Below are 57,671 nucleotides of genomic sequence, written 5' to 3'. Positions count from 1 at the left end.
ACATTGAGGATGACGTAGAAAATGGGGATGAATTCACCACCTCTAAAGTATTGGCTGAGTACTTAAAAGATAAGGAAGTAGACTTAATTTTTTCCGGTAATGTTGCGGTTGATGGGGGTAGTGGACAGGTTGGCACACGCGTAGCTGATTTGCTTGATATTCCATATGTTACGACCATTACTGAAATTCAAGTAGATGAAGATACTGTCCACATTGTTAGAGATGTCGAAGGTGATTCTGAAACAATTGAAACTAAACTCCCGCTTCTAGTCACAGCTCAACAGGGATTAAATGAACCGCGCTACCCGTCGCTGCCAGGAATTATGAAAGCAAAGAAAAAGCCGCTTGAAGAATTGGTACTCGATGATCTGGACTTAGATGAAGATGATGTGGAAGCTAAAACCGAAACGATTGAAGTTAATCTTCCACCGAAAAAAGGAGCAGGCCGGGTTCTAGAAGGAGAGCTTAACGCTCAGGTGAACGAACTGGTTAAATTGCTCCATTCTGAAGCAAAGGTAATATAAGGAGGAAAAGAATATGTCTAGGAATGTACTGGTACTTGGAGAAATCCGTAATGGAGAATTAAGGAATGTATCTTTTGAGAGTATTGCTGCTGCGAGAAGCATTGCTCAAGGTGGAGAAGTCACCGCTGTCCTGCTTGGGGATTCTGTTCGTGAACTAGCAGCCACAATGATTCAATATGGAGCAGACCGAGCTGTGGTCGTTGAGGATTCAAAGCTTGCACACTATACGCCTGATGGTTTTTCTCAAGCATTACTGTCAGTCATTTGTAAGGAAAATCCAAAAGGTGTTATTTTTGGTCATACAGCGATTGGCAAAGATTTATCAGCTAAAATTGCTAGTAAACTTGGGTCAGGACTTATTTCAGATGTAGTAGCCATTGAAACTGGTGGGGATAATATTATCTTTACCAGACCAATCTATTCGGGGAAGGCATTTGAACAGAAGATCATAAAAGATGGCGTTATCTTTGCAACTATTCGCCCTAATAATATTACACCACTAACAAAAGATTCTTCACGTTCTGGCGATGTGTCTATGGCTTCAGTAGAAATCAAAGATTTGCGTACGATTGTTCGGGAAGTCGTAAAAAAAGCAGTTCAAGGGGTTGACCTTTCGGAAGCAAAAATCATTGTTTCTGGAGGTCGAGGTATCAAAAGTGAGGAAGGATTCCAACCATTAAAGGAACTTGCAGACGTCCTTGGGGGGGCGGTAGGTGCATCCCGTGGTGCTTGTGATGCAGGATATGCTGATTATTCCCTGCAAATCGGTCAGACAGGAAAAGTAGTCACACCTGACCTTTACATTGCTTGTGGGATATCTGGTGCCATCCAGCATCTGGCTGGAATGTCAAATTCCAAGGTGATCGTTGCCATTAACAAGGATCCAGAAGCGGATATTTTCAATGTGGCCGATTACGGAATCGTCGGAGATTTATTTGAAGTCGTGCCTTTGCTTACGGGGGAAATTAAAAATCTACTTGTAAAAGCATAGGGTGCCTTTATTATCTAGTAGAATGATAGGTATGTTAAATAGCTGGGCAAGGTCTTTATCCGTATTAACGGGCTGTAATACCCCACTTCACGAACTTAGAAAAATTGATGAAAACTAAGTGGTAATAAATAGCCTGTAAATATCCGATTAGCTCAACTAACCATCAGCGAAAAAGAAAACCCCTACTGATGGAAGTTTCGTTTTATCATAATGAACTCGAAGGAGAAAAGGAATGAAAAATGTTACTGTAATTGGTTCTGGAACTATGGGCCGAGGCATCGCTTTTTCCTGTGCACGTGCGGGCTTTACAACCATGGTCCAGGATATTAATGACGCTACTCTTGATAATTGTCAGTCCTACATTGTCCATCAATTTAACCGCTCAGTTGAAAAGGGCGAACTTTCTAGAGAGGAAGCCGATCAGGCAATTAATAGACTTACTTACACCACAAGTATTGAGGAAGCGGCTAAGGATGCCGATTTGGTGATTGAAGCCGTATTGGAAATTATGGACCTTAAAATTGAGATTTTTAAGCAGCTTGACAAAATCGTGAAGCCTTCTGCACTTTTGGCTACTAATACATCTACGATGAGTCCGACAGAAATCGCTGCCCAAACGTCCAGACCAGATCGCTGCATTGCGCTTCACTTTTTCAACCCTGTACCAAAGATGAAGCTGATTGAAGTTATTTGTGGGCTGGAAACATCAGAAGAGACCATTAACCTTTGCTTTGAATTTGGCAGAGAGCTAGGAAAGGAATGTGTAAGAATCAATGAATTTCCTGGCTTTGCGGTCAGCAGAATGAACTGCTTGATTGGAAATGAAGCGATGAACATGGTAATGGAAGGTGTCGGTACTGTAGAAGACATCGACAAAGCGATTAAATTGGGTCTGAATCATCCGATGGGACCGCTTGAACTCGCCGATCTAGTTGGGCTGGATACAAGGCTGCGAAACATGGAATACCTGTATCAGACGCTTGGTGAAAAATATCGTCCTTGTCCAATTCTTGTCAAATACGTTAAAGCAGGTCGATTAGGGAAGAAAAACGGCAAAGGGTTTTATAACTACAGTTAAGTAAGGGGTGAAGGAATGGATTTTCGAATAAATGAAGAAATTGAAGTGATGAAAAGAAGTATCCGCGACTTTGTTCAAACTGAAGTAGAAGCGGTGGCAATGCAAATCGAAGAAGAAGATAAAATACCTGCAAGAATCATTGAAATGTCCAAAGAACTAGGATTATTTGGTCTTAGTATTCCAGAGGAATACGGCGGACTAGGTATTGGCATGGTTGGGAAATGCGCCTTATACGAAGAAATAGGAGCAACGCATAACGGATACACAACGTTAATCGGGGCGCACACTGGCATTGGCACAGTCGGGATTGTTGAAATGGGAAATGAGGCACAAAAACAAAAATACCTTTCGGATATGGCTGCCGGAGAAAGGATTGGAGCGTTTGCGTTAACGGAGCCATCTGCAGGTTCGAATGCGACCAACCTAAAAACGACGGCGGTTAAAAAGGGCGATAGATACATTTTAAATGGAACGAAACATTATATTACGAATGCAACCGAAGCAGATGTTTTTACCATTATGGCTGTAACTGATCCTTCCAAAGGTGCGAAAGGAATCACCTCCTTTATTGTCGAAAAAGATTTTCCTGGTTTCCAAATAGGGACTGTTGAGAAAAAAATGGGGTTAAAAGGATCGCATTCTGCTGAAGTAATTTTAGAAGATTGTGAGGTTCCAGTTGAAAATGTTTTGGGAGTGGAGGGGCAGGGTTATGTGAATGCTCTCAAAATTTTGACTAATGGACGTGCTGGATTAGCTGCCAGAAATCTCGGTTCATGTCAAAAGTTGCTCGATATGTCTGCAGAGTTTGCTCAACAACGGGTGCAATTTAATGTTCCGATTATCGAACATCAAGCTGTTGCACATATGCTGGCGGAAATGGCCATGGAAATCGAGGCATTACGCTCCTTTACCTATCGAGTGGCCTGGATGGTGGATGAAGGAATGAAGGTCATTAAAGAAGCTGCGATGTTGAAATTGTTTGGTTCAGAAGTTTATAACCGAGTAGCAGATAAGGCTGTTCAGGTTCATGGGGGCATCGGTTATATTGCTGATTATCCGATTGAACGGTTCTTTAGGGATGCTCGGATTACTCGGATTTACGAGGGAACGTCGGAAATTCAAAAAAATATTATTGCCGGGCAATTAAAACAGCAATATAAGCTTTAATTTTTGGTGAGAGAGGGAGAATGAGAATGAGAATGGCGTTAGATGAACAAATCTTTATTGTGAGCGGAGTACGGACACCAATCGCAAGGTATGGTGGTGCATTGAAAGCGGTTAATTCAGGATATTTAGCGACCCATGTCATTAAAGAAGCATTAAATAGAGCGAATATTAGTAGTAATCAAGTAGATGAGGTGATCCTTGGGGAGGTCAGGCAGTCAACAGAATCCTCAAATGTAGCAAGGGTCGCAGCACTAAGGGCAGGGATTCCTGATACTGTACCAGCTTTCACAGTGAATCGCCTATGTGCTTCGGGGATGCAGGCGATTGCCTCTGCTGTCCAACAAATCCAATCTGGTCAAGCAAGTATTGTCGTGGCAGGTGGGACAGAAAATATGAGCCGTGCTCCAATTTATTTACGTGACTCACGTTTTGGTGAGGATCGTGCTCATCTTGTCGACTCAAACATTGAAGCTGGACAGCAACCGATAGAAACGTATGGGGAAAATCTAGGCATGGGGATAACGGCTGAGAATGTGGCGGAAAAATACCAGATCTCCCGGGAAGATCAAGATGCATTTGCATTAGAAAGTCAGCGAAGGGCAGCAGTTGCTATCCGTGACGGCCGTTTTAAAGATGAAATTGTGCCATTTGAAATTAAATCAAAAAAATCTACCTTTTTATTTGAGACTGATGAACATCCAAGACCAGAAACAACTCTTGATAAATTAGCCTCTTTAAAGCCTGCTTTCCGCAAAAACGGCTCGGTAACAGCGGGAAATGCTTGTGGACGTAATGATGGTGCTGCCGCAGTTGTGGTGATGTCGGCTAATAAAGTGGCTGAACTGAATCTCAAGCCTTCTGCTCGAATTGTTGACTGGGCTCAAGTGGGTGTATCACCGGAAATTATGGGTGGTTGGGCCTGTTCCTGCCGTTAAAAAACTTCTTGAAAGAACAGGGAAATCCTTGGAGGAAATTGATTTATTTGAGTTAAATGAAGCCTTTGCTTCTCAGGCACTCGCAAGTATCAGAGAACTAGGGCTTGACAAGGAAAAAGTCAATGTAAATGGCGGAGCGATTGCACTTGGTCATCCAGTAGGTGCAACCGGTGCTCGAATTGTAGTTACGTTAATGCATGAGTTGCAACGCCGTAATCTTAAATATGGGATCGCTACCCTATGTGTAGGCGGCGGGCAAGGTATGGCGATTTTAATCGAAAATCTAGCATAAAACTGCACATGAAAAAGGGAGAGGTAGAATGGGAACTTATCAAAATATCGAAATAAAAAAGAAAAATAGTCTTGCCTACGTTATAATCAACCGTCCTGAGATTCGCAATGCGTTGAGTAAAGAAACATTGCAAGAAATTCTTGGTGCACTCAATGAGCTAAGTGACGATGAGACAGTTGGCTGTGTTATTTTTACTGGTAAAGGAGAGAAATCCTTTGCTGCTGGAGCAGATATTGCTCAGTTAAGGCAAAAGACTGCATTGGATGTTTTCAAACCTGGGGGAATGCAAGAGGTTTTTGATCGGATCGAGATGTATGATAAACCAACCATCGCCATGGTAAATGGCTTTGCTCTAGGTGGCGGATGTGAACTTGCGCTTGCCTGTGATATTAGAGTTGCAGCTTTGAACGCCAAATTTGGACTTCCGGAACTGAATCTTTCGATTATACCTGGAGCGGGAGGCACCCAGCGATTAACCCGTATTGTTGGTAAGGGAAAAGCACTAGATATAATTCTAACTGGGAAAATAATCGATGGAGAAGAAGCCTACCGAATTGGTTTAGTATCAGAAGTTGTCTCTATGGAGGAACTTGAGGCAAAGGTGGAGGAAGTAGCTGGAAAAATCCTTACCAAAGGTCCTCTCGCGGTTAAATTAGCAAAGCTCGCGGTTAAAACCGGATTTGAAACTGACCAAAAATCTGGTTTGTTAATCGAGAAACTCGCTCAGGCTGTACTGTTTTCCACGGAGGATAAATATGAAGGAACGAGTGCGTTTTTAGAAAAAAGGAGCCCTAAATTCACATCTAAATAGAATAGGTAAGCGGTTATTCGATTAAAAAAGAAGGCTGTATCCGAGGAGAAATTTCTTACCGTTCTAGTTTGTTCTAAAGACATAAGTTCCAAAAACGAAACATTAAGTTGTATAATTGAAACAAATGTTGTAAAAATGTTCTGGCATACTGGACAATCTTTAGACGGATATACGACGTAAATAACTTTTATAAGACCTAATATATTAGCTTTTTAAAGGAAAAAAAGTTTTTTATCTCCATATTAAGCAAAATATTTTTAAAATTGGCACAATTATTGCAATTTTAAAATAATAAGTAAATTTTGTTTTGGATGGAAATCATCCTAAGAAGGCCACCCAATAGCTTGGGAGTAAACATCTATTCACTTTGCTTTTTACACTTCAATGAAATTTAGAAACATATTTTTAAATAGTTAGTTTGAAAAATGATTTCACTTAAAAAGGGAGATGTTAGTATGGCAGTTTTGGGAAAAGACATGACATTTGGATTATTCTTTTTGAATTCGGTTGCTCCATGGAAAACGGATGCAGAGGAACTACTTAATGGTTTAGATCAAATTAAGTTGGCAGATGAACTAGGCTTTCAGTCTGCATGGATTGCCGAACATAATGCTCGTGCCTATGGTGTGGTTAGTTCTACGTCCGTTTATTTAGCAGCGGCAGCAGCTATGACTCAGAATATTAAATTAGGTTCAGCTGTTTCTAGATTGCCGTTACACCACCCGCTGAAAGTAGCAGAAGATATGGCCCTTGTGGATATTATCAGTAATGGCCGCCTTTATTTAGGAGTTGGGAAAGGGTATGACAAATTAGAATTTGATGCTTATAATGAGAATTTTGATAATCGTCATGACAAGTACCTTGAATCTCTTGATATTTTAACAACAGCATTGCAAAATGGCAGAGTTAACTATTCAGGTAAATTCTATGATATTAAGGATATACCAATTTATCCGCGTCCAGTACAGAATCCTAGACCACCAATCTTTGTAATGGTTTCTGGAAATGATGCTTCAATGATTAATGCGGCAAAGCAGGGACATTCATTTGTGTTAGGTGGCATTAAGAATGATGACACGAAACATAAAATTGCGTTATACCGAGAAACTTCCTTGGCTTCCGGTCTAACAGAGGAGTACGTAGAAGAAGCTGTTGCCAGATCAGGGAAATTATTATTCTGCTTTGTCGGCAATACAACGGAACAAGCGGAAGAAGATTACAGAGAAGGTTTAGAATGGTATATGAGTGAACGCGATAATCGTCCTACTTTTGGTGTTAACAGCAGAGATCGAAATGTCGATTATGATAGTTTCTTAAAGTCAGAGAATACACTAGTCGGTTCTCCTGAAAAAGTTATTCAAGATATTGAAAGATATAAACAGGAAACAGGATTAAATAACATCATTCTTTGGATGAATATTGGCGGGCAGCGTCAAGAGAAAGTTATTAAGTCAATGAAGTTATTCTCTGAAAAAATTATGCCGTACTTTACAAATCAATCAGTGTTATCTAAATCTTAATTAATTTTTTAAAGCGCTTACTTGAAATGATGAAGATTGATATTTTATATAAAGGGGTCTCTCCTTATATAAGTTTGAATCAAATTTCAAAGGTGCCATGTGGTTTATGATTTCAATTTGTCTATTGATTGTGCTTCTCTATATTTCCCCAGATAAAACACTGTTTCTGCTGAATACAATGAAATAACTCAGGAGTAGAGCACTCTAAAAATCAAGAAGACTCTTAATTCGGGGTGAGAAATTTTGCGTAGACTTGAAGGAAAGATAGCTTTGGTGACTGGTGGTACAAAAGGGCAAGGGGAAGCCATTTCTAAGCTTTTTGCTAAAGAAGGAGCAACAGTCATTCTTGCGGATATTTCCAATGAAGGACAAGAAGTCGTTACTAACATTAACGATAATGGCGGAAATGCTCATTTTGTTCAATTGGATGTGTCGAAAAGTAATGAGTGGGAATCGACTATTCGTTTTATTGAAGAAAATTTTAACAAATTAGATATTCTAGTAAATAATGCAGGAATACCTGGAGCCCAAACTATAGAAACACTTACCGAAGATGAATGGCAGAACATCATGGATGTGAATGCTAAGAGTGTATTCCTTGGCATGAAGACTGCGGTTGGGTTAATGAAAAAAAATCCCGTTGGTGGTTCAATTATTAACAACTCTTCCATTTGGGGATTAGTTGGAAGTGGAAGATCTGCTGGTTACCAAGGGTCAAAAGGTGCAGTGACTCTTTTGACTAAAACAGCAGCAGTTGAGTTTTCAAAGTATAATATTAGGGTGAATTCCATTCATCCAGGTATTATCCTAACGCCAATGGTAAAAAACTCCTTAGCAAGTGGGCGAGGACAAATATTGATTGATAACACACCGCTTAAAAGACCTGGTAAGCCCGAAGAAGTGGCTAATGCTGTGCTGTTTCTAGCATCTGATGAATCGTCCTATATTACGGGTGTTGCTCTGCCAATTGATGGAGGATATACAGCGTGTTAATCTTTAAATTCCGCCTTATTCCTGACAAATCTAGTAAAATAAGATTAAATGAAACTTATTAAGGGGGGAAAAGAATGAGTACGATTCAGTCATTAACTGGGGAAATCTCGATTGAAGACCTAGGATATACTTTAATCCATGAGCATTTACGAACACGGGATGAGCGGGTTGTGGCGCAGTTTCCACATTTATATGATGTAGAAGAGGAGGTTGCTCTAGCCGTTGAGCAAGTGAAAGCGGCAAAGGAACGGGGAGTACAGACGATTTTTGATCCAACGGTCATGGGATTAGACCGGGATGTACGTTTTATGAAAAGGATTGCAGACGAAACCGGCATGCAAATTATTGCAGCGACTGGTATCTACACCTTTCATTACTTACCTACTCGTTTCGTGGCAAACGATATTGATTTCATGGCCAAACAATTTGTTCGCGATATAGAGGTTGGTGTACAAAATACTTCAATTCGGGCCGGCTTTTTAAAATGTGCCACCGATATTCAAGGAGTAACCCCTGATGTCGAAAAAGTCATCCGGGCTGTAGCAAGGGCGCATCATCAAACGGGGGTTCCGATTATGACCCATTCTCATCCAGCTTCTGAAACAGGGCTTAAGCAAATTGCCATCTTCAAAGAAGAAGGAGTTCCATTAAATAATGTTCTAATTGGTCATTGCGGGGACACAGACAACTTAGATTATATTGAGAGAGTGATAGACAGTGGAGCATTTATTGGAATGGACCGCTATGGAATCACACGAGTTTTATCGACGGAAAAAAGGAATCAAACCGTTATAGAATTAGTAATAAGAGGTTATGCCAATCGTATGTTTTTATCACAGGATTATTGCTGTACAACAGATTTTCATAAGCCGGAAGCTGCTAAAAGGGCTCATTATCCTGATTGGTCGATGACCTTCTTAATGGACAAGGTGATCCCGACATTAAAAGAAAATGGGGTATCCGCAAAACACATTCAGACGATGATGGTTGAAAATGTTAAATCCTGGATATCGATTAATTAAAAAGTAAAATTTAAGTCTCGCAAAATATGCGGGGCTTTATTATATTTAATAGAATTTTTTATACCTTTATAATATTCGTTCGATATAATAATTAAAAAATAGATAAGTAGATTTTTAAAATGAAAGGGGAAGAAAAATGCTTAAAATACTGGTTTCGGGATCTTCACCATTAGATGAATATGTAAGAACAGAAATCGTCAAACGAAAAGGTAATATGAAGGAGCTAGTTGTTCAAACCCTTGAATCTATTTTTATTCTAAAAAATCCCACCTATATCACGGATGACGATGTATTAATTTGTGGTGCGATGTTATTTGAGCAATTTAAGAAATTAAAAGTACGGGGAAATATTATTCCATTACGTGTCCAGACGAATGATTTTTATAAAGCTTTAGTAGAGGCTTCGAAGTTTAGTAATGAAGTAAATGTGATTAACTATCAAAAAGAGTATATTCAGACTCAACGGAACTATATAAATGATGGGCATGACGAATTGGATCATATCTTCAAAATTAAGGTGAATCAGTATACCTATAGAAATAAAGAGGAAGCTTATGAATTGGTCAGAAGATTACATGAAGAAGGCCAAAAAGTGGTAATTGGGTCGGGACTTGTTGTAAGACTTGCCAAAAAATTTGGAATGGAAGGGATCCTTTGGTACGGAAAAGAAAGCGTCGGTCTTGTTGTAGATATTGCCTTTAATATCTTAACAGCAAAGGTAGCGGAGCAGAGTAACCAGAAAAGGCAAAGCTATATATTAGAAAACTTCCGCGAGGGTGTTATTAATCTTAATGTATCAGCTAGGGTGTTAAGTATTAACAATCATGCGATTGAGTTACTTGGACTCAGTGAGTATGGGGACCTTTCTTCCCAGCATATCAGTGAAATTGTACAGGAAAGTGAAATTTTAGAAGTTTTATCGACCAATAAAGTCGTCAAAGATATAGTTGTATCTTATAAAAAACGAACGCTATTAATGAATACATTACCAATCCATGTAAATGGCAGTTACAATGGAATTGTCGCCATTTTTTCTGATGCAGAGACCCTCCAGCAACAGGAAAATAAAATTAGACGTAAAATGAATTATAAGGCTGATATCGCGAAATACCAATTTAGCGACATTATTGGTCAAAGTGACCAAACAATTAAAGTGATAAATAAAGCCAAGAAATTTGCTCGTTCCGATTCCAATGTGTTGATTCTTGGCGAGTCCGGTACGGGGAAGGAATTATTTGCACAAAGCATCCACAATGAAAGCAAGCGAAGAAACCACCCTTTTATTGCGATAAACTGTGCAGCCATTCCTGAAAATTTATTAGAAAGCGAATTCTTCGGCTATAATGATGGCGCTTTCACAGGGGCGAAAAAAGGTGGCAATCCAGGTTTGTTTGAGTTGGCACATAATGGAACCGTTTTTTTAGATGAAATTGGCGAGATTTCATTAAGTATGCAGGCAAAGCTACTGAGGGTGTTACAAGAGAATGTGGTTAGGAGACTAGGTAGTTCAAGCGGGATCCCAATTAACATCAGAGTCATTTCGGCTACAAACGTTAATTTAATTGAGGAAGTGAAGAATGGGAAATTTAGAATGGATTTATACTATCGAATTGCCGTATTAAATCTATTTTTACCGAAATTAAGTAATCGGAAGGGAGATATTCCACTCTTAGTTAAAGCGTTTACTGCTAAAAACTATCCTGCTTTTATGCCGCTAATTGAAGAAGTATTAGATGATGTCGTTCCTTTATTAGAGGCTCATGAATGGTATGGGAATATCCGCGAATTTGAAAATACAATGGAGCGGATGTTTGCTTATATCGAAACGCCTCAACAGGTGACAAAAAAGGAAGTGTTTCATCATTTAAGAGAAGCGATTGAAGAAAATTCTTTGTTACTAGATGAAGTGAACTTTGATAATTCATCGTATCAAGAAGTGATAAAAGATATGGAAACCAGCAAAATAAAAGAAGTATTAGAAAAAACGAATGGCAATAAGAAAGAAGCAGCTGAAATTTTGGGCATTAGTAGAAGTACTCTTTGGAGAAAACTGAACGAACCAGTGAAAACGAAATAGACAAATAGAACCCTAGAAACTCTTAGTGTGTTGAATAAGCAAGATTATCTATTGCTTGTTTTATACATTAAGAGTTTTTTTGTGTCTCATTATTAAAACGCTGAATTCAAACGTGAAACATCAATCCGTGAAAAGAACTAGAAGATGATAAGCAAAGAAAAAAGTGCTTTGAATTTTTACAAGGGTTTCCAAAATGTGCGGTAAGGGTTGTAACGGTCGACAAAACCAGTGATTACAATGATTTGCCTAAATTATTAGTTAATTCTACACGTTTCAAAAATATTGTTAAATAAAAAAACAGGAAAATCAATCATATTTAGAAGAGTTGGCACGGAATTTGCAATATTAAAAGTGAAAAGAAGATGAAGGAGTGATAAATACTTGAAACCTCATTTAAGAGCATTATTCGACCCTGAAGGCATTGCCATTATTGGTGCTTCACCCGATCATAAAAAAATTGGAGGAAGACCTTTAAGTTATCTTCAGAGATATGGGTTTGAAGGTGTAATTTATCCTATCAACCCAAAATATGAAGAAATGAATGGTCTGAAGTGTTATCCAGATATAAAAATGGTGGAGGAACAGGTAGATTTAGCGATTATCGCCGTGCCAAAGACAGCTGTCTTAGAAACCTTTAAAAAATGTGCAGAAAGAAAGGTTCGTTCAGTTGTCATTTTTAGTGCTGGTTTTGCTGAAGTCGATGAAGAGGGGAAGAAATTGCAAGAACAAATTTCCTTGATCGCTAAGCAAAATAATGTAAACGTTTTAGGGCCAAACTGTTTAGGGATGTTTAACGTAAGAAAAGGGGTTTACGGGACCTTTTCAACGATCATTGAGAATGAAAAGCCTTTGCAAAGCAATATTGGGTTTGTCAGTCAAAGCGGTGCTTTTGGTTCCCATGTTTTTACGTTAGCGAGACAAAGAAATATAGGTTTTAGTTCTTTTGTCGCCACCGGCAACGAAAGTGATGTTGATGTGGCGGATTGCATTGAATATCTGGCTCAAGACCCTAGTACGGACGTCATTGCATGTTATATCGAAGGAACGAAAGATGGAGAGAAACTCATTGACGCATTTAGGACAGCTCGAAAGAACAATAAACCAGTGATTGCTTTAAAGGTAGGTAGAACTAATGTGGGAAAGAAAGCAGCACTATCACATACTGGATCTCTCGTAGGATCAGATGAAGTGTTCGATACCGTTTTTAAACAAAATGGAGTTTATCGTGCTGAAACCATCGAGGAATTTTTAGATGTCGTCTATGCTACATCAAAATTACCATTTCCAAAGGATAACAATGCAGCAGTGTTTACGATATCTGGGGGAGTTGGAATCATGTTGGCAGATCAACTGGCGGTTAATGGATTTACCTTACCGGAGACTCCAGATGATGTTAAAAAGAAGTTACGAAAAATCCTCCCAATTGCTGGGGTTCAAAATCCAATCGATACAACTGCACAAATTTCATACATTCCTACACTGCTTGAGGATTTTATGGATTCTGTTCTCTCAAGCGGTCAATACGGCTCGGCACTCGTGTTCTTAGGTTTTGCTGGTTTAAAATTAGACTCTTTGAAAGCGAGAATCGAGACATTAGTGAAATTGAAGGAGCGATACCCAGAGATTCCACAAATTGTGGTTACCATCACGAACGAAACTTCTAGACAAATGTTTAGTGATGCCGGACTGATCGTGATAGACGACCCTTCAAGGGCAGTAACGGTGGCCAAAGCCTTGCAATATTTTGGCCAGGGTGAAATCGATGAGGTACATGACATCTACGATTTTTCAAAAGAAGACGTATTTGGTCACTCTCAAGCCTTAACCGAGTATCGAAGCAAGAACATTCTTAAACAGTTCGGGATACCTATTACTCAAGAAAAATTGGCTGTAACACCACAACAGGCGATCCAATATGCAAATGAAATTGGGTATCCTGTGGTGTTAAAGGGAATGTCGCCACAAATTTTGCATAAGACCGATAAAGGATTAGTGTTCTTAAATCTAAAAGACAGTGAAGAGGTACAAGAAAAATACCACCTTTTAAAATCAATCATTGAAAGTACCGAAGGTGCCGAATTTGAAGGGGTTTTGGTTCAAGAAATGTTAAAAGAAGACTCTGTTGAAATGGTGATTGGCTCGAAGAAAGACCCAATCTTTGGTCAAATTGTCATGGTCGGCTTAGGTGGCATCTACATTGAAGTGTTAAAAGATGTGGCGATGAGAAAAGCTCCTGTGTCAGTCAATGAAGCAAAGAATATGATCTATGAATTAAAAGCCAGCCCAATACTACAATCTTACCGCGGAAAGCCGCCATATGACATTGAAAAGCTTAGCCTATTAATCTCTCAATTTAGCCATTTCATCATAGCTCAAGGAGAGAAATTAGTTGAAGTCGATTTAAACCCAGTCATGGTCTTTGCCAAAGGAAAAGGCATCAAAGTGGCAGATGGTTTAATGACACTCGAGAAAAGAATGATCCATTCATAATAATTATAAATAGACTATAAAACCAAAAGGAGAGTTAGCAGATGGATTTTAATATGCCAGAAGAAACACAAGAAATTATTAATGGTATAAAACAATTTATAAATAAAGTGGTTATTCCTCTGGAAGAAGAAAACCGTGACCTGCTTTACAATGAGCGTAAGTATTATTTAGAAGACGGCCGCCGTCATCCAAAAGTAGAAGAGTTACGAAGAATCGTGCGCAAGGAATCAGCGAAAGCAGGGTTTTATACCATGTTTGGTGCTGAAGAACTAGGAGGCGGAGGCTTCGGTCCGCTTACAGCTCTATTAGTCAATGAAGCAATCGGGAAACATTATCCACATCGTAAATTAATCGAACATGTGGTCATTCCTTCTCCATTTACAAACGGCTTAACCCCTGTTTTAAATGGCTTGAAACAGGAACTGAAAGATAAATACATCGAAGGCATTGGTTCTGGCGAAAAAACCCTATGTTTCGGTTTAACAGAGCCAGATGCTGGTTCGGATGTTTGGGGGATTAAAACTCGGGCAGTAAAGGACGGAAATGAGTGGGTGCTTAATGGAACGAAACAATGGATTTCCCATGCTCATTATGCTGACTATTGTATGTTGTTTGCTGTCACCAACCCCGAATTGCAAGCGAAACGAAAAGGCGGGATTACTTGTTTCTTTGTTGAAACGAAGTTAGAAGGATTTAATGTTGATTCCGTTATTCCAGTAATGGGCTCACTAGGCGGTGATGCGACCATTATCAGTATTGATAATCTTCGAATTCCTGAGGAAAACATCATTGGAGAATTAGACCAAGGTTTTGGCAAGGCCATGAATGGAATCAATAACGGCCGTTTAGGAATGAGCGGCAAATGTATTGGATCAGCCCAGTGGGCATTGCAAAAGGCTGTTGAATACTCGAAAATCCGTAAAACCTTTGGAAAAACACTTTCAGAACATCAAACAATTCAAAATATGTTAGCAGAATGTGCGCTGGATATTTATGCTGCCAGAAATATGGCGCTAAACTGTGCATGGAAAATTGAAAACAGCACTAAAACACCTACAAAGGAAATTTCAATGGTAAAGGCTTTTTGTACCGAAATGATGGGAAGGGTTTATGACCGTGCGATTCAGATACATGGGGGTATGGGGCTTTCGAATGAACTGGGGCTTGAAGAAGGATATCGAAATGCGAGACTTGTAAGAATTCCTGACGGTACATCCGAAATCCATCGCCGGACCATTGCAAGAAGCTTATTAAAAGGAGATCTATCATTCTAAAGGAAGAGGAAGGTGTACTTTTATGTCAGAAAAAACTGTACTGATTGAAAAAAAAGGACGAATCGCTTTTATCATTTTAAACAGACCAGAGAAGCTTAATGCCTTAAATGCCGATTTATTTAAAGAATTGGATGAAGCGTTGGAAGAACTTAAAAATGATGCTGGAGTAAGTGTTCTTATTATCAAAGGAAATGGGCGTGCCTTTAGTGTTGGATACGATGTGTCTAAATATAATAATCGAACGGTCCAGGAAGATAGAGACAAGTTAGAAGAATATACGAGAAGATGGCTAAGAATTTGGGAATTTCCGAAGCCAATCATTGCTCAGGTTCAAGGTTTTGCCCTTGCTGGTGGCACACAGCTTTTGGCTTGCTGTGACATTGTAATCACTGATGAAGAGGCACAGTTCGGTTTTCCTTCCTTGCCATTAGGTGGCGGTTTTGTTGGCATTTATTGGGGCTGGCATGTTGGTCCTCAGCGTGCGAAGATGCTTGATTTAACAGCTGGCAGCCGTATTACAGGGAAAGAAGCTACTGAGTATGGATTGGCCGCCAAATGCTTCAAACGTGAAGAACTCGAGGAAGAAACCTTAAATATTGCTCGTGGAATTGCCAAAACGCCTTTAGACATTTTAATTCTGAAGAAAAAAGCACATAACCGGATAATGGAGCTGCAAGGATTTAGAACAGGTATTATGTTTGGCCCGGAACAAGACGCCATCATCCACACAGCGGATGGGATTAAAGTAGTTCATGAAAAAATCAAAGAACTTGGACTTAAAGGTGCGATTGAGTGGTTTAATAGCCAAGAAGTTTAATAATGAAATAGACATTGCTCAGAGTTGGCGTAAAGGAGGAGAAGAATAATGGATTTTACTGATAAAGTAGTCATTATTACCGGTGGAGCTCGGGGGATTGGTGCGAAAACCGCTCTCCTGTTCGCAGAAAAGGGAGCGAAAGTTGCGATATTTGATCAAAATGAACAGGGTGCAAAAGAAACAGTGGAACAGATCCATAGCACTGGTGGAGAATGTCTGACCTTTCGTGTCGATATTACCAAGCGAAAAGATGTCACAAGCTGTGTTGAACAGGTTAATGAAGTATACGGAAAAATCGATATCCTCGTTAATAATGCGGGAGTATTGAAAGATAACATCATCGGCGAGATGACAGAAGAAGAATGGGATTTTGTATTAGACGTCAATTTAAAGGGGAGTTATATTTGTGCTCAAGCCGTCCAAAAATATATGGTCAATCAAGGCCACGGAAAAATTGTCATGACTTCCTCCCAAGCCGCAGTAGGAGCCCGCGGACGCGTGAACTATTCGGCAGCTAAAGCAGGAATTCAAGGAATGACCAAGACCCTTGCTATTGAATTAGGTCCATACGGAATTAATGTAAATGCGGTGGCACCAGGGTTTATTGAGACAGAAATGAGCAAAGTCTCAGAAGCATATGCCAAGTGCCGAGGTATTGAAAACTTTTCAGAAGTGAAAAAAGCCATTATTCAAAGAAATCCCATTCAACGACTAGGTCAGCCGGAGGATGTCGCTAACGTAATTTTATTCTTAACCTCCAAAGAAGCCAGCTACGTGACGGGACAGGTGATTTATGTATCAGGATCACCTGTCGTGTAAGTCTAATTTATATAAAGTTATGAAGTTTTTAGAGGAGGGTAATAGTGAAAATCATCGGCATAAGCGGGACGTTAGTAGGCTCAAAGACCAAAATTGTCACAGAGTTTCTTTTAAATGAGGTTAAAAACCAGTATCCAGAGTATGAGGTGGAATTGGTAGACCTAAAGAATTTTTCCTTAGATTTCTGTGATGGCAGGCCAATTACTCAATATAACGAGTATACTCAGGTGCTAATTTCAAAAATGGAAAAAGCGGATGGGTATATTTTAGGCACAACGATTATGCATGGGTCCATTCCAGGAATTTTAAAGAACCTCTTTGACCTAATCCCACCTACTATACTTGAAGGCAAACCGATTGCGCTTGCTGCAAATGGCGGGAATCCAGAGCATGCTCAAGCAATTGAAAAACACCTTAAACCAATTACTGATTATTTAAAGATGAAGAATGTTGCAAACTATGTTTTTGCTACATCAAAAGATTTCAATCTTCAAAATGAAATTGATAATCCAGAAATTCAAGATCAGATACGCAATCTAGCGAAAGAGTACGGGGAATTATTAATCAGTGCTGCCAATTGATTAAAGGAAATATTCGATGTTCATCATCGATTGAAAATGAGGGGACCATATGGAATTTGAAAAAAACAATATTCATTTAACAGATTATTCTTTTCAAAAACTGTGTGATTTAGAATTTGGTATTAACCGTGGTGTCTATAACGAAATTGACAAGTATTTTTACCATATCGGAATTATAAATATTTTAGAACGAAGAAAACAAATCTTAAGATTCATTCAGTTTCATGCTACTGCTGAAAAGAAAAGGGTCAGATTTGGTAACGGCGGCTTGCGTCAAAGGTTAATAGAGTATATGGATAAAGTCGCCATTTAAGAAACGAGGTTTTCCTATGGAGGAATATAAATGGGGAATAGGCTAAGTAATAGGCAAATACAGCTAAAGAAAAATTTTACCGAAATAAACCGATATTGGCATGATGTGTGGGATGAATTATTAGTTCTTGATGAAGAATTCTTTGAAATACTTTCGAACTTCACTTTTGTACCATGGAAAACAGGTGTCCTTGAGCCAAAGATTAAAGAGCTTATTAATGTTGCCATTAGTGCATCACCTACTCATTTATCAGCCCCTGCAACGAGAATTCATATTCAAAACGCTCTCCGGTTTGGTGCAACTAGTGAAGAAATTTTAGAAGTATTTAAGGTTGTCAGTGTTCTAGGCATGCATACCTGTGCTGTAGGTGTTCCATTGATGGCAGAAGAGTTTGAATTGGAAGCTTTATTCAAAGATGCCCATTTAACCGACCAACAGAAGCAATCAAAGACAGATTTTATTGAGCAAATGGGCTACTGGAACGGTTTTAGAGATGTCCTGTTGCAAATGGACGAGAAATTCTTTGAGAGTTACACCGATTTATTAACTGCACCCCTGAAGAGTGGAGTATTGGAGCCAAAGATTATTGAATTTATATATATAGCGATTGATGCCTCAACTACTCATTTATTTAGGAAAGGTATCCAAGTACATCTGAAAAATGCGCGAAAGTACGGAGCGACAAGTGAGGAGATTTTAGAAGTATTCCAATTAACTTCCTCTTTGGGCTTTGATACGCTGTTAATGGGAATACCTATTTTAATAGAAGAAATGATCAAGAGAAGTAGATAGTTTTTAACTAGATACCGTTGCATCGCGTTTATTCAAAGAGAGAGGCGAATGGGGAATATAAGCAGAAAATAATTGAAAGGGGTGGATGGATAAGGTGGATTTGAAAGAAAGATACGAGAGTTCTCCACTTTGGGACCTGATTGGAATCAAAGTCGATTCTCTTGAATCAAATCAAGCAAAAATCCGATTATCAATTACGAAGTCGCTTTTAAATGGAAATCAGGTGTTGCATGGAGGGATTTTTTCCACCCTATTGGATGCAGCGATGGGGATTAATTTTAAGCTGCGTGTTGGTGAGGTTAAATTTGCCACTATTTCTTTAACCACCCAATATTTAAAGCCGGCTAAAGAAGGCGAAACACTCTTTGCTACTGCAGAAGTCATACAACAAGGAAAAATTATTGCTTCTATTGAAGCTCGAATTGTCAATGAGCGTGGTGAACTAGTCAGTATTGGGTTGGCAACCTTTAAAATAACTCGCTCTCGCAGTTAACGCCATTGGAAGGCTCAATCGTAGGGTGTTCATCAGAAAAATTACTTAACTCGAGGAGGGGTTGGAATGAATTTACCAATGCAAGGGTTCAAAGTATTAGATTTATCACGTACGTTAGCTGGACCATATGGAACAATGATGCTGGCAGATATGGGCGCCGAGGTCATTAAAGTTGAGCAACCGTTAGTAGGCGATGAATCGCGAAGATTTACTCCGCCAAGCTGGAATGGAGAAAGCGTTTACTATCTTGCTGCGAATCGGAATAAAAGAGGAATTACCCTTGATTTGAAATCGGAAGAAGGCATTAAAATCGTCAAACAATTGGTGAAAGATGCGGATGTTTTTGTTGAAAACTTCCGGACAGGAACGATGGAGAAATTAGGCTTGGGATATGACATATTGAAGGAGATCAACCCTCGAATAATTTATTGTTCGATTTCCGGGTTTGGGAGAACAGGTCCAGAAAAAAATCGTGCCGGCTATGATGTAGTGATGCAAGGATTTGCGGGATTAATGAGTATCACTGGTGAGACGGATAAACCAGTAAAGGCAGGGATGTCGATTGCCGATTTGTCTACAGGAATGTTTGCAGCTTTTTCCATTTCTAGTGCCCTGCATGGTGTCAAGCAGACAGGAAAAGGGCAGTATCTGGATGTCAGTTTATTAGATGGTCAAGTTGCGTTATTGAACCATATGGTCACTGGTTTCTATGCTACAGGTTCTTATCCAGAGCGAATGGGGACTGCCCATACAAGCCTTGTCCCTTATCAAGGGTTTAAAGCGTCTGACAGAGACGTCATTATTGCGGTAGCGAATGATGGGTTGTGGAAGAAGCTTTGTATAGGTCTGGAGTGGAATGATTTACTAGAAAATGAGAAATACAAACTCAATATTGATCGCGTTAAATATCGTGAGGAACTTGTAACAATTTTAAGTGAAAGATTTTCTCAAATGAAATGTGAAGACATCATTGAGATGTTAGAAAGGGTCGGTGTTCCCTGCGGGCCGATACAGACAATTGAAGAAGTATTAACACACCCTCAGGTGCAGGCAAGAGAGGCGATGGTTGAAGTGAACCATCCGAATGTGCCTAATCTCAAAGTGCCTGCATTTCCAGTGAAGTTTTCAGAGACGCCAACGTCTGTTCGATACCATCCGCCTTTATTAGGAGAGCACACGGAAGAAGTTTTACTAGAAATTGGCTATGACCAAGAAACTATCAAACAATTAAAAAGCAAAAATATTATTTGATTCCGAGAGCTTATTAAGCACATAAAGATACTTAAAATCAGCAATCATTTTTATTGAAAATGAACGGGAGGAGTTTATATGTATATAAATGGCGAATGGCTTAAAGGTAATGACATTTTGAAGATTACAAATCCGGTAAATGGTGAAATCGTTGGTGAAGTCTATCAGTCAGGAGTAAAAGAAACAGAGTACGCAATTAAGGCGGCACAAGATGCTTTTCCTGCATGGGCAGGGCTTACAGCTGAGCAAAGGTCCGCTTATTTATACAAGGTGATTGACAGACTTAATGAGAGAAAAGAACATCTTGCCCAAACGATTACAAAAGAAATGGGAAAACCGATTGTTAATGCTCGAGCAGAAGTGAACAGCACGATCGCTTATTTCAAATGGTTTTTAGAGGAAGCACGGCGTGTATATGGAGAGATTATTCCAAGTTCTTTCCCTAATAAACGGATATCCGTCATTAAACAACCCGTTGGTGTTGTCGCAGCGATAACTCCATGGAATTTTCCTTTATCGATGGGGGCGCGTAAGCTAGGGCCAGCACTTGCGGTGGGATGTACAGTCGTCTTGCGTCCCTCTAGGGAAGCACCTCTCTCATCGCTAGAGCTTGTAAAAATTCTTGATGAAGTAGGCTTGCCTAAAGGTGTGGTCAATTTATTAATTGGTGGAACAAAAGAAATTGTAGACCCGATTATGGCAAGTGAGGTAGTTAGAAAAATCAGTTTTACTGGTTCAACAGATGTTGGTAAAGTACTGACTAAACAATCGGCCGATACTCTGAAGCGTGTTTCTATGGAGCTCGGTGGTCACGCACCGTTTATTGTCTTTGATGATGCAGATTTGGATTTGGCGGTAGAAGGAGCAATTAGTAGTAAATTTATTTCTGCAGGGCAGCAATGTGTCTGTGCCAATCGGATATATGTTCATGAAAACATCTACAATGAATTTTCCCGTAGGTTTACAGAGAGATCTAAAGAATTGGTCATTGGAGATGGTCTGAATGAGTCCACGAACATTGGGCCTCTTGTCAATTCATCAGCGGTAACAAAAGTGGAAGAACAAGTACAAGACGCGGTGGATAAAGGAGCTAAATTGTTATGTGGAGGAAGCTATCTTGAAGGAGAGGCATTTGCAAATGGAAGTTTCTATCCGCCAACGGTCTTAGGAGATGTGACGGAAGAAATGGTGATAACCTATGAGGAAACATTTGGTCCTGTTGCACCACTTATCAGGTTTACAACAGAGGAGGAAGTCCTTCAGAAAGCAAATAATACTAAATATGGATTAGCAGCTTATTTCTTTACTAATGATGCTTCTCGTGTACACCGAGTTGCAGAAAGGCTGGAATACGGAATGGTGGGGATAAATGACCCGTCTCCATTTACAGTACAATCTCCATTTGGAGGAATAAAAGAAAGTGGCGTTGGCCGTGAGGGTGGCAAGCAAGGGATAGAAGACTATCTTGACATAAAGACAATCACACACCAGTTTAAACTATAGTTGTACTTATATAACAAATTTGAAGGAGTAATAGTAATGCTGCAAAATATGGAATTTAATGCTTGTCTACCGACAAATGTACGATTCGGTCTTAATGTTGTGAAAAACGAACTTCTAAATGAAATTCAGCAGGCTAATAAAAGTAGATTGTTTGTTGCTACTGATAATGGTTTGGTTAAAGCAGGATTAATAGATTCTATTACCACTGAATTAACGGAGAATGGAATTGAAACGATTATTTTTTCAGATGTAGAGCCAAATCCACAGGCAGAAACGATTATGCAAGGGGCTGAACTATATAAGGAGAAATCATGCGATATGATTATAGCAGTGGGTGGCGGAAGCGCGATGGATTTTGCAAAAGCAGTAGGAGTAGTGGTTAGTCATTCCGGACATATCCTTGATTTCCGTAGAGGGGGAGAAAAGGCGATTATTAATCCTATTCCTCTATTGTTTGCCATCCCCACAACTGTGGGAACAGGATCTGAGGTGACAAGGGCTTCCATCGTGACAGACCCTACAGTAGGTCGAAAGTATGCTATTGCATCTCCATCCCTTATTCCAAAAGTCGCTTTTATTGATCCTATATTAACAACGACTTTACCGAAACATCATGTCTCTGCAACAGCAATTGATGCATTAGTCCATGCGATAGAAGCTTATACATCAATTCGCAGCACACCGATCTCTGATGGGCTTGCGCTACAGGCAATACGTATGATTAAGGAAAATCTTCTAGCAAGTTATGCAAATCCGGCCAACTACGAAGCACGAGCACAAATCCATTTGGCAAGTACGATGGCAGGAATGGCGTTTACCTTGGCTGGATTAGGGCTTGTACATTCCTGTTCTCATCCGATGTCTGCAGTCTTTAATGTTGCGCATGGAGTTGCAAACGCGATTATCTTACCATATGTAATCGAGTTTAATCTAATTTCCAATATTAAAAAATTTGCAGAAATAGCTAGGGTATTTCAACCCGAGTTAGTATTAAAGGATGACCAAGCGGCTGCAAATGAACTTTCTTGTCTATTAAAATCATTTACAGGTTCCGTAGATATACCTAAAGACTTCAGCTTTTTAGGGATCGAAGTTACAGATGAAATAATCGATCGGTTGGCCGACGGTGCTATGGATGATGGCACAATTCCATCCAATCCGCGAAAGGTATATAAGGAGGATGTGATCAAAATTTATGACCAAGTGTTACCAAGATAGTCAGATTTGTTAACAAAGATATCATTGTGCAAGGGGACCTTCAAGCTTTTTGATAGTACCTGGCACACCGAACAAACGGATATCCACCATTAGATGTCCCATTGGTGTAGTGGCAGCGATTACGCCATGGAGTTTTCCTTTATCGATGGGAGTGTGTAAGCTGGGACCGGCACTTGCGGTAGGATGTACGGTAATCTTACTTCCCTCCAGAGAAGCACCGCTCTCATCGCTCGAGCTTGTGAAAATCATCGTTGAAGTGGGCATACCAAAAGGAGTGGTCAATTGATTAATTGGTGGAACTAAAGAAATCGTTGCCGATTATGGCAAGCGATATCGTTCGAAAAGTCAGCTTTACGGGTTCAACGGACGTGGCTAAAACACTGATTAAACAATCGGCATATACCTTAAGCGTGTTTCCATGGAGCTAGGTGGCCACGCCACTTTATCGTCTTTGATGATGCAGCCAATGATTTGGCTGTGGAAGGAGCAATTAAAAGTAAATTTACCTCGGCAGGTCAGCAATGTGTCTGTGCGAATCGAATCTAAGTTCATGACGAAATATACCATGAATTTTCGCATAAGTTTGCAGAAAGGTCGAAGGAAGTGTTGATTTGAGACGGGTTATATGAGTCTTACATCCATAGGGCAGCTGGTAAATACATCTGCGGTAACAAAAGTAGTGGAATAAGTCGAAGACGCAGTAAATAAAGGAGAAAAATTGCTATGTGGAGGAAGCTACCTTGAAGGTGAGGCTTACACAATAGGTAGTTTTTATCCGCCAACGGTAATAGGAGATTGTAACAGAAGAAATGGTCATCACCTATGAAGAAACGTTTGGACCCGTTGTTTGGAGGAGTGAAAGAGAGTGGCGTTGGGCATGAAGGCGAAAACAAGGAATAGAAGGTTATGTTGGCATAAAGACGATCTCCCATCAGTTTATACTTAATAGTTAAAATAGTGCCTGGTACCACCAAAAAATGGAACGTGTCAGGCACCAGTCTTTTTATAATCAAGTTACAGTATATGTAAGTGCGCAATTTAGCCCACTAATAAACATGGGTATAGTCATTACACCTTGTAATGTTTCATAATATTTAATTTTTATATGCAACTTTTAATAGGTGATTTTTATGAAGTTCCATTTCATCGATATTTTAACTTTGTACGGATAAGGAAACGAACTAAGAAACGACAATGGAGGATAATCAGCATGTTTTCACTGTTGAATTTTTTTGCTTTCCTAGTCATCTCAGGGTATGCAATTTATTTGTTTGCCAACCTGGTATACAGCCGGTATTTATTTGTGAAGCTTGGAAAAAAAGCGGAGTTTGAACCAAATCTTAAAGAGCGGATCAATGCTGTATTAATTAATGGGTTTGGCCAGAGGAAATTGTTTAAAGACAAGAAAAGCGGGTTTATGCATTTAGTATTGTTTTATACTTTTTTTATCATTCAGGTAGGACTTATCGAACTCATCATAAAGGGGTTTATTAAAGGCTATGAATTTCCTTTTGGTGAGGGGCATAAATATTTCAGTCTTTTACAGGAGTATGCAACATTCTTAATGCTGTTGGCTGTCGGATACGGATTTTACCGTCGTTATGGTGAAAAGTTAAAGCGATTGCAATGGAAGCGTGACGGCAAAGCTGCTTTTGTCTATATCGCTTTATGTACACTAACCTCATCCATCCTGCTTACATTAGGATTCGAAGCAATTATGCTAGATCATGAACCGAATCTGGTCTATGCTCCATTTTCTGGAGCAATTGCGTTATTGTTTTCCGGCATTGGATCCACGGCAGGAACAGTGTTGTTCTATCTATTTTGGTGGGTGCATATGGTAACAGTCTTTTCATTCATGGTGTTTGTACCGCAGTCAAAACAAGCACATGAGTTATTCGCGATGTTTAACATTTTTTTCAAGAAAACCGGTCCTGTAGGGAAATTGAAAACAATAGATTTTGAGGATGAAGAAGCTGAGGAATTTGGAGTCGGGAAAATTGAAAATTTTACCCAGCAGCAGCTTATAGACCTTTATGCATGTGCAGAATGTGGCCGTTGCACAAATATGTGCCCGGCTTCAGTGACAGGGAAGACCTTATCTCCTATGCAACTGATTGTTAAGATGAGGGACCATTTGACAGAAAAAGGAGCAGCTATTACTTCACGCAGTCCATGGATGCCAAGGTCCGTTTTTGGTTCTTCAGTAGCTATCTCTGGGTTGGCAGCTCAGGAAACTGCGGCAGCGATTGAAATGCCTAGCTTGATTGGCGATGTCATTACCGAGGAAGAATTATGGGCTTGTACAACATGCCGGAACTGCGAAGACCAATGCCCGGTGGCGAATGAACATGTGGATAAAATTATTGATTTGAGAAGGTATTTAGTATTAACCGAAGGAAATGTTCCTCAAGAAGCAAGTCGCTATTTTCAAAACATTGAAAGACAGAGCAATCCATGGGGGCTTAACCGTAAGGAGAGAATGAACTGGCGCGATGAACGTGATGACATCGAAGTTCCGACAGTAGATGAGGTGTCTGAGTTCGAATACTTATTCTGGGTAGGTTCGATGGGTTCCTATGATAAACGAAGTCAAAAAATCGTACAGTCATTTGCCAAAATTATGAATGTGGCTGGGATTAAATTCGCTATTCTCGGAAATAAAGAGCGGAATTCAGGTGATAATGCACGGAGAATGGGGAATGAGTTTTTATTCCAGCAATTATGCCAAGAAAATATTGCTAATTTCCAGTCATACGGTGTAAAGAAAATTGTTACCATTGATCCTCATGCTTTTAATACCTTTAAAAATGAATATCCTGAGTTTGGTCTAGAATCTGAAGTCTATCACCATACAGAGTTAATTTGGAAATGGATCCAAGATGGTCTTATTAATCCGATTAAAGAAGTTAAAGAAGCAATTGCTTACCATGATTCCTGTTATCTCGGTCGCTATAACAATATCTATGATATTCCGCGTCAAATTCTTACCTCGATTCCCGGTGTGAAAGTCTTAGAAATGGAACGTAATAAACAAGATTCCATGTGCTGCGGGGCCGGGGGTGGAATGATGTGGATTGAGGAAAAGCAGGGAAAGAGGATTAACGTAGAGCGGACTGAACAAGCACTTAGCGTAAATCCATCGATGATCGGAAGTAATTGTCCGTACTGCTTGACCATGTTAAGCGATGGGATTAAAGCGAAGGAAGTAGAAGAACAGGTCAAAACAATGGATATTGCAGAGATTGTTGAACGTTCATTAACTGGATAATAGTTTATAAAGGGTGCCCCATAAGTTAGGCATCCTTGTCTTACAAAAAAACCAAAAGGATATGATCATGTTGTAGCGTACTAAAGACCCGTGCTTATGAAGAACTTAAAATCAAATCATTTATCCCCTACTAAAATTTAAACAATAAATAAAGGAGAGGTAATCATGACAAATACTGAAAATCAGCAGATATTTAAAGAAGTAATGGGAAACTATCCGACAGGTGTTACAGTAGTAACTACAACAGATGGAGTCGGTAAACCAGTTGGATTAACCGTTAATTCATTTGCTTCCGTTTCATTAGATCCACTTATGATTCTTTGGTCTGTTGACCATAAAGTATCAACAATAAAATCATTTGTTGAAGGGGGGAAGTTCGCTGTTCATATTCTAGCTGGAGATCAACAGGAGCTATGTAAGACTTTTGCTAGCAAAAATGTAGACCGTTTTAGTCAGTGTAACTGGGATTTTTCTGAAAATCAGCTTCCTATTATTGACGGTGCGTTCGCTGTTCTTGAATGTACAACGTTTAAAACGGTAGAAGCAGGGGATCACACAATCTTAATTGGAGAATTAATAAATATTCAAAAGGATAACAAAGAACCTATGCTTTATCATTGTAAACATTTCGGATCAATACCTTCGGAATTCTATCCAGTATTAAAATAACATTCATAGGAGTTTAATGAATCCTAAGGGTAGATACGTCATTACTAACTCGATTATCACGTTCTACAAAAGACCTAATTGAGATAACGGAACTAATTTCTCAATAAAGGGCTGTCAAAGAAATCTTTGTGAACTGCGATTTGGACAGCCCCTTTTCTAGGCTGTAAGTAATGTTAATAAATAAATTGGTGATCCAATCAAGGAACGTTTACTGTTTAGTTAATTCTTAATGCAAAAGGGCTATTAATATGATTCAAAATTGAAACATTATAAATTAAGAATAATACATGAATTGATTCTCATAATTGAAATGTATTTATAAAAAAACCTTATTATTATTTATATTATTCTGAAAATTAAAATAATTATAAAATCAAACATATTTTGGCACATAAATTGCATTAATATAACGTTTGTTATGAAGTATATCCATTCGTGACAAAGTGAAAGGAGTATTGGAATGCCTATAACCAAAACAAAGTTAGACTATGTGGTCTTTCGATATGGTTAAGGCGAAGCCAGGAGAATTCCAAAATGCACTGACAAGACTGCAGATATCTAAGTTTTGAGAAAAATTACATCTTAATGAATTCAACTCAAAAAAACGGAAAGTTAGAACTATTAAAAATTTACGAGGGGGGATTAACAATGAAATCTAGATTCAAAGGCTTCTATTTAGGCATCTTTATTTTATTGGGGTTATTGCTTATTTCAGGTTGTACACCCAAACAAGAGGTTGAGAATTCCGAAAATCAAGCAAACGAAGCAAGTGATGCAGTTGAGGAGAGTGGCGAAAAGGTATTAAGAGTTGCTCTAAATGCTGATGCTACTAGATTGGATCCGCATTTTAATTCGACAGCCTCCGATTTATCCATAACCCAACCGATTTTTAATGGATTGGTCCGTTTTAAACCTGGCTCAGTATCAAGTGATGAAATTGAAGGTGATCTTGCAGAAAGCTGGGAAAGTAATGCTGAGGGAACTATATGGACATTTAAACTTCGTGAAGGAGTGCAATGGCACAAAGGATACGGTGAATTAACCTCTGAAGACGTAAAATGGACTTTTGAAAGGATATTAGATCCTAGTATTGGCTCACGCTTCAACTCCGAGTTAGCAGTCATATACAAAGTAGAAGCACCAGCTAAATATACAGTCGTGATTCATTTGAAGCATCCCGATTCAGCTTTCTTACAACGAATTTTAATTGATGGTTCAGCTGGGGCTATTGTGAAAAAAGAAGCCATAGAGGAAGCAGGCACAAATTCGATAACACTACCAGTTGGAACAGGTCCTTTCATGCTTGAAGAGTACAAACAGGGTCAAGGTGTTACATTAACGAAAAATCCGGATTATTTTAGAGGGGAACCAAAGATTGACAAGATCGAATACATTACGATGAGCGACCGTAATGCAGTTGATGTTGCACTGGAAAAGGGTGAAATTCACTTAGCTGTTGGAGAAACAGACCAATTATGGAGACAACAAGCGGAAAGGAAACAAAATCTGACGATAGATATTGCGGGGCAAAATGTTTACTGGGGACTTTTCCTGAATACTTCCATGAAACCTTTGGATGACATTAATGTAAGAAAAGCGATTGCTCATGCAATTGATGTCAAAAAATATGTAAAGGAAGTTTATGGAGACGGAGGAGCAGGAATTGAAGCTATTGGACCGATTGGTAGCACTTTGTTTGGTGCGTCGGATCTCGGGACATATGAGTATGATCCGGAATTATCGAAAAAGCTGTTAGCTGAAGCAGGATATGAAAACGGACTGACTCTGCCTAAACAGTTCTTAAGTTCCCGGCCTAACTATGTCCAGATGATGACATTTATCCAAGAAGAACTCAGAAAAGCAAATATTGATATGCCGTTGGAAAAAGTCGATGTGGCAACATACGGGGCAAATATCCGTCAAAATCTAAATGGAATTGTTCTTTATGGCAGAGCAACTAAGCCGCATGCATCTTTTGCATTGGATGACCACTATTATGGGCCTTCAACTGTCGGAAAGGAAACTGGTAAACTGAATTTCTCTCATTATAACAAATCCGATGCATTGATCGAACAAGCTGCAAAAGAAATAGATCCAGATAAAGCAGTTTCATTATATAAGGAAATACAGCAAAATATCTACGATGAATATGTGGTTGTGCCGGTTTCAGAAACGAAAAATATCCTGGTACGCAGCAACAAAGTCAAACTTGGCTATGAGATTAAAGGAACTTTAAACTATTTTTATACCTTAAATGAAAATACAGCTCTCCAGTAATGTTTATGAAAGATCAATACTTATTCAGCTTTAAACAGGCTAGAAAATTTGTATTTTTGTTCAGTTGTATCATGAAAACAAGGAGTGATTCGGTTGGCAAGATACCTTGTTAGAAGATTCTTAGTCGCTATCCCAACCATTTTTATTACCATAAGTTTAATCTTCTTCATCCTGAGGGTGCTCCCGGGTGATGCTGCACTGGTTGTACTGGGTGATAATGCCAGTGAAAAAGCTCTTGAAAACTTGCGAATCCAAATGGGTTTAAATGTTCCAATCTGGCAGCAATATATTGTTTTTTTGGGAGACATTTTCAAAGGAGATTTAGGTGTATCGATTGCTTCAGGAACACCTGTTTCAGAATTAATTGCTGATAATTTTGGACATACAATGTTGTTAACTTTAGCTAGTATATTAATAGGTTGTATGATTGGTGTTCCGTTAGGGGTCTTTTCAGCACTCAGGTCAAATTCATGGATTGATAATCTAGTCCGGGCGATTTCAATGACGTGGATATCTGTTCCCCCTTTTTTGATGGGAATTATATTAATTCTGGCGTTTTCTCTTAAGATTGAACTATTTCCATCAATGGGGGGTGGTGAAGGGCTGTGGAAAGGCATCTATCACTTAGCGCTTCCGGCTTTTACGCTTGGTTTGATTCTTTCCGGTGTCATGATGAGATTTGCGCGTGCCAGTATGCTTGATGAGTTAAATCAGGACTATATTAGAACAGCTAAAGCAAAGGGAATTCCAAGTTATATTGTCATTTTTAAACATGCATTAAGAAATAGCCTGATACCGGTCATTACCGTAATTGGACTGGACATCACCGCGCTGATCAGCGGTGCGGTCATTACAGAGTCCATTTTCAGCAGGCCAGGATTAGGCAGTCTAGCCATCGATGCCATTATTACAAGAGACTTTGCCGTTCTTCAAGGCTGTTTAATTCTGGTTGCATTCTTAGTAGTCATTGTCAACTTAATTGTTGATATAAGTTATTCGATTGCAAATCCTAAAATTAGACCTAGCTAATCGGTCGAAGAAAAAGAGGTGATTGACCCTGAACCAGCCTTTAGAAACAATAGATCAGGCAGCACAAAAACCATCTTCAACTCACAAATTATCAGGATGGATGATATTTAAGAGGAATAAGGTTGGAATGGCAGGATTCGCCATCCTGCTAATCATGGTTTTTATTGCTATTGCCGCCCAGTGGATTATGCCATACGATCCGCTTGCCCAAGATGTAGTTCATCGTGCCAAAGGACCTTCTGCCGAGCATTTATTTGGTACGGATCCCTTCGGCAGGGATATTTTAAGCAGGATCATTCTTGGCTCTCAAACTTCCCTGCTAGTAGGCTCGCTTTCAGTTATTTTCAGCACCTTTATTGGGGCTGTCATAGGGATGGTCGCAGCCTTTAAGGGCGGTTTATTGGATGATATTTTAATGCGTATTTTGGATTCGATTATGATGATTCCGATGCTGTTGTTCGGACTGATGGTATTAGTTGCTTTAGGTTCGAGTATGTCTACATTAATCATTGTAATTTCGATTGCTCTCATACCAAATGTTGCGAGGATGGCAAGAGGAACGACACTTGAAATTAAGGAGAAGGAGTATATTAAAGCGGCTATCTCACTGGGAAGCGGAAATTTGCGAATTCTATTTTTTCAAATATTCCCAAATATTATTGGCCCCCTTTTGGTCATTACGACATTAAATATGTCTACGGCTATTCGTGTTGAAGCAAGCTTAAGTTTTATTGGGGTGGGTGTTCAGCCACCTACTCCTACTTGGGGAAACATGATACAGGAAGGGTTTCAATATATAACTGCAACACCAGGATTAGTCATTTATCCGGGAATTTTCTTAATCATTGTATCGATAGCGTTTAATTTAGTTGGTGATGTGATTCGTGATGCTTTTGATCCGCATATTAAACAACAGAGGTAGCAAGGAGGTGGTACGATGACAAATTTATTATCAATTCAAAATTTAAAGGTTGGCAGAACTATGAATGGGAGTTTTACAGCCATTCTTGAAGATGTCAGTTTTTCAATTAAGCAGGGGGAATTTGTTGCGGTAGTAGGAGAAAGTGGATGCGGAAAAAGCATAACAGCTTTGTCTATTATGGGTTTATTGCCGAAAGTAATGAGTGTTCATTCCGGATCCATTATTTATAAGGGTAAAGATCTCACTAAATTATCCAAGAAGGATATTAATAAGATACGTGGAAAAGAAATATCAATGATTTTTCAGGAACCGATGACATCGCTAAACCCCGCTTTTACGATTGGCAATCAGCTTGCTGAAGTATTTAAATACCATTCTGATTTTACTAAAAGCGAAATGAGACAAAAATCAATTGAAGTCTTAGAGCAAGTGGAGATCCCGGCTGCGAAGGAAAAATTAGCCGTATACCCTCATGAATTATCAGGTGGGATGAGGCAGCGTGTCATGATTGCTATGGCTCTTGCTTGTAATCCAAAGGTGTTGATTGCTGATGAACCAACAACTGCTTTGGATGTAACAATCCAGGCCCAAATTCTCAATTTATTGGCAGATCTTCAAAAAAACCTGAATATGGCAATTATGATGATCACTCACGATATGGGGGTTGTCGCAGAAACTTGTCAAAGGGTTATCGTCATGTATGCCGGTCAGGTAATAGAAGAAGCGAAAGTTGAAGACTTATTTAACAATCCTGTTCATCCATATACGAAAGCCTTATTGTCATCTGTTCCGGTGCTTGGCCAACCGGACCGGAAATTGAATGCGATAGAAGGAAGTGTTCCGAGCATATACGACATGCCTAATGGATGCCGGTTTAATCCCCGCTGCAGCCTGGTTACAGGAGAATGCTTTGCACATGAACCTCAATTGGAAACTTACGGTGATGGGAGGTGGGTCCGCTGCTTGAACAAGGGGTAAAAAATGATATCCTTCTCGATGTTAGGAAACTGAGAAAATATTATGAAGGGGATAAAACAGCTTTTGGAAAAGCAAAAAGTGTTATAAAAGCTGTTGATAATGTATCTTTTCAGGTTCAACGGGGAGAAACCTTCAGTATTGTTGGCGAATCCGGATGCGGAAAAAGTACGACTGGCATGTGTTTACTTCGTTTAATAGAACCAACAGACGGGGAAATCAATTTTAATAATCAGGATGTACTGACTCTGAAATATAATGAATTAAAAAGTTTTCGAAAGAACATTCAAATTATTTTCCAGGATCCATACAGCTCGTTAAATCCTAAACATACTGTTAAGACCATTTTGAAAGAACCTTTTTTGATTCATGGAAATATTACAAACGATGAAGTAGAGAAAAAAGTTCAAAATTTAATCGAACTTGTTGGTTTAAACTCTAGTCATTTGGACCGTTATCCCCATGAGTTTTCCGGAGGACAGCGGCAAAGAATTGGAATAGCACGGGCATTAGCCTTAAATCCAAAATTGATTATATGCGATGAGCCTGTTTCAGCATTGGATGTTTCCATTCAGGCTCAAATCATTAATTTGCTAAAGGACCTGCAGCAAAAGTTAAATTTAACCTATATTTTTATATCTCATGACCTAAGTGTCGTGGAGCATATCAGTAGCCGTTTAGCTGTGATGTATTTAGGGAAAATTGTGGAGATGGGCACCCGTGATCAGATTTTTAATGATCCGAAGCATCCTTACACACAGGCTTTGCTATCATCTATTCCTATAGCCAACCCGAAACAAAACCAAAACAAAAAAAGAATAATTATTAAGGGAGATTTACCAAGCCCTAAAAATCCACCGATAGGCTGTCATTTTTATTCCCGTTGCCCTGTTAGAATGCAGCAATGTCAGAAGGCCTATCCAGAAGTGAAATTATTGGCAGGTCAACATCAGGTTTCCTGTCATTTATTCTAAGCAATCATTTTGCTTTAGAATCATTAATTTAGCTGACCTATGGACCCATTCTGACAGGCTTAGGTTACGAATTGAAGGTTGTGACGAGGGGACAGTCCAAAAAGTCTCTGTTAAACACTTTTTGGCTCCCCTTTTTCATTGTCATAAGAATTTATTATTTTAGGGACAAGCCAAGCAACAGCCTTTTATGTTTTTCATATTCACTTTAGTGTTTAATAGTTGGCTCATCAGTTCTGAAAAAATATGAAGCAAATCTCTAATCATTGAAATCTGGCTCAGGCAGTTTTGTTTAGAACCCAGGATAAGAATGAGGGTACACAAGCCTTTCTTGATAAAAGGCAAGCATCATTTATAGGTAAATAAATAAGTGTTTAGATGATGGCTTTATCGAACTCTCGGTCAAAAGAATTGCATGAAATCAGGGAAAGAGCTTTATCATACTCAGTTTTTATACAAATGATCCTTTGGATTTGGTTGGATTTTTATAGAAGTATTAATTTAGTGAATTCAGTGTATTTGTAACAGCTTTATGTGAGTGGGTATCATAACTTAGTTATATGAGATGGATCTCGGCATGTAAAAAAGTATTAAATTACTCTATGGATCAATTGTATCGATTATGTTTGATTTGATGTTATTATGACATCAAAATGAAGCGGTAGGTATATTATTGAAGCAGCTAGATTGTATCATTGTTGAAACAAAAAAGTTTTATTGGTGCAACATTTGACAATGGAAATTATAAAATTGTATGGGGAAAAAAGTGAAGAATTTAAAATAAATAATCCTTCCAACAAGTAAAAAAACACTGGTAATAAAAGATATCATGTGTGTATGACAAGCATAATTTCCATAAAGACTTACCATGATATGTTCTTTTGGCACACTAATTGCTTATATTAAGGGTGAAGGGGGATTGAGAAATGAATAAGATGCTGTGATTGTTGTGTTAGAGCGAAAGGACATTTAAGTAGTGTTAAATAGTCAAGATTCTTTATCTTTACTCCTGAAATGGACTGAAGTTAAGGGAAGCCATAGCTAAACAAAAACTTATGATTAGAGCAATGCAATGTTGATATCCTGATTTGAACTCCTTCTGTTCCGGAGGAATTTCTTTATGATCATCTTTGAAGTAAATGTAATGATTCTTAGTTGAAAGAATTAGTAAATCAATTACTGCTGGTAGGAGTAAGCCTAGATGCCTGTAATCTGTTTGCTTGGTGATAAATGAAAGCGCAGACATATGAAGGCGTATTTTTGGAGATCATTGTATGAGTTTACGGAGAGGAAGTCGTGGTCGGAATCCAAGATTTATTTGGCTGTAATATTGGACAAGTATAATTTGCTCAGGACTAAACAGTTAATATGAGATTTACAAAGTCAAAGGCAATGGATTTCAATAATCACAAGATAGACAACTAGATAAAGCGAATAATGTTACCTAAACATATTGAGTCATTAATTACCTTCCTTGCAAATGATCAAACAAAATAGCTCACCGGTTTAAAAAACTGGTAACAAATTAATATTATGGGATTTTTAAATCATTACTTGACTCTTGCATTTTTTAATTATGTTCCTAAAAAAGGGCATACGAGTTGCGTCTAGCGTTTACTAATTTTTTCAAACCGTCAATTTTAGGTCTTTCAGCACATCATCAGGAGTTTTTCGACAATGCTTGTTCGTAGGCGTATATCACAATTTGGCCGAGATGATCTTTTCGTATACGACGAACCACATCACCAATCGTTAATGGGAGTTCCTGTTCCCATTCTTGACGTTGATACTCCAGGTAGTTATAGGTTAAGAACTCAATACACCAAAAACGTTCAATCCCTCTTGAAAACTAGGATCCTTTTTGTATTGTGTGTCATCGACAATTAAAAAGACAATCGGACGTGAATCTCCAGCTTTGGATGTCTTGACTTTTATTCATAGGATTATTTTGACTGACAGAAGAATAAGCGTCCTCCCAAATCGAATGATTCATTTGTGGTTTAGAAATTTGAAGCTATAGGGCTAAAATAAAATTGCCGATATGTGAATAGAAGGTTACCATAAATTTGCAAGAGTCTAGTCATTTAGAGAGGATTTGAAACTATGCGTTGGATTACTCTAGGTTTTTTGTTTTTACTGTTCACTATAAATTATGCTGATAAATCCATTGCAGGCTTTGCAGCTGTCAAAATTTCAGAAGAATTTGGTATTTCGCCTGTACAATGGGGATTGGTTGGGAGCAGTTTCTTTGTCTCTTTTGTTATTGCAAGTGTTTTTGGAAGTTCGTTAGTAGGACTCTTCGGAACTAAGAAAATGCTTGCATTTATGGCATTAACCTGGTCGATTTTACAATTGGGTGCATTTACTATAACTAGTTTTCCTATGCTCATTGCTTATAGAATTTTATTAGGTGTTTTTGAAGGCCCCTTCTTTGCAGTTGTTATCACTCATTTATACAAATGGTTTCCCCCTGAATCACGGGGGAAGGCCACAGCTATTCTGAATTTCGGTGGTCCATTTGGGTCGCTTGTTTGCGCCCCGGCGTTAGTATACATGATTCAACACTATGGCTGGAAAACATCTTTTGCTTCGTTAGGTATATTAAGTTTGGTCTGGCTCATCTTTTGGGTATGGTTGGGGAAAGAACATCCAGAGAATAGTGCAGAAGAAATAAACATAGTTAAGGAAAAAACACCTGTAAAACAGAAAGTAAGATTTTCTGAGATTTCTTTGGCCTTGGTATCCCGTATCTTCATTTTAACCACCATTGTTGCCTTTACAGCTTATTGGCTTGTTTCTTGGGTTCAGGTTTGGATGCCTTCTTATCTAACACAAGCTTTAAAGGTCTCTCCTACACAGATGGGGTACATTTCAGCAATCATTGGTATAGGTGCAGGTTTGGTTACGATTTCTGTTTCATCGCTCTCGGATTATTTATACAAAAAAAGCTCAAGTTATAAAAAATCTCATGTGATGGTTATCGGAGTATCCGTAATAACAGGTGCAATCCTTTTCTACTCCATCACAGAAGTGCATTACATTGCCTGGGTGACTTTTGTCCTTTTTGTAGTAAAGGGATTATTTTCATCCGTGCATGCACTTGGACCGGCCATTATTAGTAGATTGGCTCCGGACCGGACCTCTTTAATGATTGGTATTTATACATCATTACAGACGATGGCGGGGGTGATTGCACCAATTGTCAGCGGAAGTTTGATACAGAAGGCAGGCAGCGATATTGTTCTTGGATATAATTACTCTGTTCTAATGATTGTAGCTCTTGGGGTTGTTTTTAGTTCTCTATTTCTTTTCATTGTCAATCCAGATAAGCTAAACAAGAAGAAAACAACATCTCTAGAGAATGAGTCCGAAAATGTAGTTGTCTAAGATCGTAAGATGAGAGGCAGTTCTCTTTAACTGCTTCTCTTTTAATGTTAAACTCGATCAATAAATAAAAAGAATTTGATAAAAATCTTTTTCAAAATAAGGCAATATTGTAGATATTGCCAGGTATATTAATTCTTGGGGTGAATAAATGTCAGAATATTCTGTCGTGATATTAATGCCTATAAAAACCCGGTTGGACAAGACTTAAAAATGCTTATGCAATGCTAATGATATTAATATAAAAGAATTGAATTGCTATTTAAAAATATAAAGGGAGGATTTATCAGGTGCTCAAAAAATTGCTGATCGGTGGCTTTCATGCTGATGGCAGTTATTGATGAGAAGTTTTTCGCTTTTGTGACAGGTTAATATTATTTTTGAAAATACTACCTAATCTGGGATTGGGGTTACTATTTAAAGATAATAACAACATTTTCCCTTAAAAAATAACTATCTGGAGGTTAATTAAATGTTCAGTTCTAACCTATCTCAATCGTTGCCCGCTACCTTGTTTACAAAAAAGGAAAATGAAGACGTTTACAAAACCCTTAATTTTGAAGATTCTCAGGATTTTGAAGATGCAAAAAGAGGTCTTATTGCACCACTGGATTTTAAAATTCTTAAAAATGAAAGTGGAAAAGTTGTCTGGGATACAGAAAAAGTAGAATTCCTTAACGATAAAGCACCTGAAACGGTCAATCCGAGTTTGTGGAGGAATTCACAATTACAAGCTATCTCTGGTTTATTTAAAGTAGTAGATGGAGTATATCAAGTTCGAGGATTATCAATATCTACCACTGTGTTTATAGAAGGTAAGGACGGACTTATCGTTTGTGATACATTAAAAAGTATGGAGTCGGCTAAGGCGGCTTTGGAATTATATTATAAGCATCGACCTAAAAAACCAGTTACAGCAGTCATTATTAGTCAAAGTCATGTGGATCATTTTGGTGGTATTCCAGCAGTCCTACAATATGCGGAAAATCCTAATATCCCAATTATTGTTCCGCAACATTTTACCAAAGAAGCAATCAGTGAAAATGTGCTTTTAGGTTCAATCATGAAACGCCGTTCACAGTATCAATTTGGTCCTGACCTAGCTGCTGGTCCTACGGGAGTTGTATGTGCAGGTATTGGACCAATTGTAACTAATGGTACAACAGGTTTTGAGATACCTAATGTTGAAATAGAAAACGAAATCAAATCGATGGACATAGATGGTTTACAGTTTCAATTCTTATTAACCCCAGATACAGAAGCACCAGCTGAGATGCATTTCTATATTGAAGATTATAAAATTGTATTCGCCTCAGAAAATGTAAATAAAACGATGCATCAAATTTACACCGTAAGAGGGGCGAAAACTCGAGACACTTTACAGTGGGTTAGTGCAATTGATAAAACGATCGATATTTTTGGAAATAAAGGGATTGATGCTTTGTTAATGGCTCATGCTTGGCCTGTATGGGGAAAAGAATGTGTTATCAATCATCTGAAGTTGCAACGTGATTTATACAAATATATGCATGATCAAACAGTTCGCCTAGCCAATCATGGATATACAATGGATGAAATAGCTGAAAGGATAGAACTGCCGGATACATTGAATCAATATTGGGGAAATCGTGGGTATTACGGTACGTTAAAGCATAATGTAAAGGGGATTTACAATTTTTATTTAGGCTATTACAGTGGTCATCCATCTGATTTAGATTCACTACCGCAAGTAGAAGCTGGAGAAAAATATGTCCAATACATGGGTGGAGCAACTAAGGTTATTGAACAAGCTAAAGCTGATTATGAAAATGGTGAGTATCGCTGGGTTGCTCAGGTATTAAAAAATGTAGTAATGGCTGATCCTGAGAATATTGAAGCCAAAAATTTATTAGCAGACACTTTTGAACAATTAGGTTACCAAGCTGAATCAGCAAATTGGCGTAATATATATCTTGTCGGAGCAATGGAACTAAGAAATGGTGTTAATAAAGAGATGACTCCTTATGATAGTTCTATGGTTTATAATAAAATTCCAGTTGATGATTTCTTAAAGTTGTTAGCCGTTAAACTAAATGGTCCAAAAGCAGATGGTAAAAAAATGACGATTAATGTGACGATATCGGATAAAAATGAAGAATTCAGTTTATATCTTGAAAATTCTGTATTGACTTATAAATTGGATAAATTAAATGCAAACCCAAATATTTCTGTAGTTGTTGATAAATTAACATTTTATAGGATTTGTAATCGTGATATTACGCTAGAGCAAACAGTGGCAGCAGAAAAACTAGTAATATCAGGTGACCCCAATGAATTTAATGAATTTTTGTCCCTACTTGATCAATTTAATCCTTTAGTAAATATAGTAACTCCTTAATTGGCAGAGGATCGGATTGCGGTTATAAACGATTGACTGCGGCATAGGGGGTATAGGTTTGTTGGGGACGGAGAAATAAAATTAGAAAAAGTATGGAGATGAGTCAGAGCTTACCGTGGCAGTTTGGGGTTTGTTTCAAAATTAATCAAATTGTTATTGGTGTTACCCGCCCTTTCTGGTTCGTAGATTAAAAGTGAATTTTCATGATTGTCTTGGTGGAGTGATGTTGATGGAGATTTCCACAGTAGTAGCAAGCAAAAGGATGTTTATAAGTTATTGGCAAGAATTTAGGAATGGAGTTGCTACGGCAACTCCTCTTTTCCTTGTGTGCTAAACAAGTGATATGGATTGAAGGAGGATAATGTTTGGGAGCATGTAGCAGGGTTAACCTTGCTTTTTTCATTACGATTGTTATTTTATTGGTTCGTAAAAGTACACTTTTAAGAACGGGGTTTTATAGAATAAGACGAAAAAATAAAAAAAGGAGTAAAGAAACGGTTGTTCGAATGATTGTAAGCTAAAAATAACCGATTTAAGATAAAAGTAGTATAAACCATAAAGACTAATGTTATAATAGTAATAACAATTATAACTTTCTTTTGAAGGAGGAATGAATAATGGCCATTAGGAAATTAACTAAAGTCGGAAATAGCTTGGGTATTACGTTTCCAGTTGAAATGTTGAAAACTGCAAATTTAGCTTTTGGAGACGAATTAGAGGTTGAGTTCAAAGGTGAAGAAATCATTTTAAGGAAAAATAAAAATGTGAAATTACCTAAAGGTGTAGATGCGGAATTTATGGAAATGTTATCAGATGTTATTAAAAAACATGACGAAGCATTCAAGGGTTTGGTGGATAGATAATATGACGTTTGATATTATCTATCTTTCCACTAATCAAATTATTGCTATCAATGCCATTCAAATAAAAGTTTATTCTCCTACTGAACAAATCGGGGTGAAAGATCCCGGTCTCCTTGATTCTGCAGTGAACAGACCCAGACAAACTGTTTTCGAGAATGATGCTTACCCATCTATTCATGAAAAGGCTGCAGCCTTATTCGAATCCATTTCTAAAAATCATGCTTTCCACAACGCAAACAAGAGGACAGCACTCGCTTCCCTTATTATGTTTCTGAAGATCAATCATTATCAATGGATAATGGGAATAGAAGAAGAACAGGATTTTGTTGTAGATGTCGTCAACCATAAGTATGATTTTAAAGATATCGCAAGAATCATCCAAGAGAACATAAAGGCTTTATAAAGGGGTTCGAAATTGATAACTAAGAATTGCTCTTATTTCGCTAACAGTTTGCAATAGTTCTATAAAGAGCTGTGACAGAACTGCACCTCCAATTTTGTTAGACAACATCTAACAATTGGAGGTGCAGTTTTTTTGACTAAATATACGATAGAAAAAACTCACATGCAGTTTTAGAGTTCTTAGAAAGTAAAAAAATACTATCAATCCATTGCATTCCAAATGAATTATAAATAAAATTCACTTGATTCTACATAAATCCGTTCCGTAAAGTACGTTAACTTTTCTATGAAAGGCATGACTTCTCTTTTTGGAAAAAGTGCATCATAGCCTTATGAAATCTTGTTTGGCTTAAATAAAGGTTAATCTTATTTCCTTGATATTAGATTGGGTTCGTTTTATCCAACTTGGATAATTCATGAAATAATTCCATTAATCTTGTCTCATTTCTTTCTAAAAAACAGTCTAAAAAGACATTAAATTGTATGTTCAAATTAAGGGTACAAAAATAATCATTTTCTTCTAATACGTTATAATTATTTGACCATAAATAAAGGAAAAATGGATTTTGCAAATCAGAAGCAATGTATTCTATCCATTTTGGGAAATCAGACCAGAAATCACCTGTAAATTTAAGGATCGATGTGTTCTCAATTAGTTCCTTATTTGATAAACCAAGAGAGAGGGATAGTGAGACAATCTGCTTGGAACACATAATAAATACCTCATAGTAATTTTGAAGATATATATGGTCTAGCTGTTGTTTTAATAATTGAGCTGGGATCAAAAATGGAGGTGGATTAGATACAAAAGTACCCTCTCCCTGTCTTGAATCGAGGTATCCTAAAAGTTCAAGACTTCGAATACCTTCCCTGATTGATGAACGACTGACCCCTAATAATTCACTTAGATTTCTTTCAGTAGGAATTTTGGACCCCTCAGATAGTTGCTCGTATTCAATATATTCAACAAGTTGAGTTATGACCTGTTGATACATTTTGGGGGGCTGTTGAACTTTATAGTTTCTATCTCTTTTCACTTAATGAACCTCCTGGATATTAGATAATTAACATTTGAATGAATATTAACATTAATCGTTGACTAAACATGTTACGATTCACTTATGTAGGTGTAATCAATTGAATAGGGAGAAATACAGAGTGTTTTTACGTTGGTACTATATAAACCTTATTTGATAACAACTCCCTACATATACCATTTCTCATTGGCTGTTTATATAAATTATATATGATTATATAGTATAATAATAATTAGGTATAAATAATACTTTAAAATGGTGTAAACATAGTAACTTTAGAAGGTATAAAGAGGTGACAAGATTGGTACTTAAAAACATTAAGAAAAAAAATTTATATGAAGAGATTATCTCTGAAATTATTCAATATATTCAGGAAGAAAATTTGAAACCGGGCGATAAGCTCCCTACTGAAAATGAATTTGTAGAAATATTTCAGGTAAGTAAAACAGCTATCAGAGAGGCGTTAAGTGTTCTTGTAGCTAAAGGGATTATAGAAAAGCGTTCAGGTGTTGGCAGTATATTGAAAGGGATAAATGGTAGTACCTTTATTGAACCCATCACTCAGAAGCTTATGATGGAAGAACAAACGCTAAAAGAAATTCTTGAGTTCCGTAGAGGAGTAGAAGTAGAATCTGCTGCACTAGCAGCGCAAAGAGCTACTATCGAGCAACTTGAAGCAATTGAAAATGCCCACTTAGAATTGATTGAAGTGAATCGTAATGGAGGAATTGGGATAGAAGAAGATTATCGCTTTCATTCTTTAATTATTATTTCCTCTGGAAACTCTATCTATGAAACGATATTTGATATGATTTCTCCAACATTTTTGGAAGCTTTGAAAGTCAGTAAGAATCAATCCAAGAGGTTATCCAAATCATATTTAGAAGAGGCTCACCATGAACATGGACGGATTCTTAACGCCTTAAAGAAAAGGGATGTCGTAGAAGCCCGATTAGCCATGCTTGATCATCTCGAAAAAAACGAAATGAAAATTTGGAACAATGCGCGTTAAGTTTTTATATTAATACTATAGGGTATTACATTATTAGCGATGGTTTTACTTAAAAAGGTAAGACCACTATATTTTCTTTTTTTCATAAAATATCATTTTTCTTTTCATTTCGTATAGAAACAAGCAACAGACTTGCTCTGTTTTACAAGAAGTTCTATAACGTTTTGGGTATGTCACCATAATTAAAATTATTTTAAAAAGCAGCCAAGGCAAAAAAAGCTTGGCTGCTTTTTATGTCTTTTAAATTACTTAAAGTAATATTTTCTTCTGCATTTTAGAAAGAACAGCCCTTGCTATATATAAATAATCTCTAAAATTCATCAATAATAATCGTTGATTCAAAAAATTTATAAAAAATAAAATACTTTACAAATTCAAATTGTCTTTATATTATAAAAATAGTTAAATTAATATGGTCAGACCATATTAATTTAATAAAATAAACTATTTAAATTAAAAGGAGGATTTTTTAATGAGATTAGCAACAATTCAGCGTAACGGAGAAGAAATGGCGGGGCTTGTAGTTCATGATGGAATTTTGTTGATAGAAGATTTAAATACTAAATTTAATCAAGAATGGTCAACAGACTTATTTGAAATAATTACTTCTAGCCAATTAGATGGAATGAAACAATGGTATTACTCAGAAGGTAAAGAAAAAGTTGCAGAACTAGGAGACATTCTCATTCCTTTTCAAGAAGTAGAGTATGCACCTCTATATCGTCATCCGAGAAAAATTTGGGGAATTGGTTTGAATTATGTAGAGCATGCAGCTGATTTAAACGAAAAAGCACCGAATACAGAACCTGCAAGCTTTCTAAAACCGGATACTACCATTATTGGTCCCAATGATACGATCAAAATTCCTTTGCAATCTGAGAGAACAACAGCAGAAGCAGAGCTTGGAATTGTAATTGGAAAGGAATGTAAAGATGTGTCGGAAGAAGATGCCCCTAATGTAATTGCTGGTTTTACTACCATTATTGATATGACAGCAGAAGATATTTTACAGAGAAACCCCTAGATATTTGACTCGTTCGAAAAGTTTCGATACATTTTTTAGTTTTGGTCCTCACTTGGTTACACCTGACGAAGTTGAAGAAGTGGTAAATTTAAATGTTTCTACCGTTATTAACGGAGGGGTTCACCGGAAAAACGTTGTTTCTAACATGTCATTTCTTCCTTGGCATTTAGTATCCTTCCACTCTAAGGTCATGAAATTATTACCTGGTGATATCATCTCTACCGGTACTCCAGGAGCTGTCGTAATACGTGATGGAGACATCGTAGAATGTCATATCGATGGGTTTGAAAAGCTAGTTAATCATGTAAAAGATTTAAAACTTAATGGAGGTAACTAAGCATGGAATTGAATCTTGTAAATAAAGTTGCCCTTGTTGTTGCATCAAGTCAAGGACTGGGAAAGGCTATTGCAAAACAACTAGTCAAAGAAGGCGTCAACGTCATGCTAACAAGCCGGGACAGCGTAAAATTAAAAGAATTACAGCGTGAACTTCAATCTTTAGGTAAAGGAAGGGTTGAATATTGTCAGGCTGATATTACAAATGCAGATGATATCCGTTTGTTAGTTAGGAAAACGACTGAGACATTCGACAGAATTGATATTTTAATTAATAACGCAGGAGGACCTCCTAGTGGTAAGTTTGAACAATTCTCCGATGAAGATTGGGAAAAGGCATTTGAATTAAATTTGTTAAGCTATATTCGTTTAATTCGAGAAGCTTTACCTCATCTCAAGAAACAAGGGGGACGCATTATCAACCTAGCTTCTTCATCAATTAAGCAACCTATACCGGGACTGATCCTATCTAATACCTTTCGGTTAGGAATTGTAGGATTAACTAAAACTCTAGCGGAGGAATTAGCTCCATTTAATATACTGATTAACACAGTTGCACCAGGTAGAATTGCAACAGACCGGGTGGCATTTCTAGATCAGCTTAAAGCCGATAAAGTGGGCACTACACGTGAAGAAGTGGCAAAAGCATCTCAAGAAACGATACTGCTGAAGCGTTATGGAACTCCAGAAGAGTTTGCTAATGTGGTGACATTCTTGGTATCCGATGCAAGCACATATATGACAGGAAGTTCCTTCTTGGTTGATGGGGGTATGATAAAGTCCATCTGAGTATACCAATGGATTTGTCAGTTCGTAGTAGATGGTTAGGATGCAATTCTTATAAAAGAAACCATATTTTTCAGGTTGAAAACAAATGTCAGCCAGCAGTTAGATTAAAAAGCAGAGATATTAAGGTACATTACCGAAAATATTTCGAGAAATTTATCCTGATAAAGAATGAGGAGATGTATTAATTTGCAAAGTGCTACTATGCTACAAGCATTGCCAGAATCAAAAACTCTTTCAATTTTAAATAAAGTTACTCTTCTTAAACAAGAGGGGCATGACATTATCAATCTCGCTGGAGGAGATCCAGATTTTAATACACCAAGATTAATTATAGAAGAAGCAGAAAAGGCTATGAAATCAGGCATGACACATTATGTAAGTAGTAATGGAATTCCAGAGTTACGTAATGAGATAGCTCATAAATTAAAGGCTGAAAATGGAGTTAATTATGATCCTTCGCAAATAATTGTAACGGCTGGGGGAAAACCAGCGTTATATGTTGCATTAAAAAGCATAATAAATCTTGGTGACGAAGTATTAGTTATCAATCCAGCATGGGTAAGCTTTGAACCGTTAATAACTATGGTTGGTGGTCACGCTATTTCAGTAGATTTAGATCCTAATGATAATTTTAAACTTACAAAAGAGTTACTTGATGCTGCTTGTACTGAACGCACAAAAGCCATTATTGTAAATAACCCAAATAACCCAACTGGTAGAGTACTAACTATTGAGGAAATTCATAATCTTAGGGATGTTGTGATAGAGAAAGATTTAATTATTATTGCTGATGAAGTTTATGAAAAGTTGGTTTATGGAACACATCAATTTACTTCGCTTGCTACTATACCTGGACTTGAAAATCGTACCATTACAGTACAAAGTTTCTCTAAGGGGCATGCCATGACTGGATGGAGATTAGGTTATTTGGCACTGCCAAATGAACTTGTACCTGCTGCATCTAAAATACAAGGGCATCTCGCAACATGCACTCCAGCATTTATTCAAAAAGCAGGAATTACAGCTCTGAAGGAAGTGAATGAAGAAGTAGAATTCATGCGTCGCATATATGATAAACGTATGAATCAAGTAGTGACTTATCTGAATCAAATTCCAGGTGTTATATGTCCCCATCCTGAAGGCGCTTTTTATGTTTTTCCAGAAATCAAACTTCGCAATTTCGATTCAATTGAACTTGCCAATTATCTTCTGGATGAAGCTAAGGTAGCGGTTACTCCAGGAATAGCATTTGGTTCTAGCTATTTGCATAATATTCGAATTTCATGTGCTATGTCCGATGGGGAACTTGAGGAAGCATTAAGACGCATCGAAAAAGCACTTACTAAGATGGTGTAAGACCAACCAAACCACACCTTACTATTGAAAGGGGATAGGTAATGCAAGCTCTTAGAAGAATTCCTTTATGGCTCCAGATTTCCGTTGCTCTTGTATTAGGTTTATGTTTAGGATCGATAAGTAAAACCATAGGGATAGAAGCAAAAATTTTAGGTGATGCTTTTATTCATATGATTAAAATGACAATTGTACCATTGATTTTCCCCTTAATTATACTAGGGATTGCTCAAATAAAATCAACCGGATCACTAGGAAGGCTTTCTCTTAAAGCCATTTTCTATTTTGAAATTGTTACAACTTTAATCATCGTTATGTCTTTACTGCTTGCCAATATAGTGAACCTTGGAGTTGGAGCTGATTTATCAGGAGGAAATATGAAAGCTCTAGAGGAACTTGAGGTAAATAAAATTGACTTTAGAGAGTTTATTCTTCACATAATACCTTCCAATATATTTGTAGCTTTTTCAGAAGGGAATATATTAGCCATTGTCTACTTCGGTGTTTTCTTTGGCTTGGCTTTACGTTCCCTAAAGGGAAAAGCAAAACCAATAGAGGATGTCCTTGATTCCCTTTCCAAAGTAATGTTTAAAGTTTTAGATTATGTAATTAAATTCTCTCCACTCGGTGTTTTTGGCTCTATTGCTTATAGTATGGCTACTTACGGTTTCGAAAAATTAAGTACGCTGATTGATTTGATTTTAGTTACATATGCTGGACTAGCCATTGTTTTATTAATCATTTTCCCCATAATTGCTCGCATCTACCGTATTCGGTACTGGGAGTTAATTAATGAAATAAAAGATTTATTATTAATTGCATTTACAACACGGAGCTCCGAGTCTGTATTTGCCCCTCTTACAGCACGTTTAGAAGGATACGGTGTCAAAAATTCAGTGGTATCTTTTGTTTTGCCTCTTGGCTACTCATTTAATCTCGATGGTGGAATGGTCTACATGGCTCCTGCTATTTTGTTTTTAGCTAATGCCTACGATATTCATCTCTCGGTATTTGATCAGGTTCACATTATTCTTTTGCTTATGCTACTTACAAAGGGTGTTGCTTCCGTTCCTTCTGGAGTAATTGTTGTGTTGACAAGTGTTTCTGTTGTGATCGGGTTGCCAATGGAAGGTATTGCATTACTTATGGCAGTTGATTTTATAATGGATATGGCTCGAACTGCAACTAATGTGGTAGGGAATGCTTTGGCTACAGTAGTAATAGCCAAATCGGAGGGAATGTTTCACAAAAAAGAAATCGTAGTTGCTGAACAAGAGAAAATAAAAAGCTCTTAAGACTTTAAGCAGGCTACCCCTTTTGGTATAGATTAAGGTTAGAAATTTAATACTATCCATTTTCGTTACTTCATATAACAAATGTTATCGGAATATAAGAGGTCGTGGGATAAATATTCAAATTATATTTCTTTGATTCTAATATCCTTCTACTTGCCTTAATTCCAATGTAAGCGCCTTCTTTGGTGCATGTTTTTTATATAATATATTTTCAAGACTATATAACAAAAAGAGGAGTGAAAAAAATGGTAACATCACAAGAAGTCCGAAAAGATGATCTACAAGTGGCTAAAGAATTTGTAAACCAAGTGTACGCACAAGTAAAAGAGCGTAACCCTCATGAAAGTGAATTCCATCAAGCAGTGAAGGAAATTTTCCTTTCATTAGTTCCAGTATTTGCAAAACATCCTGCCTATATGAAAAATGGGATATTAGAAAGACTCGTGGAACCGGAAAAAATGATTATCTTCCGTGTCCCTTGGGTTGATGACCTTGGGAATGTACACGTGAACCGTGGTTTCCGCGTGCAGTTCAACAGCGCAATTGGACCATACAAAGGCGGTCTACGTTTCCACCCGACAGTTAATGCTAGCATCATCAAGTTCCTTGGTTTCGAGCAAATCTTTAAAAACTCTCTTACAGGACAACCTATCGGCGGCGGAAAAGGAGGATCTGACTTCGATCCAAAAGGAAAATCAGACGCTGAAATCATGCGTTTTTGCCAAAGTTTTATGTCAGAACTAGGTCGGTATATCGGACCAGACACGGACGTACCGGCTGGGGATATTGGAGTTGGAGCAAGAGAAATAGGTTTTCTATTCGGTCAGTATAAAAAGATGCAAGGAAGCTATTACGCAGGTGTTTTAACTGGTAAAGGGATAAGTTATGGCGGAAGCTTTGCCCGTACAGAGGCAACTGGATACGGGACGGTTTACTTCGTCGAAGAAATGCTAAAAGATAAAGGTTTACAGTTCCACGGAAGCACTGTCGTTGTTTCAGGATCTGGTAATGTTTCTATTTATGCAATAGAAAAAGCTACACAGCTGGGTGCTAAAGTAGTTGCTTGCAGTGACTCCAATGGTTACATTTACGATAAAAATGGCCTAAACCTAGATACAGTTAAACGCTTAAAAGAAGTAGAAAGAAAGCGTCTGAGTGAGTATGTCATTGCTCACCCGGAAGCCGAATACAATGAAGGGAGTTACGGGATCTGGTCTGTTTCTTGTGACATCGCCCTTCCGTGTGCAACACAAAATGAGATAGATGAGGAAGCAGCAAAATTGCTGGTTAAAAACAACGTGAAGGCAGTAGGTGAAGGTGCCAACATGCCTTCTACCCTTGAGGCTATTGATATATTCCTTAATAATTGCATCTTATTCGGACCCGCTAAAGCTGCCAATGCTGGTGGCGTTGCCGTTTCTGCACTTGAAATGGCCCAAAACAGTGCTAGAATGCCTTGGACATTTGAGGATGTCGATGCCAAACTTCACGGTATCATGAAAAACATTTATAAAAACAGTGTAGAAGCATCAGAAACATACGGCGAGCCTGGCAATTTAGTTGTCGGAGCAAACATTGCTGGTTTCCTTAAAGTAGCAGATGCTATGTTGATTCAAGGTATACTTTAAAAGTAAGATCATGTAAAAGGCGGCCCCATATGGACCGCCTTTTCAAAAAAAACCAGTAAATTTCTAAAAAGAAAAGAGTGAGTTTAATAATGAAAGACGTTAAAAATATCTATTGTGTAGGCCGAAACTATGCCTTGCATGCAAAAGAGTTAAATAATGAAGTACCAACTTCCCCTTTATTATTTTTAAAACCAACTCATTCGCTTGTAGAAGCAAATGGTCAGTCAATTACGTTGCCGAGTAATCAAGGTTCCGTTCACTTTGAAACGGAACTTGTCATACATATCGCAAAGCAGTACGAATCAGGAATGAAAGTAGATGAAATAGTAGATGCCTTGGCCATTGGGTTGGATTTAACACTTAGAGATGTTCAATCACAGTTAAAACAAAAACAGCACCCTTGGCTTTTGGCTAAAGGATTCAAAAATTCAGCTGTTGTTAGTGATTTTATTCCCTTTCCAGGTGTCGAAGCATGTGAACAATTAGATTTTTCCCTTATAAAAAATGGAGAGCGTGTACAAGTCGGAAATATTAAAGACTTACTTTTTGATTTAGAAACCGTTATAGAATTTACGGCAGAGAATTTTGGGCTTGGGAAAGGAGATATTATTTTTACCGGTACTCCAAGTGGCGTCGGTCCTCTTTCAGATCAAGACAAGCTTTCACTAAACTGGGGTGGAAATGAAATTGGATGCTGTTCAGTCACACTACATCCATGAAAAAAGAGCAGTCATTTTTGACTGTTTTTTCATGTGGAAATATCTCGGCGTTGCTACTCCTTTGAATTTATATGATAAACGTATAAGTTGACAAAGAGAAAAAGCTATTGTAAATTAAATGCACGCGCATGCATTTAAAAGATGTTGATTTTATACGTGTTATGAACACTAAATCGTATAGTTTGACATGCGTGAGGATCTATATATTTATTCGAAAATCAAAAGGGGGATTTTTTAGAATGGAACATTTATTTAGTCCATATAAGCTTAAAGGATTGGAATTAAAAAACCGTGTTGTCATGTCACCGATGTGTCAATATTCGGTTGAAAATAAAGACGGAATTGCGACAGACTGGCATTACTTGCACTATGTAAATCGAGCAATCGGTGGTGCTGGTTTTATTATGATTGAGATGACAGATGTCGAACCAGATGGTCGTATTTCAGATTATGATTTAGGATTATGGTCAGATGAACAGATTCCTGCTCTAGCACGCATTGTAGAAGCTTGTCACCGTTACGGAGCAAAAGTGGGCATCCAAATTGCTCATGCTGGCCGCAAAGCAGAAGACGCAGAATTACCGGTTGCGCCTTCAGCTATTCCATTTGATGAAAAATCAAAAACACCAAGAGCTCTTTCGACAGATGAAGTCAAAGAAATGGTGGAGAAATTCCGTAAGGCAGTACAGCGTGCGGTAAAAGCTGGATTTGATGTTATTGAAATTCACGGTGCTCACGGCTACTTGATTCATCAATTCCACTCTCCATTAACAAATAAACGAGAAGATGAGTATGGAAAAGACCTTACGAAGTTTGGTCGAGAAATAATTGAAGCAGCGAAAGCTGAAATTCCAGAAGACATACCATTAATGATGCGTATTTCTGCCAAAGAATATGTAGAAGGTGGATATGATATCAACGGAAGTATTGAATTTGCGAAAGAATACCAAAAAGCAGGAGTGGATATCTTTGATATCTCTTCAGGTGGGGAAGGTCCTATTGCTGCTTGGGGAAAACCGGGTACACATGCAGCTTACCAAGTGCCACTAGCTAGAGAAATCAAGAAAGCTCTGGGTGTTCCCGTGATTGCAGTGGGAAGATTAGATGACCCTGCGTTAGCAAATGCTGTAATTGGAAATGAAGAAGCAGATTTAGTCGCTGTTGGCCGAGGCATGCTACGTAACCCTCACTGGGCATTAGAAGCTGCAGCTACATTGAAAAAAGAAACGACTGTGCCTACACAGTACGCAGATGGTTTTAGAAGATAAGTTGAAATGAAAAAAGATAAAAACTTAAAGGAGGAGAATAGAACATGTCATATATTCAAGACAAAGTAGTCATCATTACAGGATCTTCAAGTGGGATTGGAGAAGCAACCGCGCTTTATCTTGCGAAAAATGGAGCTTCTGTCGTTCTAGCTGCCAGAAATGAAGAGAAACTAAAAAGTCTAGCAGAGCAAATCAATAAAGAAGGGGGGAAGGCTTCTTACAAGGTGACAGATGTTACCGTCAAAGAAGAGGTACAATCTCTCGTAGACTTTACAGTAGATAAATTCGGAAGAGTTGATACGTTAATTAACAGTGCAGGGATGATGTTGTTCTCGATGTGGGATAACGCTCATGTAGACGAATGGGAAACGATGATCGACCTTAATATAAAAGGTGTGCTGTATGGAGTAGCTGCGGTCCTTCCACATATGAAGAAACAAGGAAGTGGACAAATCATTAATGTAGGTTCTATTGCCGGTCATGCGATTGGTGAAGGTCATGGTGTGTATAGTTCTACGAAGTATGCAGTAAGAGCCATTACCGAAAGTCTACGTAAAGAGGTATCGGTCAAACATAATATTCAAGCTGTTTTAGTCTCACCAGGTGTCATTGCAACTAATTGGCAAGATACAGTGACAGATGAAGATGTAAAATCTGTACTGGGAGAATTAAATAAGGTAGCTATTGACGTAGACTATGTAGCTGAAACAATTGGATTTGTGGTTAATAAGCCTGCGAACGTGATGATTAATGATGTAATTGTCACACCTACAGCTCAAGAATGGTAATAAAGTAATTAGTAAGAAAGACTTCTGATTACGAAAGTAAAGAAAAGTAATTCACCATACTTGATTTAGTCTATTAGAATGAGACAATGAGCTCTATATTTATAGTTTTTACTAAATTGAAGAGTATTAAATTATATTAATATGGTCTGACCATATTAATATAATTTTTTTATAATTGTGAGATAAGCACTATTTTTAATTAATTTTCAAGGAGGTTCTTTTAATGAATGTATTAGTAGTAGGAGCGAACGGTCGAGTAGGTTCGCATCTTGTTGATAAACTAGTTGAAAAAGGACATTTTGTTTACGCAGGAACGAGAAGAGATAACCTCACAAGCAATACGAGCAATGTTCGTTATGCCCATATAGATTTATTAGCTAGCCCTGACGTAATAGCTAAAAATATGTATGACGCAGAAGCCATTTTCTTTGTGGCTGGTTCTAGAGGAAAAGATTTATTGAAGATTGACTTAAATGGCGCTGTCAATGTGATGCGGGCTGCTGAAAGTAAGAAGATAAGAAGATTTATTATGCTTAGTTCCGTATTTTCTCTTGAACCAGACAAGTGGGATCAAGCTTTTCTAAAAGATTTAACAAATTATAATATTGCTAAACATTTTGCTGACCATTGGCTGATTAATAATACCAAGTTAGACTATACAATCTTACAGCCTGGTGCTTTAAAAGAGGAGTCTGGATCTGGAAATATAGATGTCAATATTGATCACCCTGGTGAAAATGCCATAGAAAATGTAGTGGACACATTAGTTCAAAGTTTGCAAGATCCTAATACCATTGGAAAAGTCATCACAATGAGCGATGGTAAAACTCCTATAGCAGATGCTTTGCGAAATTTATAAGAATAGCATTTCCAGGTTCTAATCAAATAAAACGAGCCTAAGTTAGAAAACTTTATTATCGTTAAATAGACTATTTATAACTTAAAGGAGATTGAGGAAAAAATGAGCAAAACACCAATAAAAGATTACGATGTGATTATTAAAGTAGTGAATAAGTATATTGAATGCCTTATTTCAGGTGATAAAGAAGTAGTAAAGCAAGCTTTTCATAAAGATGCAACGATGTATGGTTACAACACAACTGATGGCTTTTTAGGAGGACCTATTGATAACTTATGGGACTTTATGGATAAAGCTGGTCCTGCAAAGAATCTTAAATCGAGAGTGGATATTTTAGATGTTGAAGGAACGATTGCTTCCGTTCGTGTAAGTTTAGAAAACGATGCTTATGGCGAATCATACACTGATTTTCATCAATTACTTAAACTAGACGGTGATTGGATTATTATATCAAAACTATTCCATCTGCATTCGTAAAAAATAGTTTCTAAATAGAATCATAAGCTCGTCTCAAAAATAGAGGGCTGTCCACTATTTTTGGGACGGGGATTAAAACCTTTTATACAGTCAGATCGGTAATAATGATGGGTAAAGAAGAAGACAAAACCAACGTTATGGGCATCCTTGACAGGAAGAAGATTACGAATAACTACTATTCCTACGACAGTGTAAAGCTTAATTTTATTGATGTAGCAAATTCTCGGGGGCAGGACCTTGCTATGGTGTTTAAGACACTATATTGTCGGAAGTACCTCTGTAAAGATTTTGTTTATTTTAAAATAAACCTCGATAGAATATATATTATGTATAGCATCCCAAAATAGCTAAATACTCACTATTCGTATTTAGTAAGATTAGAAAAACATACTGGTATTGACATTTACTAGAATTTTTATTTTACAAATGCTTATTCAATTGTCTTAGATTAACTCTCAGTCAAAAATAAATTTATTTTCCAAACCCATTGCCCAATTATTTTATTACATAGATTCCTAAAAACACTGATTTATTTCAATCACAAACAGACTTTGACAAGTTTTTCTAATATATGGGGTAGCGTCAGGAAAATGAGGATTTACAACGTTAAGGAAATTACCATATTAAAAAGCCCAATTTCTCAACATTTATATTTGAGAAATTAGGCTTTTTTCGTTGCTCCGTTAAAGCGCCCTTTTATTGAATAAGAATTTTCTTCAAATCGAGACGGATTGGCATATAACGTTTTTGCATTCACGAACCCTGCGAGACTTAGAACGAAGTTCTTAGGCTCGCAGGGTTGTCGCCTGAATCTGGTTCCCTGCTTCTTCTCCTGGCGACCAAGGGGCTCGGAGAGTCCCACAGCGTGAATGCTGTGTTATATGACGTACCCGACTTCTTCGAGATACTTTCACACTGCTTTTCTGTTTCAATTTTTACTTCAGTAATGTATATTTCAGTAAAGGCTTTTTATAAAACGTCACTTACTTATTTGTTACCGAGTTGTTCCGCCAAACCTATTAGAAGTCCTTCGGTTCCACGAATGTAGCAGAGCCGATACGAGTCCTCGTACTGAACCACTTCGCCAACGAGCTGAGCACCATACTTAGTGAGTCTGGATACCATTTCGTCAATGTCTTCAACGGTAAACATGACGCGTAGATAACCGAGGGCATTTACAGGAGCAGTCCGGTGATCTGATATAGTAGGTGGGGTGAGAAATCGCGAAAGTTCAAGTCGGCTGTGGCCATCTGGGGTAACCATCATAGCAATCTCTACGCACTGAGAACCCAATCCGGTTACGCGACCAGCCCATTCACCTTCGACAGTGGCTCGCCCTTCGAGGTTTAAGCCAATCTCCTCGAAGAAAGAGATTGCGTCATCAAGGGATTCTACAACGATACCGACATTGTCCATTCTTAGTAATTTGTTTTTTTCCATAGTTTTATCTCCTTATGTGTAAAAATTTATTATCTGATCATCTTCATAATTATTCTATTAAAAAGTTACAAATTCCTTCCTAACAAAAAACACCTTGTCACAGTTCATGATAACAAAGAAAAGTCACAGTATAGGAAAATGTGAAATTGGGTTTTCAGGTATTTGTTAAGAACAACACTTCGTAAACCCTCTACTATTGGAATATTCGTGAACCTTATTTCGTGAATGCCATCATGTTCAAATAGTTTCAAAAATTCGATACCGTAGTTTCTATTCGATAAAACAACTTCGACTTCCCCACAAAATATTCCTGCCCTGTACTCCATTAAATGGCCCTTTAATGGAATAAGGAACGATTATTGTTTCCCTTCCGACAGCTTTCTATATAATGAAGCCCTAGAAACATTTGTAATTTCACAAATTTGATTTACAGTCATACCTCCTTCTTTATATAGCTTTACTGCATAATTCATTCCTGCGTGATTTTTATGATATTTCTTTAACTGGCCTTTCACTTGCCTTCTTTCTTAGCCAGATCAATCCCTTCACGTTGACGCATACGGATAAGATCTCGCTCTAATTGGTTAACACCAGCCATTACTGTAATTAAGAATTGGCTGTATGGATTATCCTCTGATAAATCTAGCCATGAATCCTTGATTGATTTTAGCTTGCCTTTTTACTTCGTATTATATCAATTAATTCAAATAAATCCTGCGTACTTCGAGTGATTCGAGGGGTACCGTCAGGAAAATGCGGATTTACAACGCTAAGCCCATTTTCCTGACGGTACCCCTATATAAGGTAAAAGAAAGAGTCTTTTACCTTATATATTATTCAAGATGCTACTAGCGTCATTTTTATATCGTGTCCCAGCATCTCCCTCATTTTTTATTCCGGCTGTTTCATGATAGCAATATCGGTCATTCCGGTCATTCCCATCATTGCTATACTAGTAGATAGCCCACTCCGTAGGCTATGGGCAGCGGATTTATTTTCGTTCATTCTTTACGGCCAATATATTCAATGAGAGCAAGCGATTAAATCTCGACCATTTTTCCTATCTTCAAACTTTAAACCAATGTATAAATGGACCTTTTAAGTCAATTGGAATCAAAAAAAAAGCAAAAACTTCTCTAATTATGACGAGTTTCTTCTATTATATATACTCCCCAAACACATCTGATTTCCACAAATGAATCGCATGTCGTTCTTTTTCAAAAATCTTCTCCAAATAAATCTCTGTAGTGGAGAGCTGCTCATGGCCCAGACTCTTCATAATCTGATAGACATCCACTCCATTTAAGTGAGAAATGATGGCAAAAGCATGCCTGAAAGTATGAGGACCAATGGAAGAGGAACGAAACTTCAAAAAAGGCAATCCACTCTCCTTAATGGCTTTTGTTATGTATTGAGACAAATAGGAGGGAGAGTAGGCACGGCCGGTATTGGTCGTAAAGAGCGGGTCTTCTCCTTTTGCTGCATCTATATCGTCGAGCCCTCTAGCTGAACGGAACATGCGAATGCTATTCATTCCTTTTTCTTTCAGTGGGATTTGCCTTCTTTTATTTCCTTTACCTAGTACCTCTAAAAAATACGTGCTGGTAATGGAATCGTATTGAAGATCCTTGACTCGGAGTCTTGTAAACTCTTCATTACGCATGCCTGTCATCGTTAGGATATGAATGATCGAAAAAACGATGGGGTGGTGGATTTCCCTGAAGTAATCAAGTAGCTGAATGACTTCCTTCGGTCCCAAATCACGGTTCGGTCGATCATCTTTACGAATATTGATTTTAAAGAAACCTTCATGAAGGGGCTCCGTGATATAGCCTGATTCGAACAGGAATGTCAAAAAACTCTTAATGATGGTTGTCTTTCTGGATAATGTGGCAACGGAATACGCTCCTTTTGTTAAGACATAAGGGCTTCTTTCCGATAACCATTCCTGATATCTTCGAATGTGGCGAGAGGATAGCGATTTAAAGAGGGAACCCTCCACAACTTTTTCCAAGTCTACATTGATTTCCACTGAATAAGTGAGCATTTGTTCAATAAATTGGAGAAGTTCCCGCTCATAGGCTTGGACGGTACGGGTGGACTTTTCATGTTGCCGTTTTAAATGTTCTCGCCTATGAAGATACCACTGTAGCATGTCTACATCGCTAAAATCGGAAAAAGGATCTTTCCCATTCTTTTCTGTCGCATCTAATCGTTCTTGTAACGTGTGGATCGAAATGTCTGACAGACTTTTTTTCCATGCACTGCTCTGAATCTCTTTCGATTTATCTATCAGTTCATGCATACCTGTATCCCTCACTTTTATATTTCACTTATTAATAAGTTAACGTGTATATCTAGTACTTTCCATATCATGAATACTACTTACATTATAACAAACTACAAGTGTTAATTAATTATGGAAGACCTAAATAAATCCTCCATTTATTTAGGTTTAACTTAATTAATATAAAATTAGATTCAAAAATTATAATAATATCGTTAAATTCAAATATTATATATGTAATGTTTATATATAAAGAATTTAAAATTATACTTATTTAAAAGTATATATATATTATAATAGATATATGAAATAAATAGTTAATCTTGAGATAAGTATACATATAACAATAAAAGATAAAAGGTGAAAGGTGAATAGACAAATAATGAATAAACTAAACCATGAAAAAAAAACGCAGGCTGCATCTTATGAAATGGGGGAAACGGTTTATGTTCTCCAAACATGTACGGAAGAAGAAGACCCAGAGAGTTTTTACTACTTTAAACAATTTGAAAAAAAAGAAGGTGTGATTTTGGAAGTGATCGAACACCCCCGTCTCCAATATCGTGTGAAATTTGGCCAGGCAGAAGCTGTCTTGTATCATGAGGAATTGACGAATGGGAATCAACGGGATGTTCCCATAACAGGAACGGATAATCAAGAAGGATGGGAGGGGGATAAAGTGGAATGGTATACACAAAAAGAAGTAGCTGATTTATTAGGCGTATCCAAGGCAACGGTCTACCATTATGGAAAGCAGAAGAAAATCATTAAGATTCTGGACCCACATCGATTACATCGAGAGGCCCGTTATCAAAAAGCGGAAGTGGATCGATTAGTATATGAAAAACAATCTTTCCCTACTGGCATGAGTCCTAATGAGGTTGCTAAGAAATTGGGATTATCTGTACAAAGTGTTTATAAGTATATACAAGATGGTTCGATAAAAGCTAAGGCCGTCCCTTATGGTGATGAAAGAATCACGTATGTAATTTCGGAAACAGCCTATCAGGAAGCAGAGAAATCACTCAAACCAACTGAAACACAGCGACCAAAAAAATATGAATATTATGATTCAAAAAATGACATTGCTTTGTATCAAAGATTTCATTCGTCTAAAATACCAGAGGCACGTGTGGTTCGTAATGACGAAAATGTATTTGGTTTCTACCTACCCAATATCCAAAAGTGGTTGACGTATGAAGAAGGAATGAAAACTTATACTTTAAAGTCATCATACTCGATCCACCAACCTACTTTG

General features: G+C 37.8%; 50 protein-coding genes and 2 pseudogenes (1 of these 52 running past the window's edge). 48 read left to right on the top strand and 4 right to left on the bottom strand.

Annotated features, from left to right (window positions below; all coding sequences use genetic code 11):
- The 35 genes and pseudogenes from QFZ73_RS26835 to QFZ73_RS26670 form a co-directional block, all read left to right on the top strand.
- Positions 1 to 524, top strand: the 3' portion of a protein-coding gene (locus QFZ73_RS26835) for an electron transfer flavoprotein subunit beta/FixA family protein (protein WP_307273393.1). It extends 253 nt beyond the left edge of the window; 524 of the gene's 777 nt are visible here — the last part of the coding sequence; the start codon falls outside the window, past its left edge; it ends in the stop codon at positions 522 to 524.
- Between the two features lie 13 nt (positions 525 to 537).
- Positions 538 to 1,515: an electron transfer flavoprotein subunit alpha/FixB family protein gene (locus QFZ73_RS26830; RefSeq protein ID WP_268589702.1), complete on the top strand. Its 978-nt coding sequence runs from the start codon at positions 538 to 540 to the stop codon at positions 1,513 to 1,515.
- Between the two features lie 232 nt (positions 1,516 to 1,747).
- Complete coding sequence (locus tag QFZ73_RS26825; protein WP_268589703.1) at positions 1,748 to 2,593, top strand: 3-hydroxyacyl-CoA dehydrogenase family protein; 846 nt, start codon at positions 1,748 to 1,750, stop codon at positions 2,591 to 2,593.
- 15 nt (positions 2,594 to 2,608) lie between these two features.
- Positions 2,609 to 3,760: an acyl-CoA dehydrogenase family protein gene (locus QFZ73_RS26820; protein ID WP_307273384.1), complete on the top strand. Its 1,152-nt coding sequence runs from the start codon at positions 2,609 to 2,611 to the stop codon at positions 3,758 to 3,760.
- A 32-nt stretch (positions 3,761 to 3,792) separates the two neighbouring features.
- Positions 3,793 to 4,987, top strand: a pseudogene (locus QFZ73_RS26815) (thiolase family protein).
- A 28-nt stretch (positions 4,988 to 5,015) separates the two neighbouring features.
- Positions 5,016 to 5,798 carry an enoyl-CoA hydratase/isomerase family protein gene (locus QFZ73_RS26810; protein ID WP_268589705.1) on the top strand — a complete coding sequence of 261 codons (783 nt, stop codon included), beginning with the start codon at positions 5,016 to 5,018 and terminating at the stop codon, positions 5,796 to 5,798.
- Positions 5,799 to 6,253: 455 nt separating this feature from the next.
- Positions 6,254 to 7,318: an LLM class flavin-dependent oxidoreductase gene (locus QFZ73_RS26805; RefSeq protein ID WP_307273381.1), complete on the top strand. Its 1,065-nt coding sequence runs from the start codon at positions 6,254 to 6,256 to the stop codon at positions 7,316 to 7,318.
- Between the two features lie 243 nt (positions 7,319 to 7,561).
- Positions 7,562 to 8,311, top strand: a complete 750-nt coding sequence (locus QFZ73_RS26800) for an SDR family NAD(P)-dependent oxidoreductase (protein WP_307273379.1) — start codon at positions 7,562 to 7,564, stop codon at positions 8,309 to 8,311.
- A 74-nt stretch (positions 8,312 to 8,385) separates the two neighbouring features.
- A complete protein-coding gene (locus QFZ73_RS26795; protein WP_307273376.1) occupies positions 8,386 to 9,333 on the top strand; it encodes a phosphotriesterase family protein in 948 nt (315 codons plus the stop codon).
- 136 nt (positions 9,334 to 9,469) lie between these two features.
- Positions 9,470 to 11,410, top strand: coding sequence for a sigma 54-interacting transcriptional regulator (locus QFZ73_RS26790; RefSeq protein WP_307273374.1), 1,941 nt, complete (start codon positions 9,470 to 9,472; stop codon positions 11,408 to 11,410).
- 381 nt (positions 11,411 to 11,791) lie between these two features.
- Entirely contained in the window at positions 11,792 to 13,900 is a 2,109-nt protein-coding gene (locus QFZ73_RS26785; protein WP_307273371.1) for an acetate--CoA ligase family protein, read from the top strand.
- Positions 13,901 to 13,941: 41 nt separating this feature from the next.
- The gene (locus tag QFZ73_RS26780) at positions 13,942 to 15,174 is read left to right on the top strand and encodes an acyl-CoA dehydrogenase family protein (protein ID WP_307273364.1); all 1,233 of its coding nucleotides are present in this window, start codon (positions 13,942 to 13,944) and stop codon (positions 15,172 to 15,174) included.
- Between the two features lie 22 nt (positions 15,175 to 15,196).
- On the top strand, positions 15,197 to 15,991 hold the full coding sequence (locus QFZ73_RS26775) for an enoyl-CoA hydratase-related protein (RefSeq protein ID WP_268589712.1): 795 nt from the start codon (positions 15,197 to 15,199) through the stop codon (positions 15,989 to 15,991).
- A 48-nt stretch (positions 15,992 to 16,039) separates the two neighbouring features.
- A complete protein-coding gene (locus tag QFZ73_RS26770) occupies positions 16,040 to 16,810 on the top strand; it encodes an SDR family NAD(P)-dependent oxidoreductase (RefSeq protein WP_268589713.1) in 771 nt (256 codons plus the stop codon).
- A 44-nt stretch (positions 16,811 to 16,854) separates the two neighbouring features.
- Positions 16,855 to 17,391, top strand: a complete 537-nt coding sequence (locus QFZ73_RS26765; protein ID WP_307273355.1) for an NADPH-dependent FMN reductase — start codon at positions 16,855 to 16,857, stop codon at positions 17,389 to 17,391.
- A 49-nt stretch (positions 17,392 to 17,440) separates the two neighbouring features.
- Positions 17,441 to 17,704, top strand: coding sequence for a hypothetical protein (locus QFZ73_RS26760; protein ID WP_268564815.1), 264 nt, complete (start codon positions 17,441 to 17,443; stop codon positions 17,702 to 17,704).
- A 30-nt stretch (positions 17,705 to 17,734) separates the two neighbouring features.
- The gene (locus tag QFZ73_RS26755) at positions 17,735 to 18,496 is read left to right on the top strand and encodes a carboxymuconolactone decarboxylase family protein (protein WP_307273350.1); all 762 of its coding nucleotides are present in this window, start codon (positions 17,735 to 17,737) and stop codon (positions 18,494 to 18,496) included.
- Between the two features lie 85 nt (positions 18,497 to 18,581).
- The gene (locus QFZ73_RS26750; protein ID WP_268589717.1) at positions 18,582 to 18,989 is read left to right on the top strand and encodes a PaaI family thioesterase; all 408 of its coding nucleotides are present in this window, start codon (positions 18,582 to 18,584) and stop codon (positions 18,987 to 18,989) included.
- A 66-nt stretch (positions 18,990 to 19,055) separates the two neighbouring features.
- The gene (locus tag QFZ73_RS26745) at positions 19,056 to 20,240 is read left to right on the top strand and encodes a CaiB/BaiF CoA transferase family protein (RefSeq protein WP_307273345.1); all 1,185 of its coding nucleotides are present in this window, start codon (positions 19,056 to 19,058) and stop codon (positions 20,238 to 20,240) included.
- Positions 20,241 to 20,318: 78 nt separating this feature from the next.
- On the top strand, positions 20,319 to 21,743 hold the full coding sequence (locus tag QFZ73_RS26740; RefSeq protein WP_307273340.1) for an NAD-dependent succinate-semialdehyde dehydrogenase: 1,425 nt from the start codon (positions 20,319 to 20,321) through the stop codon (positions 21,741 to 21,743).
- A gap of 36 nt (positions 21,744 to 21,779) precedes the next feature.
- Positions 21,780 to 22,961, top strand: coding sequence for an iron-containing alcohol dehydrogenase family protein (locus QFZ73_RS26735; protein ID WP_307273336.1), 1,182 nt, complete (start codon positions 21,780 to 21,782; stop codon positions 22,959 to 22,961).
- A 49-nt stretch (positions 22,962 to 23,010) separates the two neighbouring features.
- Positions 23,011 to 23,247, top strand: coding sequence for an aldehyde dehydrogenase family protein (locus QFZ73_RS26730; protein ID WP_268589721.1), 237 nt, complete (start codon positions 23,011 to 23,013; stop codon positions 23,245 to 23,247).
- Between the two features lie 4 nt (positions 23,248 to 23,251).
- Positions 23,252 to 23,389, top strand: coding sequence for a hypothetical protein (locus tag QFZ73_RS26725; protein WP_268589722.1), 138 nt, complete (start codon positions 23,252 to 23,254; stop codon positions 23,387 to 23,389).
- 49 nt (positions 23,390 to 23,438) lie between these two features.
- Complete coding sequence (locus QFZ73_RS29085) at positions 23,439 to 23,507, top strand: hypothetical protein (protein ID WP_373459049.1); 69 nt, start codon at positions 23,439 to 23,441, stop codon at positions 23,505 to 23,507.
- Positions 23,508 to 24,171: 664 nt separating this feature from the next.
- On the top strand, positions 24,172 to 26,232 hold the full coding sequence (locus QFZ73_RS26720) for a (Fe-S)-binding protein (RefSeq protein ID WP_307273329.1): 2,061 nt from the start codon (positions 24,172 to 24,174) through the stop codon (positions 26,230 to 26,232).
- A gap of 165 nt (positions 26,233 to 26,397) precedes the next feature.
- Positions 26,398 to 26,901, top strand: coding sequence for a flavin reductase family protein (locus QFZ73_RS26715; protein ID WP_307273326.1), 504 nt, complete (start codon positions 26,398 to 26,400; stop codon positions 26,899 to 26,901).
- Positions 26,902 to 27,549: 648 nt separating this feature from the next.
- Positions 27,550 to 29,178, top strand: coding sequence for an ABC transporter substrate-binding protein (locus tag QFZ73_RS26710; RefSeq protein ID WP_268589725.1), 1,629 nt, complete (start codon positions 27,550 to 27,552; stop codon positions 29,176 to 29,178).
- A gap of 93 nt (positions 29,179 to 29,271) precedes the next feature.
- Entirely contained in the window at positions 29,272 to 30,207 is a 936-nt protein-coding gene (locus QFZ73_RS26705; protein ID WP_307273321.1) for an ABC transporter permease, read from the top strand.
- Between the two features lie 100 nt (positions 30,208 to 30,307).
- Positions 30,308 to 31,129, top strand: a complete 822-nt coding sequence (locus tag QFZ73_RS26700; protein ID WP_307273318.1) for an ABC transporter permease — start codon at positions 30,308 to 30,310, stop codon at positions 31,127 to 31,129.
- 15 nt (positions 31,130 to 31,144) lie between these two features.
- Positions 31,145 to 32,107 (top strand): ABC transporter ATP-binding protein, encoded by a 963-nt coding sequence (locus QFZ73_RS26695; RefSeq protein WP_268589728.1) that lies wholly within the window; start codon positions 31,145 to 31,147, stop codon positions 32,105 to 32,107.
- Complete coding sequence (locus QFZ73_RS26690) at positions 32,080 to 33,078, top strand: ABC transporter ATP-binding protein (RefSeq protein WP_307273308.1); 999 nt, start codon at positions 32,080 to 32,082, stop codon at positions 33,076 to 33,078. Before QFZ73_RS26695 ends, QFZ73_RS26690 begins: the two co-directional genes overlap by 28 nt.
- A gap of 2,100 nt (positions 33,079 to 35,178) precedes the next feature.
- On the top strand, positions 35,179 to 36,462 hold the full coding sequence (locus QFZ73_RS26685) for an MFS transporter (RefSeq protein WP_307273305.1): 1,284 nt from the start codon (positions 35,179 to 35,181) through the stop codon (positions 36,460 to 36,462).
- A gap of 469 nt (positions 36,463 to 36,931) precedes the next feature.
- Positions 36,932 to 38,836 carry an alkyl/aryl-sulfatase gene (locus QFZ73_RS26680; RefSeq protein WP_307273302.1) on the top strand — a complete coding sequence of 635 codons (1,905 nt, stop codon included), beginning with the start codon at positions 36,932 to 36,934 and terminating at the stop codon, positions 38,834 to 38,836.
- A gap of 617 nt (positions 38,837 to 39,453) precedes the next feature.
- Positions 39,454 to 39,699 (top strand): AbrB/MazE/SpoVT family DNA-binding domain-containing protein, encoded by a 246-nt coding sequence (locus QFZ73_RS26675; RefSeq protein WP_307273299.1) that lies wholly within the window; start codon positions 39,454 to 39,456, stop codon positions 39,697 to 39,699.
- A 1-nt stretch (position 39,700) separates the two neighbouring features.
- Positions 39,701 to 40,102 (top strand): type II toxin-antitoxin system death-on-curing family toxin, encoded by a 402-nt coding sequence (locus tag QFZ73_RS26670; RefSeq protein ID WP_307273296.1) that lies wholly within the window; start codon positions 39,701 to 39,703, stop codon positions 40,100 to 40,102.
- Positions 40,103 to 40,481: 379 nt separating this feature from the next.
- On the opposite strand, the gene QFZ73_RS26665 is transcribed toward QFZ73_RS26670, so the two are convergent.
- Positions 40,482 to 41,138 carry a FadR/GntR family transcriptional regulator gene (locus tag QFZ73_RS26665; RefSeq protein WP_307273293.1) on the bottom strand — a complete coding sequence of 219 codons (657 nt, stop codon included), beginning with the start codon at positions 41,136 to 41,138 and terminating at the stop codon, positions 40,482 to 40,484.
- Between the two features lie 292 nt (positions 41,139 to 41,430).
- On the opposite strand from QFZ73_RS26665, the gene QFZ73_RS26660 reads away from it, so the two are divergent.
- The 12 genes from QFZ73_RS26660 (at position 41,431) to QFZ73_RS26605 (ending at position 52,686) form a co-directional block, all read left to right on the top strand.
- A complete protein-coding gene (locus tag QFZ73_RS26660; protein WP_148359092.1) occupies positions 41,431 to 42,150 on the top strand; it encodes a FadR/GntR family transcriptional regulator in 720 nt (239 codons plus the stop codon).
- Between the two features lie 472 nt (positions 42,151 to 42,622).
- Positions 42,623 to 43,174, top strand: coding sequence for a fumarylacetoacetate hydrolase family protein (locus QFZ73_RS26655; protein ID WP_307273288.1), 552 nt, complete (start codon positions 42,623 to 42,625; stop codon positions 43,172 to 43,174).
- A gap of 4 nt (positions 43,175 to 43,178) precedes the next feature.
- Positions 43,179 to 43,511 (top strand): fumarylacetoacetate hydrolase family protein, encoded by a 333-nt coding sequence (locus QFZ73_RS26650; RefSeq protein ID WP_307273284.1) that lies wholly within the window; start codon positions 43,179 to 43,181, stop codon positions 43,509 to 43,511.
- Between the two features lie 2 nt (positions 43,512 to 43,513).
- Positions 43,514 to 44,299, top strand: coding sequence for an SDR family oxidoreductase (locus QFZ73_RS26645; RefSeq protein ID WP_307273281.1), 786 nt, complete (start codon positions 43,514 to 43,516; stop codon positions 44,297 to 44,299).
- 186 nt (positions 44,300 to 44,485) lie between these two features.
- On the top strand, positions 44,486 to 45,655 hold the full coding sequence (locus tag QFZ73_RS26640) for a pyridoxal phosphate-dependent aminotransferase (protein ID WP_307273278.1): 1,170 nt from the start codon (positions 44,486 to 44,488) through the stop codon (positions 45,653 to 45,655).
- 41 nt (positions 45,656 to 45,696) lie between these two features.
- Positions 45,697 to 46,947 (top strand): dicarboxylate/amino acid:cation symporter, encoded by a 1,251-nt coding sequence (locus tag QFZ73_RS26635; RefSeq protein WP_307273275.1) that lies wholly within the window; start codon positions 45,697 to 45,699, stop codon positions 46,945 to 46,947.
- A gap of 245 nt (positions 46,948 to 47,192) precedes the next feature.
- Positions 47,193 to 48,575, top strand: coding sequence for an NADP-specific glutamate dehydrogenase (gene gdhA / locus QFZ73_RS26630; protein ID WP_307273273.1), 1,383 nt, complete (start codon positions 47,193 to 47,195; stop codon positions 48,573 to 48,575).
- A gap of 89 nt (positions 48,576 to 48,664) precedes the next feature.
- Positions 48,665 to 49,294: a fumarylacetoacetate hydrolase family protein gene (locus QFZ73_RS26625; protein ID WP_307273269.1), complete on the top strand. Its 630-nt coding sequence runs from the start codon at positions 48,665 to 48,667 to the stop codon at positions 49,292 to 49,294.
- 239 nt (positions 49,295 to 49,533) lie between these two features.
- Positions 49,534 to 50,562 (top strand): NADH:flavin oxidoreductase/NADH oxidase, encoded by a 1,029-nt coding sequence (locus tag QFZ73_RS26620; protein WP_307273266.1) that lies wholly within the window; start codon positions 49,534 to 49,536, stop codon positions 50,560 to 50,562.
- A gap of 44 nt (positions 50,563 to 50,606) precedes the next feature.
- Entirely contained in the window at positions 50,607 to 51,350 is a 744-nt protein-coding gene (locus QFZ73_RS26615) for an SDR family oxidoreductase (RefSeq protein ID WP_307273263.1), read from the top strand.
- Positions 51,351 to 51,573: 223 nt separating this feature from the next.
- The gene (locus tag QFZ73_RS26610) at positions 51,574 to 52,209 is read left to right on the top strand and encodes an SDR family oxidoreductase (protein ID WP_307273261.1); all 636 of its coding nucleotides are present in this window, start codon (positions 51,574 to 51,576) and stop codon (positions 52,207 to 52,209) included.
- A gap of 102 nt (positions 52,210 to 52,311) precedes the next feature.
- Positions 52,312 to 52,686, top strand: coding sequence for a nuclear transport factor 2 family protein (locus tag QFZ73_RS26605; RefSeq protein WP_307273259.1), 375 nt, complete (start codon positions 52,312 to 52,314; stop codon positions 52,684 to 52,686).
- A gap of 987 nt (positions 52,687 to 53,673) precedes the next feature.
- Here the strand turns inward: QFZ73_RS26605 and QFZ73_RS26600 are convergent.
- The 3 genes and pseudogenes from QFZ73_RS26600 to QFZ73_RS26590 all read right to left on the bottom strand — a co-directional run bounded on the left by QFZ73_RS26600 (position 53,674) and on the right by QFZ73_RS26590 (position 56,431).
- A complete protein-coding gene (locus QFZ73_RS26600) occupies positions 53,674 to 54,126 on the bottom strand; it encodes a VOC family protein (RefSeq protein WP_053474663.1) in 453 nt (150 codons plus the stop codon).
- Between the two features lie 356 nt (positions 54,127 to 54,482).
- Positions 54,483 to 54,861: pseudogene (locus QFZ73_RS26595) on the bottom strand (recombinase family protein); the annotation flags it as partial.
- Between the two features lie 424 nt (positions 54,862 to 55,285).
- Entirely contained in the window at positions 55,286 to 56,431 is a 1,146-nt protein-coding gene (locus QFZ73_RS26590) for a tyrosine-type recombinase/integrase (protein WP_307273247.1), read from the bottom strand.
- A gap of 364 nt (positions 56,432 to 56,795) precedes the next feature.
- On the opposite strand from QFZ73_RS26590, the gene QFZ73_RS26585 reads away from it, so the two are divergent.
- Positions 56,796 to 57,671 (top strand): helix-turn-helix domain-containing protein (locus QFZ73_RS26585; protein ID WP_307273244.1); only part of this gene is annotated, 876 nt, incomplete at its 3' end.

The sequence above is a fragment of the Peribacillus sp. V2I11 genome (assembly GCF_030817135.1).
In the GTDB taxonomy this organism is placed as follows: domain Bacteria; phylum Bacillota; class Bacilli; order Bacillales; family DSM-1321; genus Peribacillus; species Peribacillus simplex.
Note: the sequence above shows the minus strand (reverse complement) of the source record. Positions and strands in the feature narration are given on the sequence as shown.

Bases quoted from the DNA above. Each gene is read 5' to 3' on its own strand.
- QFZ73_RS26830 (WP_268589702.1), top strand. From the start codon at position 538: ATGTCTAGGAATGTACTGGTACTTGGAGAAATCCGTAATGGAGAATTA.
- QFZ73_RS26825 (WP_268589703.1), top strand. From the start codon at position 1,748: ATGAAAAATGTTACTGTAATTGGTTCTGGAACTATGGGCCGAGGCATC.
- QFZ73_RS26820 (WP_307273384.1), top strand. From the start codon at position 2,609: ATGGATTTTCGAATAAATGAAGAAATTGAAGTGATGAAAAGAAGTATC.
- QFZ73_RS26810 (WP_268589705.1), top strand. From the start codon at position 5,016: ATGGGAACTTATCAAAATATCGAAATAAAAAAGAAAAATAGTCTTGCC.
- QFZ73_RS26805 (WP_307273381.1), top strand. From the start codon at position 6,254: ATGGCAGTTTTGGGAAAAGACATGACATTTGGATTATTCTTTTTGAAT.
- QFZ73_RS26795 (WP_307273376.1), top strand. From the start codon at position 8,386: ATGAGTACGATTCAGTCATTAACTGGGGAAATCTCGATTGAAGACCTA.
- QFZ73_RS26790 (WP_307273374.1), top strand. From the start codon at position 9,470: ATGCTTAAAATACTGGTTTCGGGATCTTCACCATTAGATGAATATGTA.
- QFZ73_RS26780 (WP_307273364.1), top strand. From the start codon at position 13,942: ATGGATTTTAATATGCCAGAAGAAACACAAGAAATTATTAATGGTATA.
- QFZ73_RS26775 (WP_268589712.1), top strand. From the start codon at position 15,197: ATGTCAGAAAAAACTGTACTGATTGAAAAAAAAGGACGAATCGCTTTT.
- QFZ73_RS26770 (WP_268589713.1), top strand. From the start codon at position 16,040: ATGGATTTTACTGATAAAGTAGTCATTATTACCGGTGGAGCTCGGGGG.
- QFZ73_RS26760 (WP_268564815.1), top strand. From the start codon at position 17,441: ATGGAATTTGAAAAAAACAATATTCATTTAACAGATTATTCTTTTCAA.
- QFZ73_RS26755 (WP_307273350.1), top strand. From the start codon at position 17,735: ATGGGGAATAGGCTAAGTAATAGGCAAATACAGCTAAAGAAAAATTTT.
- QFZ73_RS26750 (WP_268589717.1), top strand. From the start codon at position 18,582: ATGGATAAGGTGGATTTGAAAGAAAGATACGAGAGTTCTCCACTTTGG.
- QFZ73_RS26745 (WP_307273345.1), top strand. From the start codon at position 19,056: ATGAATTTACCAATGCAAGGGTTCAAAGTATTAGATTTATCACGTACG.
- QFZ73_RS26740 (WP_307273340.1), top strand. From the start codon at position 20,319: ATGTATATAAATGGCGAATGGCTTAAAGGTAATGACATTTTGAAGATT.
- QFZ73_RS26735 (WP_307273336.1), top strand. From the start codon at position 21,780: ATGCTGCAAAATATGGAATTTAATGCTTGTCTACCGACAAATGTACGA.
- QFZ73_RS26720 (WP_307273329.1), top strand. From the start codon at position 24,172: ATGTTTTCACTGTTGAATTTTTTTGCTTTCCTAGTCATCTCAGGGTAT.
- QFZ73_RS26715 (WP_307273326.1), top strand. From the start codon at position 26,398: ATGACAAATACTGAAAATCAGCAGATATTTAAAGAAGTAATGGGAAAC.
- QFZ73_RS26710 (WP_268589725.1), top strand. From the start codon at position 27,550: ATGAAATCTAGATTCAAAGGCTTCTATTTAGGCATCTTTATTTTATTG.
- QFZ73_RS26700 (WP_307273318.1), top strand. From the start codon at position 30,308: ATGATATTTAAGAGGAATAAGGTTGGAATGGCAGGATTCGCCATCCTG.
- QFZ73_RS26695 (WP_268589728.1), top strand. From the start codon at position 31,145: ATGACAAATTTATTATCAATTCAAAATTTAAAGGTTGGCAGAACTATG.
- QFZ73_RS26685 (WP_307273305.1), top strand. From the start codon at position 35,179: ATGCGTTGGATTACTCTAGGTTTTTTGTTTTTACTGTTCACTATAAAT.
- QFZ73_RS26680 (WP_307273302.1), top strand. From the start codon at position 36,932: ATGTTCAGTTCTAACCTATCTCAATCGTTGCCCGCTACCTTGTTTACA.
- QFZ73_RS26675 (WP_307273299.1), top strand. From the start codon at position 39,454: ATGGCCATTAGGAAATTAACTAAAGTCGGAAATAGCTTGGGTATTACG.
- QFZ73_RS26670 (WP_307273296.1), top strand. From the start codon at position 39,701: ATGACGTTTGATATTATCTATCTTTCCACTAATCAAATTATTGCTATC.
- QFZ73_RS26655 (WP_307273288.1), top strand. From the start codon at position 42,623: ATGAGATTAGCAACAATTCAGCGTAACGGAGAAGAAATGGCGGGGCTT.
- QFZ73_RS26645 (WP_307273281.1), top strand. From the start codon at position 43,514: ATGGAATTGAATCTTGTAAATAAAGTTGCCCTTGTTGTTGCATCAAGT.
- QFZ73_RS26635 (WP_307273275.1), top strand. From the start codon at position 45,697: ATGCAAGCTCTTAGAAGAATTCCTTTATGGCTCCAGATTTCCGTTGCT.
- gdhA (WP_307273273.1), top strand. From the start codon at position 47,193: ATGGTAACATCACAAGAAGTCCGAAAAGATGATCTACAAGTGGCTAAA.
- QFZ73_RS26625 (WP_307273269.1), top strand. From the start codon at position 48,665: ATGAAAGACGTTAAAAATATCTATTGTGTAGGCCGAAACTATGCCTTG.
- QFZ73_RS26620 (WP_307273266.1), top strand. From the start codon at position 49,534: ATGGAACATTTATTTAGTCCATATAAGCTTAAAGGATTGGAATTAAAA.
- QFZ73_RS26615 (WP_307273263.1), top strand. From the start codon at position 50,607: ATGTCATATATTCAAGACAAAGTAGTCATCATTACAGGATCTTCAAGT.
- QFZ73_RS26610 (WP_307273261.1), top strand. From the start codon at position 51,574: ATGAATGTATTAGTAGTAGGAGCGAACGGTCGAGTAGGTTCGCATCTT.
- QFZ73_RS26605 (WP_307273259.1), top strand. From the start codon at position 52,312: ATGAGCAAAACACCAATAAAAGATTACGATGTGATTATTAAAGTAGTG.
- QFZ73_RS26600 (WP_053474663.1), bottom strand. From the start codon at position 54,126: ATGGAAAAAAACAAATTACTAAGAATGGACAATGTCGGTATCGTTGTA.
- QFZ73_RS26590 (WP_307273247.1), bottom strand. From the start codon at position 56,431: ATGCATGAACTGATAGATAAATCGAAAGAGATTCAGAGCAGTGCATGG.